Origin of the sequence: Burkholderia sp. HI2761 (assembly GCF_002223355.1) — a bacterium.
In the GTDB taxonomy this organism is placed as follows: Bacteria; Pseudomonadota; Gammaproteobacteria; order Burkholderiales; family Burkholderiaceae; genus Burkholderia.
In genome coordinates this window covers 396220-450507 of record NZ_NKFN01000008.1, presented here as the reverse complement: position 1 = coordinate 450507, position 54288 = coordinate 396220, and the positions used below count along the sequence as shown (strand labels likewise).

Genomic DNA, 54288 nt, shown 5'->3' with positions numbered 1-54288 from the left:
GTGGACGAACCTCTGGTGTACCGGTTGTCACGCCAGTGGCATCGCCGGGTAGCTATGTTCGGAAGAGATAACCGCTGAAAGCATCTAAGCGGGAAACTCGCCTTAAGATGAGATATCCCTGGGGACTAGATCCCCTTGAAGGGTCGTTCGAGACCAGGACGTTGATAGGTCAGGTGTGTAAGCGCAGTAATGCGTTCAGCTAACTGATACTAATTGCCCGTAAGGCTTGATCCTATAACAAGTCTGCCTTATGGATGAGCGCCGTGCGATGCACGTGCAGCCATCCAAGAGACTGGTTGGATTCTCGTGTGTGATACACACAACCTAAATTACTGCTTCTTCCAAGATTGGTTGCGCTGCGAAGCAACGCAACAACCCCCTTTGCCTGATGACCATAGCGAGTCGGTCCCACCCCTTCCCATCCCGAACAGGACCGTGAAACGACTCTACGCCGATGATAGTGCGGATTCCCGTGTGAAAGTAGGTAATCGTCAGGCTCCCCTCAAGCCAGAAACCCCCGCCCAACAGGCGGGGGTTTTTGCATTGGCGCGGCGGAAAGGCACTTGGCCGCGCGAAGTGCCATCCGGCATGAGCTTGGGGCGTGGAAAACGTCATCAGGCCGCTAGTCGAACTGATCGAACCCCGATATGTCTCCGCCGCAATCTCACTCATCAGACCGCAATCCGCAAGATTGGAAAAAATCTGCCCGGGATGGCGCTCGATTCCTTTTCGCCAATCTTTTCAGCTTCCAGCGTCAGATAGAACGGCACAGCATTGGGATCCGCTTCGATCACGAAGCTTTTGATTCCTCTCGCAGCGGCTTCGGCTCGAACTGATTCCCACAGCGCACGGGCGACGCCCTGACCCATGTGATCGGGATGAACGAACAACCATCCGGGCGTCGGTTGATCCGAATCCAATGATGCTCGAATCCAGAACCCGATGACCGACGCGTCCGATTCCGCGACGTAACCGATCGCCCCTTCGATCGTCTCCGGCGAAATCGTGAGATCGTTTTGCCACAAGTCGAGCCATTCCTTCGGATAGCCCCAATGCGCCTTCGAAAGGCGCGCCAGTCGCGTGAGTTCGCCCGCGTCCGCGGCACGCGCAGAACGCACGGTAAATAGCTTGTGCATTTCGGCTCTCGTCATGGCCGGCACCACCTTGATCGGCGTTTTCATCAGTGCATCATCCGGACCAGCGCCTCACCGCTCAATCGATAGCCGGCCCGCTCGCAGCAGTATTGCCTGACGCGATTCATCCCGCACGCGCTCGGCGCAGCTACATGACCTGCGATGCATGTCCGGCGATGACGCGCCAGTTGGCGCCCGATCGACGCCAGAGGCGCGTATAGGCAAACGTGCCGGCGAATGCCGCGCCATCGAAATGGCCGGCGAGGGTCGCTCGCGTCGTGGTCAGGATCATCTCGTCGATCGCGTGTGCGCGCATTTCGTGGACGTCGAGTGTGTCGAGGCGCAGAAGCTTCGCGCGATGCGCGGCGAGGTCGTTCTCTTTCGAGATGATCTGGCCCGTCGGGACTGTGAATACCAGATCGTCGTCCAGCAGCGCGTCGAGCACGTCGACATCGTTGGCCAGCATCGCGGCGCGGAGCGCGGTTTCGCAGGGTTCGATGACGGTACGGATTGCATCCATGTCAGGCCTCGCAGCATTTCGGAAGGGAAGCGGTACGGCGGCGACAAACACATCCTACCGCGCGTTCGACAACGACTGACGCCGGACCAGCATCACCACGCAGATGCCGATCGACGCGATGAGGTTGACGGCCGGATAGAACGCGACCGCGACACTCCACGTGCTCAGTGCCAGCAACGCCAGCGCGTACTTGAGTACGCACAGCGCGAAATAGGCGAGGCTCTCGCTCCACGGATCGCGGATCGTCTTGCTCACGGTCGGGCCGAGGCCTGCAAGCTCGATCAGCGTAACCAGGCAGATCGACACAGTCGGATCGTCGGTCAGCATCCATAGCGGAATGGCCGACAGCGCCGCGCACAGGAACAACCAGTCGAGGCCCGTCCAGCCGCGCTCGCCGCGAAACAGGCTGGCGATCAGCGTCAGAAAGCACGTGACGGCAATCGCTGCCGTGCACCATGCGGACGGCCCCGCGCCCGCGACGAACTGGCCGGCCGCCGCGATCGCCGTAACGACCGACCACACGAGCCACGTGAACAGATGCGGGCGAACGGTGCGCCGGTAGATCGCGAGCGCGTAAGGGATCGCTGCCAGCAACGACACGGCCGTTCCGATCACGCCGAAGATCGAAGCGGCGCTCTCATCGACATTCACCATCGACGCAACCTCGTTCGGACTGGCCGACCAGTATGTGGTCAGACGGAACGGGGTGCAACGTCATGCCCGCGCTGCGGTGCGGTGCGGTGAGCATCCTGCAGATTCGCACCGGAACGTGGGAGAAACCCGATTCAAACAAACGGCACCCGGACTGCGATGCTGCCGGCAAACCCACGGCGCATCGGCGCCTGCTTGACGTCAGCAATCGAACGTCCGCAGGCGCTCGGCGTGTGCTTCGAGCCCGTCGAGCCCGAGATAGTGGCTGAGCTTGCCGGCGCGAACCTTGTGGATGTCCGCCTTCAGCTTGTCCAGTAGTTTGTCGCTCGCGGTGCGGTAGGCCGCTGGTGTATCGACGCCCTGGGCCGACAGCGCTGCGCCGATCAGCCGTGCGCTGTCGGTGCCGCCGCCCGCGACGCAACGCGCCATTGCGTCGGCATCCGGCTGCACGCCGGCGTCAAGCAGCATGCGCATCAGCTTGACCGGTACGGCGCCGGACACGGATGCCAGCGCATCGGGCACGACCCGTGCGCCCGATGCGAGCAACGCGATGGCGGCGGAAAACTTCTGGCGTCGCAGCGCGTAATCGGTCGGGATCGAACTGCCGGCGAGCGCCACGCCGAGATCGGCAACGAGCGGCGCCAGTCGCGCGATGAGTGCCGCATCGTCGTGATCGATCGCATGGCGTAATGCGTGACGTGCGAGCACCGGCTGCGCGCCGAGTGTGCCGTCGGCGAGCGGCGTGCGCCAGTCGATCACCGCTTGTCGATAGAACGCGATCAGCTTGTCGGCCAGCGATGCCGACAGGCCATGATCGTCGCGGCGCTCATCGACGTATTCGAGCAGCGTGACACCGGTGCCTGGTTCGCCGCCGGGCTCCAGCGGATCGACATGAAGCTGCAGCGCGCCGAATGCCGCGTACAGATCGGGGGCGATCGTCGCGAGACCGTCCTCGTGCATCGCGCCGCGCCACGCGGGCGGCAACCCCTGTTTCCATGCAAGCACATGGCCATGGTCGTGGGCGCCGGGCTCCGTCACGACGTAGATGCGGTCGCAATATTCGAAACCGCCGAACGGCAGCGCATCGATTTTGCCGTCCCACGTGCGCGCGTTCTCTTCCGCGGCGGCTTCGGCCAGTTCGAGTTCGTGGTCGATCCAGCCCTGCAGGTCGCGATAACCGTCGCTGCCGTTGTAGAACAGCTCGCTCCAGCTGATGGCTTCGACATTGCCGTTCATCTCCAGCGTCAGGTCGTAGTCGAGGCTGCCGCCGGCCGTGACGCGCTACAGCTCGAGCAACGGGAGCGGAATGTCGCCGTGACAGCAGGCCTGCACGGCCGCGATCTGGTCGGTCGCCATCGGCGGTTGTGCGTCGAAGATTATGCGGCCGGCAAACAGCACGATACCGTGCGCGAGCAGATCGGCCAGTTCGGTGTCGGAAAAGCGGGTGGCTTGCATCGGAGCGTGAGCGGTGATGGTTGATCGGTGTTCGCCGCGGTCCGCGGACAACGGACGGCAGCCACATGTTTGCATCGTATCAGCGGCGCGTGGCGAGACGCTCCGCGCCTGCACACCATTCACGACTCGGCCTTCGCCGCATGCACGTCGCGCCGAAAGGCACCGGGGCTCGTGCCCGTCCATTTCCGGAACGCGCGATGAAACGCGCTCGGCTCGGTGAAGCCGAGCTCGGCCGCGATCTCCGCGACGCTCAGCGTGCGCTCGCGCAGCAGCGACTGCGCGAGCGCGCCGCGCAACTCGTCCTTGATCGCAGCGAAGCTTTGCCCTTCGCTGCGCAAACGCCGCCGCAGCGTCGCGGGCGTCGTGTCGAGGCGCACGGCCAGCGCGTCGAAGTCGGGCCACTCGGCGGCCGGCAGCGCCTTCAGGTGCGCGCGCGTCTTCGCGACCCAGCCCGTGTCGTGCCGGTAGCGCACGAGCAGGTTGCCGGGCGCGCCGCGCAGGAAGGTCTTCAGCGCCTGCTCCGAACGAATCGTCGGCAGCGCGAGGTATGCGGCGTTGAACGCGAGCCGGCTGTCGGGGCGGTCGAAATGCACCGGGACGCCGAAGAACTGGTGATAGTCGCTGCGCTGACCGGGGCTCGGGCACGCGAAATCGATGCGCTGCAGCGGGATGCGCCGGCCGATCAGCCAGCACGCCACACCCAGCAGGATCAGCCAGAACGTCCGGTACGCGAACGCCGGGTACGGCGCGCCCGATTGCGTCAGCACGATCTGCGCCTGCCCGTCCGCCACGACAAGCTCGCCGTGCGGCTCGTCGAGCACCACCCGCAGGAACTTCAGCGCGCGCCGCAGCGCCTTGTCGAGCGTGCCGGCATGGAGCACCGCGTGGCACAGCAGCGTGAAGCTGCCGCGCCGCATCGGGCGCGCGGCGAGCCCGAAGAATTCGTCGTCGAGCGCGCCGGCGATCGCGAGCCACAGCCGGCCGTACTGTTGCGGCGTGACGGGCTCGTGCACGGCGGCCGGCAGCCCGGCGGTGCGCAGCACGGGCGCGGTCTGCAGGCCGTGCCGGCGCAGGCACGCGAGCGCATCGTCGACGAAATCCGGCGAAATCATCTGCGGCCCCATTTCCAGCATCCTCCCGACATGGCAAAAGCGATCACGATTCTAGATTCCGTTTGTCATTGATTGCAATGTATCGGCTGTCTACTATCGATGTATCCCCGTCGCGCCCCTGGCTCGCCGGCGGCCATAACACACAGCAACCATCTTGAGACAGCCCATGTCATGCGCCCTTGAAATCCGGCTGCCACCGCTCGCCCGAGCGGGCGATGGCATTGAGCGTGATGAGCAGTTTGCGCATGCACGCGACGAGGGCGACTTTTTTGGGCTTGCCGGCGGCGATCAGCCTCAGATAGCAGCTACGGATCAGCGGATTGAAGCGCGTGGCGACCAGTGCGGCGACGTACAGTACGCGTCGGACACTGGAGCGCCCGCCGAAGATATGGCGCTGCCCGCGCAGGGTGCCCGAATCGCGATTGATGGGTGCAAGCCCCGCAAGACTGGTGATCTGCTTGCGAGTGAGGTGTCCGAGTTCGGGCAGTTCAGCGATGAGTGTACTGGCGGTGGTCGGGCCAACGCCCTTGACCGATTGCAGCAAAGCCGACAGATCGGCGTAGCGTTCCTGAAGCACACGTTGTACGTCGTTATCGATGTCGGCCAACTGACTGAGCAAGGCCTCGATCATTGCCTCGATGCTGGCACGGGCCCGCTCGTGAGCGACGGCCAGGCGTTGCCGCTCGCTCACGAGCATGGCCACGAGTTGCCGTCGGCGCGTAACAAGTGCGACGAGCTCACGCTGCTCCTGAGTGGCCAACGCACGGGGCTGATGCCCCTGGGCATGCAACACGGCGGCGAACTCGGCCAATGCCCGCGCGTCAAGCCGATCGGTCTTGGCCAGTCGCCCCATAGCCCGCGCAAAATCACGTGCCTGGCGAGGGTTGATGACCGACACGGGCAATCCGACGCCCGCCAGCGCCACCGCGCAGGCTCGCTCGTAGCCGCCGGTGGCCTCAAGTATGACCAACGTAACTGTCTTGCGCCTGAGCCAGCGCAACAACTTCGCGTGTCCGGCTTCAGTGTTCTCGAACGCATGCGTCGAGGCGTCCGAGCAGCAGACTTCGACACTGTCCTTGGCGACATCGATACCGACGAAAACCGGTTGGCTCATGTTCATCGACTCCCAGCCTTATAGATGCGAAATGAGATCAATCAACCATTCGGGATAGCGTTAAACGAGGCAGCCACGACACGCCTTGAGCTGTGATTCGAGCTCGATGGCTCGCAGGAGACACAAGCTGTGCCATGGCCGCCAACCGGTAAGGCAGCCCGCCTCACGGCGGGCCACAACTGAAGTTTGAAGCAAATCGAAGATATAAGGAGACACGCATGCCTGAAGGAGCTACCGCCCGGCCGGTGCCGGCCTACGCCGACGCCGTGGCCCGGTTCAGTATCGAGGCCGCCGCCGCGCAATTGAGCGGCGATCTGGAGCGCGGCCTGAACGCGTGTGTCGAATGCTGCGACCGGCACGCGAAGGCGGACGCGATCGCGCTCGACTGGATCGATGCCGGCGGCGAGCACCGCCGCTTCACGTTCGCGCAGATGCAGGCGTTGTCGGCCCGGGTCGCGAACCTGCTCGTCGCGCAGGGCGTGAAGCCCGGCGACGTGGTGGCCGGCCTGCTGCCGCGCACGCCGGAACTCGTCGCGACGATCCTCGGCACGTGGCGCGCGGGCGCCGTGTATCAGCCGCTGTTCACCGCGTTCGGCCCGAAGGCGATCGAGCACCGGCTGCGCATGAGCGGCGCGCGGCTCGTCGTGACCAACGTCGCGAATCGCGCGAAGCTCGACGAAGTCGCCGATTGCCCGTCGGTGGCGACGGTGTGCGAAGCGGGCGACACCTTGCCGGACGGCGACATCGATTTCCGTGCGGCGCTCGATGCGCAGGCCGATACGTTCGAGCCCGTGCTGCGCAAGGGGTCGGACCTGTTCATGATGATGTCGACGTCGGGTACGACGGGTTTGCCGAAGGGCGTGCCGGTGCCGCTGTACGCGTTGCTCGCGTTCGGTGCGTACATGCGCGAAGCGGTCGACCTGCGCACCGGCGACCGGTTCTGGAACATCGCCGATCCGGGTTGGGCGTACGGGCTCTATTACGCGATCACCGGCCCGCTGCTGCTCGGTCATGCCACGACACTGTACGAGGGCGGCTTCACGGTCGACAGCACGTACGACGTGATCGAACGGCTCGGCATCACGAGCCTCGCGGGTTCGCCGACCGCGTACCGGATGTTGATGGCTGCCGGCAAGGAAGCGGCCGCGCGGCTGAAAGGACAGCTGCGCGTGGTCAGCAGTGCCGGCGAACCGCTGAATCCCGAAGTCGTGCGCTGGTTCCACGCGGCCCTCGGCGCGCCGATCCATGACCACTACGGCCAGACCGAACTCGGGATGGTCGTGAACAATCATCACGGGCTCGCGCACGTCGTCCATGCCGGTTCGGCCGGCCTCGCGATGCCCGGCTACCGTGTCGCGGTGCTCGACGAAGCGGGCCGCGAACTCGGCCCCGGCGAACCCGGCAACCTCGCGATCGACATCGCACGCTCGCCGTTGCTGTGGTTCTCCGGCTACTGGCAGCAGGACACGCCGGCGATCGCGGGCGGCTATTACCGGACCGGCGACAACGTCGAACTGGAGCCGGACGGCACCGTGAGTTTCATCGGCCGCGCGGACGACGTGATCACGTCGTCCGGTTACCGGATCGGCCCGTTCGACGTGGAAAGCGCACTGATCGAGCATCCGGCCGTCAGCGAGGCCGCGGTGATTGGCGTGCCCGACCCGGAGCGTACGGAGATCGTGAAGGCGTTCGTCGTCCTGTCGAAAGGATTCGACGCCACGCCGGAACTGGCCGAGGAATTGAGTCTGCACGTGAAGCGGCGGTTGTCCGCTCACGCTTATCCGCGCGCGATCGATTTCGTCGACGCGCTGCCGAAAACCCCGAGTGGCAAGATCCAGCGCTTCGTGTTGCGCAAGATGGAAGCCGAGAAGGCCGCTCAACCCTGAATACGGACTACGAATGAATATCAAGGATCGCGTTTTTCTGATTACGGGCGCAGGTTCCGGCCTCGGCGCCGCGGTGGCGCGCATGGTCGTCGCGCAAGGCGGCAAGGCCGTGCTGCTGGATGTGAACGAAGAGGCGGGCGCGAGTCTCGCGAACGAACTCGGCGCGGCCGCGCGGTTCGTGAAGACCGACGTGACGAGCGAAGCCGACGGTCAGGCGGCCGTCGCGGCCGCGCGCGACGCGTTCGGGCGCGTCGATGCGCTCGTCAACTGCGCGGGCGTCGCACCGGGCGAGAAGGTCGTCGGCCGCGACGGCCCGCATTCGCTCGACCGCTTCGCGCGCGCGGTGTCGATCAACCTGGTCGGCACGTTCAACATGATCCGGCTGGCCGCCGACGCGATGTCGAAGCAGGACGCCGATGCGGAAGGCGAGCGCGGCGTGATCGTCAATACCGCGTCGGTCGCGGCGTTCGACGGGCAGATCGGACAGGCCGCGTATGCGGCGTCCAAGAGCGGTGTGGTGGGCATGACGCTGCCGATCGCACGCGAGCTCGCGCGCTTCGGCATTCGCGTCGTGACGGTCGCGCCCGGCATCTTCGCGACGCCGATGATGGCCGGCATGCCGCAGGACGTGCAGGACGCGCTCGGCAAGAGCGTGCCGTTCCCGCCGCGGCTTGGCCGCCCGGAAGAATTTGCGGCGCTGGTGCGCCACATCGCCGAGAACACGATGTTGAACGGCGAAGTCATCCGTCTCGATGGCGCGTTGCGCATGGCACCGCGCTGACACTGGAGGAAGCGAATCATGACGACTCAGGATCCGATCGTAATCGTGGGCGCGGCGCGCACGCCGATGGGTGGTTTTCAGGGCGACCTGGCGGCAGCCAGCGCGAACGACCTCGGCGCGGTGGCGATTCGCGCCGCGCTCGAGCGCGCGAACGTGCCGGCCGAACGCATCGACGAAATCGTGTTCGGCTGCGTGCTGCCGGCCGGCCAGGGCCAGGCGCCCGCGCGACAGGCCGCGTTGAAGGCCGGACTGCCGCTCGCGGCGGGCGCGACCACGGTCAACAAGATGTGCGGTTCGGGGATGAAGGCGGCGATGTTCGCGCACGACCTGCTGCTGGCGGGTTCGGCGGGCGTCGCCGTGGCGGGCGGGATGGAGAGCATGACGAATGCGCCGTACCTGCTGCCGAAGGCGCGCGCGGGCATGCGCATGGGTCATGGGCAGGTGCTCGACCACATGTTCCTCGACGGGCTCGAGGACGCATATGAAAAAGGCCGCCTGATGGGCACGTTCGCCGAGGATTGCGCGCAGGCGTACCAGTTCACGCGCGAAGCGCAGGACGCGTTCGCGATCGCGTCGCTGACGCGGGCACAGCGGGCGATCGCGGAAGGGCATTTCGTGTCGGAGATCGCGCCGGTGACCGTGAAGGCCGGCAAGACGGAAAGCGTCGTGTCGATCGACGAGCAGCCGGGCAAGGCGAAGCTCGACAAGATCCCGACGCTGAAGCCGGCGTTTCGCGACGGCGGCACGGTGACGGCCGCGAACGCATCGTCGATCTCGGACGGCGCGGCCGCGCTCGTGATGATGCGCCGCTCGGAAGCCGAGCGCCTCGGCCTCACGCCGAAGGCCGTGATCGTCGGGCATTCGACTTACGCGGACAAGCCCGGCCTGTTCGCGACCGCGCCGATCGGCGCGCTGCGCAAGCTGTCGGAGAAAACCGGCTGGAACCTGCGCGACGTCGACCTGTTCGAGATCAACGAAGCGTTCGCGGTGGTGCCGATGGCCGCGATGCGCGACCTCGACCTGCCGCACGAGAAGGTCAACGTACACGGCGGCGCGTGCGCGCTCGGGCATCCGATCGGCGCATCGGGTGCGCGCGTGATGGTGACGCTGCTGGCCGCGCTCGAAACGTACGGCCTGAAGCGCGGTATCGCATCGCTGTGCATTGGCGGCGGCGAAGCGACGGCCGTCGCGATCGAGCGTCTCGCGTAACGCATCGCACCGCTTCGTTCGCACGCAAGCAAGCGCCGACACGGGCGGCGCGTATCGCACGGTTCACTCCCGTGTGGTGCGCGCCGCCCGTTTTTATTCGACGGTTCGTCGTGCCGCGTTACGACTTCGCATTCGGCGACACCGCGCCGCACGCGCGAATCACGAGCTGCACGACCTGCTCGGTCTTTTCGTCGAATGCCTTCTTCGTGAATGCGCGCTTGCCGCTCAACGCGCGAATCTGCGCATCGAAATCGGCATAGTGCTGCGTGGTCGCCCAGATCAGGTACATCAGCGCATGCGGGTCGATCGGCGCGAGCAGACCGTGCGCGATCCAGCCTTCGATCACCTCGATGCGCGTGTCGAACCACGGCTTCACGCGTTGCGACAGGATGTCCTGCATGTGCTCCGCGCCGTGGATGATCTCGTTGGCCCAGACCTTCGAGCCGAGCGGGCGCCGCTGCGACAGCGCCATCTTCGCGCGCACGTAGCAGCCGATCGCTTCCACCGGATCGTCGCCGGCCTCGAACGAGCCGGCCGCGCGATGCCAGTCCTCGAACAGGTCGTCGAGCACGCGGCGATACAGCGCGAGCTTGGTCGGGAAGTAGTAGTGCACATTCGCCTTCGGCAGGCCGGCGCGCTCCGCGATCATCGCGGTGCTGGCGCCGGCGAGCCCGCGTTCCGCGAATACGGCCTCCGCGCACGCGAGCAGATGCGCTTCGTTGGACTCGCGAATGTGCGCCTTGCGTCGCCGCAAAGGCGCCGGCGTTTCGTCCCGGTCGGGGGCTGCGATTGCCGCCTCGTCATGTCTCATCGTCATCCTCGCGCGGCAGGCATGCCGCGTTGGGCTTCATTCTAGCCGCTGATTCGCGTCGCGCGCACGCATGGGGATGCCGCTACTCCACGGCGATGCTGCGTTGCGATGGCACGTTTCTCGCTCCGATGCGTCGCGCAAGAAAGACGTTGCGCTGGTCATTTTGATCGTCTAAAACCTGTCCAATCGGACAGGATTTAACGCGTTTCGCGAACCAGCGAGGCATGCACCGCATCCGGGCGGCGTGCCCCGAAACAGGCCTCACGTGCACCGGCACGGACCGGGCCGACGACACCACCGACCCCACAGGAGCGATACGAATGAGCGCGGTATCGGAAACAGTGAAGCGGACAGCTTTCGACACGTCGATCAAGGTCGACGGCAAGCGGTTGTGGGATAGCCTGATGGAAGTCGCGAAAATCGGCGCGACGCCGAAAGGCGGCGTGTGCCGCCTCGCGTTGACCGATCTCGACAAGGCCGGCCGCGACCTGATCGTCGGCTGGGCGAAGGCGGCCGGCTGCACGGTGACGGTCGATACGATGGGCAACGTGTTCATGCGCCGTGCGGGCCGCGTGGCCGACGCGGCGCCGGTCGTCACGGGCTCGCACGCGGATTCGCAGCCGACCGGCGGGCGCTTCGACGGCATCTACGGCGTGCTCGGCGGCCTCGAGGTGATTCGCAGTCTCAACGATCACGGCATCGAGACCGAGCATCCGGTCGAGGTCGTGATCTGGACCAACGAGGAGGGCTCGCGCTTCGCACCCGCGATGGTCGCATCGGGCGTGTTCGCGGGCGTGTTTCCGCTCGAATACGGGCTGTCGCGCAAGGACGTCGACGGCAAGACGATCGGCGAGGAACTGGCCCGCATCGGCTACGCGGGCGACGTGCCGTGCGGCGGGCGCAAGCTGCATGCGGCATTCGAACTGCATATCGAGCAGGGGCCGATTCTCGAGGCGGAATGCAAGACGATCGGCGTCGTGACCGACGCGCAGGGGCAGCGCTGGTACGAGATCACGTTCACCGGCCAGGAAGCGCACGCGGGGCCGACGCCGATGCCGCGCCGCCGCGACGCGCTGCTCGGCGCGTCGCGCGTGGTCGATCTCGTCAACCGGATCGGCCTCGATCATGCACCGTTCGGCTGCGCGACGGTCGGCATGATGCAGGTGCACCCGAACTCGCGCAACGTGATTCCGGGCCGCGTGTTCTTCACCGTCGATTTCCGCCATCCGGACGACGCGGTGCTCGCGAAGATGGATGCGGCGTTGCGCGATGGCGTTGCGCGCATCGCGGCCGACATCGGGCTCGACACCGAACTCGAGCAGATTTTTTACTACAAGCCGGTCGCGTTCGATCCCGCATGCGTGGCGGCCGTGCGTGAAGCGGCCGATCGCTTCGGCTATTCGCATCGCGACATCGTGTCGGGCGCGGGCCACGATGCGTGCTATCTGGCGCAGGTCGCGCCGACGTCGATGGTATTCGTGCCCTGCGTCGACGGCATCAGCCACAACGAGATCGAGGACGCGACGCCCGCATGGATCGAGGCCGGCGCGAACGTGCTGCTGCACGCGATGCTGTCGCGCGCATGCGAGCCGGCTTCATGACGGATCGACCGTAGCAGCCGCGACGCTGCCTGTCGTCTGAAATTTGCATGCCTAAGCATGACCGCCCCGACTGTGCATGATCAGCCGGCGGGGACGGCTTTGTCTCCACCCCGTCGAAGGAACGCGTATGACCACCCAGCCAACCGGCGATATCGCCGCGCATCGCCTGTCGTCCACGCAACTCTCGTGCGAGTTCGCCGATATCGCGCCGCTGCTCGATCCGACTGCCGCGGCGGCGGCCGCGAGCCGCTGCCATTACTGCTACGACGCGCCGTGCGTGCACGCGTGCCCGACGCAGATCGACATCCCGAGCTTCATCCGCAAGATCGGCAACGGCAACCTGAAAGGCGCGGCGATAGACATCCTGTCCGCGAATCCACTCGGCGGGATGTGCGCACGCGTGTGCCCGACGGAGATCCTGTGCGAAGGCGCGTGCGTGCGCAACCATCAGGATGCGCAGCCGGTCGCGATCGGCGCGCTGCAGCGGCATGCGACCGACTGGGCGATGCAGACCAGCGCGGTGCAGTTTCGGCGCGCGCCCGAGACGGGCCGCCACGTGGCGGTGGTCGGCGCGGGGCCGGCCGGGCTCGCGTGCGCGCACCGGCTCGCACTCGCCGGGCACCGCGTCACGCTGTTGGACGCGCGCCCGAAGGCCGGCGGCCTCAACGAATACGGGATCGCCGCCTACAAGACCGTCGACGATTTCGCGCAACGCGAGGTCGAGTGGCTGCTGTCGGTGGGCGGCATCACGCTGGAAACGGGTGTGGCGCTCGGACGCGACGTGACGCTGGACGCACTGCGCGAGCAGCACGATGCGGTATTCCTCGCGATGGGGCTCGGCGGCGTGCGTGCGCTCGCGATCGACGGCGAGCAACTGAGCGGTGTGATGAATGCGGTCGATTTCATCGAGCAGGTCCGGCAGGCCGACGTGCTCGCGAACGTGCCGGTCGGGCGACGCGTGGTCGTGATCGGCGGCGGCAATACGGCGATCGATGCGGCCGTGCAGAGCCGCAAGCTCGGCGCCGAGCGCGTGACGATGGTGTACCGGCGCGGCGTGGACGCGATGAGCGCGACGTGGGCCGAGCGCGAGTTTGCGCAGAAGAGCGGCGTCGCGCTCGTCACGCACGCGAAGCCGGTACGTATGGCGGGCACGAACGGGCAGGTGACGGGTGTCGAATTCGAGGCCACATCGGGCGAGCGTTTCACCGTCGACGCGGACATGGTGCTGAAGGCGATCGGCCAGACGCTCGTGCCGGACGGTATCGCGGCCACGTTGCTGACCGCGGACGGCACGCGTATCGCGGTGGATGCGGACGGGCGTACGGCACTGCCGGACGTATGGGCCGGCGGCGACTGCGCGGCGACCGACGGCGTCGACCTCACGGTACAGGCCGTGCAGGACGGCAAGCGCGCGGCCGCGTCGATCGACGCTGCGCTCGCCGCGCGCGCCGCGAAGGCGGCCTGAGCGCGCGGCGCACCGCCGGCACACCGAACACGACCCCCTTCTCACGGAGCCGAACATGGCCGATCTTCGCTGCACCATCGCAGGCATCACTTCGCCGAACCCTTTCTGGCTGGCGTCCGCGCCGCCCACCGACAAGGCCTACAACGTCAATCGCGCCTTCGAGGCGGGCTGGGGCGGCGTCGTCTGGAAGACGCTCGGGCTCGATCCGCACGTCGTCAACGTCAGTTCGCGCTACGGTGCGGTGCAGTGGAACGGCCAGCGCATCGCGGGGCTGAACAACATCGAGTTGATCACCGACCGTCCGCTCGACGTGAACCTGAGAGAAATCGCGCAGGTGAAGCGCGACTGGCCGGATCGCGCGCTGATCGTGTCGCTGATGGTGCCGTGCAACGAGCGCGACTGGAAATGGATCCTGCCGCTCGTCGAGGACACCGGGGCCGATGCGGTCGAGCTCAACTTCGGCTGCCCGCACGGGATGAGCGAGCGCGGGATGGGCGCGGCGGTCGGGCAGGTGCCCGAATACGTCGAGATGGTCACGCGCTGGGTGAAGGAAGGCACGAAGCTGCCCTGCCTCGTGAAACTCACGCCGAACATCAGCGACATCCGCATGGGGTCGCGCGCCGCGTACAAGGGCGGCGCGGACGGCGTGTCGCTGATCAACACGATCAACTCGATCGTCGCGGTCGATCTCGACCACATGGCGCCGATGCCGACCGTCGACGGCAAGGGCACGCACGGCGGCTATTGCGGCCCGGCGGTCAAGCCGATCGCGCTGAACATGGTCGCGGAGATCGCACGCGATCCGGAAACGCCGAACCTGCCGATCTCGGGCATCGGCGGCATCTCGTCGTGGCGCGACGCGGCCGAGTTCATGGTGCTCGGCGCCGGCAGCGTGCAGGTGTGCACCGCCGCGATGCATTACGGCTTCCGGATCGTGTCGGATCTCGCCGACGGGCTGTCGAACTGGATGGACGAGAAAGGCTACGCGACGCTCGACGACATTCGCGGCCGCGCGGTGCCGAACGTGACGGACTGGAAGTACCTGAACCTGAAGTACGACATCAAGGCGCGCATCGACCAGGACCGCTGCATCCAGTGCGGGCTGTGCCATATCGCGTGCGAGGACACGTCGCATCAGGCGATCACGGCGACGAAGGACGGCGTGCGGCATTTCGAAGTGGTCGATTCGGAGTGCGTCGGGTGCAATCTTTGCATGCATGTGTGTCCGGTCGAGCAATGCATCACGATGGAGCGCGTCGATTCGGGCGACTACGCGAACTGGACCACGCATCCGAACAATCCGGCGAGCGCGGATGCCGGTGCGAGCGGCGGCCCGGCGGCCGCGCCCGAGAAGCACGCGAAGGCGGCCTGACCGGTGTCCGGCGGCGCGGGAGGCTGCGCGCCGCCGTCTTTCGTTTCCTCGGGCCGGCATCGCACGATGCCGGCGCCGACGTTTTCGTGGAGTGCGATCGATGAAATCCGCAGCGAATCCCGCCGATCCCGACAGCGCCGCGGCGCACGGCGGCAGCCTGTACAATGACGACCTCGCGCCGACGACGCCGGCGCAGCGCACGTGGAAGTGGTACCACTTCGCGGCGCTGTGGGTCGGGATGGTGATGAACATCGCGTCGTACATGCTCGCGGCGGGGCTGATCCAGGAAGGCATGTCGCCGTGGCAGGCGGTGACGACGGTGCTGCTCGGCAACCTGATCGTGCTCGTGCCGATGCTGCTGATCGGCCATGCGGGCGCGAAGCACGGGATTCCGTACGCGGTGCTCGTGCGCGCGTCGTTCGGCACGCAGGGCGCGAAGCTGCCGGCGCTGTTGCGCGCGATCGTCGCCTGCGGCTGGTACGGCATCCAGACCTGGCTCGGCGGCAGCGCGATCTACACGCTGCTGAACATCCTGACCGGCAACGCGCTGCACGGCGCGGCGCTGCCGCTCGTCGGCATCTCGTTCGGGCAGCTCGCGTGCTTCCTCGTGTTCTGGGCGCTGCAGCTGTACTTCATCCTGCACGGCACCGATTCGATCCGCTGGCTCGAAAGCTGGTCCGCGCCGATCAAGGTCGTGATGTGCGTGGCGCTCGTCTGGTGGGCGACGTCCAAGGCGGGCGGGTTCGGTTCGATGCTGTCGGCGCCGTCCCAGTTCGCGGCGGGCGGCAAGAAAGCCGGGCTGTTCTGGCCGACCTTCTGGCCGGGCCTGACGGCAATGGTCGGCTTCTGGGCGACGCTCGCGCTGAACATCCCCGATTTCACGCGCTTCGCGCATTCGCAGCGCGACCAGATGATCGGGCAGTCGATCGGGCTGCCGCTGCCGATGGCGTTGCTGTCGGTGGTGTCGGTCGTCGTGACGTCGGCGACCGTCGTGATCTACGGCAACGCGATCTGGGATCCGATCGACCTGACGAGCCGGATGACCGGCATCGGCGTCGGCATCGCGCTCGTGATCCTCACGCTCGACACGATGTGCTGCAACCTCGCCGCGAATCTCGTCGGGCCGGCCTACGATTTCTCGAGCCTGTGGCCGAAGGGCATTTCGTACAAGGCGGGCGGGATGATCACCGCGACGATCGCGATCGTGATGATGCCGTGGAAGATCCTCGCGACGACGGACGGCTACATCTTCACCTGGCTCGTCGGCTATTCGGCGCTGCTCGGGCCGGTCGCGGGCATCCTGATGGTCGACTATTTCCTGATTCGCGGCACGCAGCTCGATACGCGCGCGTTGTTCGACGAGGGCGGCGACTTCAGCTACGCGCGCGGCTGGAACCCGGCCGCGCTGGTCGCGCTCGCGGTCGGCGTGCTGCCGAACCTGCCGGGCTTCCTGCATACGGCGTTTCCGGCGTCGTTCCCGAACGTGCCGGCGTTCTTCAACACGCTTTACACGTACGCGTGGTTCGTCGGCCTCGTGCTGGCGTCCGGCGTGTACGGCACCTGGATGAAGTGGCGCGCCGGACAGCGCGCGCAGATCGCGAGCGCATGACGCGCGAGCCGGCTGCGACTCGCGCGCGGCATGCGGCACCCGACAGTCAACGAGGAGGCAACGAAATGGCAATCCTGATTCGTGGCGGCACCGTGGTCGATGCGGACCGTTCCTATCGCGCGGACGTGCTCTGCGCGGACCCGCAGGACGGCGGCACGATCCTGCAGATCGCGGAGCGGATCGACGCGCCGGCCGGCGCAACCGTCGTCGACGCGCACGACCAGTACGTGATGCCGGGCGGCATCGATCCGCATACGCACATGGAGCTGCCGTTCATGGGCACGACCGCGAGCGACGATTTCTACTCGGGCACCGCCGCCGGGCTGTCGGGCGGCACGACGAGCATCATCGACTTCGTGATCCCGAGCCCGAAGCAGCCGCTGATGGATGCGTTCCGCGAATGGCGCGGCTGGGCCGAGAAATCGGCTTCCGACTACGGTTTTCATGTCGCCGTGACGTGGTGGGACGACAGCGTGCACCGCGACATGGGCACGCTCGTGCGCGAGCATGGCGTGTCGAGCTTCAAGCATTTCATGGCGTACAAGAACGCGATCATGGCCGACGACGAGATTCTCGTGAACAGCTTCACGCGTTCGCTCGAACTCGGTGCGCTGCCGACCGTGCATGCGGAGAACGGCGAACTCGTGTTCCAGCTGCAAAAGGCGCTGCTCGCGCGCGGCATGACGGGGCCGGAGGCGCATCCGCTGTCGCGGCCGCCGGAGGTGGAGGGCGAAGCCGCGAACCGCGCGATCCGCATCGCGCAGGTACTCGGCGTGCCCGTGTATATCGTGCACGTGTCGGCAAAGGACGCGGTGGATGTGATCACGCGCGCCCGTAGCGAAGGGCTGCGCGTATTCGGCGAAGTATTGCCGGGCCACCTCGTGATCGACGAGGCCGTCTATCGCGATCCGGACTGGACGCGCGCGGCGGCCCACGTGATGAGCCCGCCGTTTCGCTCGGCCGAGCATCGCGAGGCACTGTGGCGCGGGCTGCAGTCGGGGCAGCTGCATACGACGGCGACCGATCACTGCGTATTCTGCGCATCGCAGAAGGCGATGGGCCGCAACGATTTCACGAAGATCCCGAACGGCTGCGGCGGCGTCGAGGATCGCATGTCGGTGCTGTGGCATCACGGCGTGAATCATGGCCGCATCACGCCGAACGAGTTCGTGCGGATCACGTCGACGAACGCCGCGCAGATCTTCAACCTGTATCCGCGCAAGGGCGCCGTGCAGGTCGGCGCCGACGCCGACCTCGTCGTGTGGGATCCGGCCGCGACGAAGACGATCTCGGTGAAGACGCATCACCAGCAGGTCGACTTCAACGTGTTCGAGGGGATGACCGTGCAGGGCGTCGCGACGCACACGCTCACGCGCGGCGCACTCGCGTGGGCCGACGGCGAATTGCGCGCGGTGCGCGGCGCGGGCCGCTATCTGAAGCGCCCGCCGGCGGCAGGCTACTACGAGGCGGCGCGGATCGCGAACCGTCTGCGCGAGCCGCATCCGGTCGAGCGCGTGGGTTGAACGACGCGTGCCGTGCGGGGCGTGTCCGTTCGAACGGCACGCCCGTGCGCATTTTCGAAGGGTAGGTAGAACAACTGATCAAGTCGTCGAAGCGCGAAGATGGAAACGATCGACGCCATTGACCGCGGCGATTTTGTCGACGTTGCCGACGTGCGTATCGAGCGAGTAACATCCACCAACCCGATCACGCGGGTCGCGGGCACGGGCCGCCCGCCGGACAGTTCAAATAGTGAGAAGGGAGCACAAGGTGGATATTCTGCGCAGTCTCCTCGGTATGCTGTTTCTGTTGCTGGTCGCGTATCTGCTGTCGAACAACCGCCGCGCGGTCAGCGCGCGGACCATGATCGCCGCGCTGCTCACGCAGTTCGCGATCGGCGCGCTGGTGCTGTTCGTGCCGTCGGGCCGCGCGGCGCTGGCCGCGGCCGCGAACGGCGTCAATCGCGTGCTCGACATGGGCAATCACGGCATCGCGTTCGTGTTCGGCGGGCTGGTCGACGCGCGGATGTTCCAGTTGTTCGGCGACGGCGGGTTCGTGTTCGGCCTGCGCGTGCTGCCGATGATCATCTTCGTCACCGCGCTGATCTCGGTGCTGTACTACATCGGCGTGATGAAGTGGATCGTCGCGATCCTCGGCGCGGGGCTGGCGAAGGTGCTCGGCGTGAGCCGCATCGAGGCGTGCTCGGCCGTCGCGACGATCTTCCTCGGGCAGAGCGAGATGCCCGCGCTCGTGAAGCCGTTCGTGCGCAACATGACGAGCGCCGAGATCTTCACGGTGATGGCGAGCGGCATGGCGTCGGTCGCGGGCTCGGTGCTGGTCGGCTACGCCGGCCTCGGCGTGAAGATGGAGTACCTGCTCGCCGCGTCGTTCATGGCGGTGCCGGGCGGTCTGCTGTTCGGCAAGCTGCTGTTTCCGACCGTCGAGCCGAGCCGCGTGGTGGTCGACGGCCTCGATTTCGACGACAAGCGGGCCGCCAACGTGATCGAGGCGGCCGCATCCGGTGCATCGGTCGGCCTGCGGATCGCGATCAACGTCGGCGCGATGCTGATCGCGTTCGTGGGACTCATCGCGCTGATGAACCTGATCGTCGGCGGCGCGGCCGCGTTCGCGGGCTTTCCGCAGGTCACGCTGGTCGGCATCATCGGCCACCTGTTCGCGCCGCTCGCGTGGATCATCGGCGTGCCGTGGCACGATGCGACGCTGGCCGGCAACTTCATCGGCGAGAAATTGATCTTCAACGAATTCGTCGCGTACGGCGACCTGTCGCCGTACCTGAAGGGCGGTGCGCACGCGGCGGCGGCCGGCCTCCAGGTGCTCGACCCGAAGACGCTCGCGATCGTGTCGTTCGCGCTGTGCGGCTTCGCGAACTTCTCGTCGATCGCGATTCTCGCGGGCGGCTTCAGCGCGGTCGCGCCCGAGCGCCGCTCGGACGTCGCGCGGCTCGGCTTGCGCGCGCTGACGGCCGCGACCCTGTCGAACCTGATGAGCGCGGCGATTGCCGGCCTGTTTTTCTCGCTGCATTGAACCGTGCAGTCGACTCCGATCGAAGCGAGGCAACGATGTTTCTACCGCAGGAATTCATTCGCAGGAAGCGCGACGGGCAGCCGCTCGATCGCGACGGCATGGCCGCGTTCGTGCGCGGCGTAACCGACGGCAGCGTGACAGAGGGCCAGGTGGCCGCGTTCGCGATGGCCGTGTATTTCAACGACCTGAGCACGGACGAACGCGTCGCGCTGACGCTCGCGCAGCGCGATTCGGGCGACGTGCTCGACTGGCGTGCGCTCGATCTCGGCGGGCCGGTGATCGACAAGCATTCGACGGGCGGGGTCGGCGACGTCGTGTCGCTGATGCTCGGGCCGATGGTGGCCGCGTGCGGCGGCTACGTGCCGATGATCTCGGGGCGCGGGCTCGGCCATACCGGCGGCACGCTCGACAAGCTCAGCGCGATTCCCGGTTACGACGTGATGCCCGATACGGACGCGTTTCGCCGCACGGTGCGCGAGGTCGGCGTCGCGATCATCGGGCAGACCGCGCGGCTCGCGCCGGCCGACAAGCGCATCTATGCGATCCGCGACGTGACGGCGACCGTCGAATCGGTCGCGATGATCACCGCGTCGATCCTGTCGAAGAAACTCGCGGCGGGGCTCGACGGGCTCGTGATGGACGTCAAGGTCGGCTCCGGCGCGTTCATGCCGACCGCGGAGAAATCGGCGGAACTTGCCCGCAGCATCGTCGACGTCGGCAACGGCGCCGGCATGAAGACGACCGCGATCCTCACCGACATGAACCAGTCGCTCGCGCCGTGCGCGGGCAACGCGCTCGAGGTGGCGTGCGCGATCGACTACCTGACGGGCAAGTCGCGTCCCGCGCGGTTGCACGACGTGACGATGGCGCTGTCGGCCGAACTGCTCGTCACCGGCGGGCTGGCGCGCGATGCCGACCACGCGCGCGAGAAGCTGCGGCAGGCGCTCGATTCCGGCGCGGCGGCCGAGCGTTTCGCGCGCATGGTCGTCGCGCTCGGCGGTCCTGCCGACCTGATCGATGCCCCCGCGCGGCATCTGGCGCGGGCGGCGGTGATCGTGCCGGTTGCGGCGCCCGCGAGCGGCGTGGTGCAGCGCGTCGATTGCCGTGCGCTCGGGCTGGCGGTGGTCGCGCTCGGCGGCGGCCGCACGCGCGCGGAGGACGCGATCGACGTCAGCGTCGGCCTGTCGGGGCTCGCGGAGATCGGGCAGCGTATCGAGGGCGGCGAGCCGCTCGGCTTCGTGCATGCCCGCGACGAAGCGGCCGCGGCTCACGCGGCGGACGCCGTTCGGCGCGGCTACGTGCTCGGCGAGACGGGCGAAGCGCCGCCGACCCTTTACCAGCAGGTCGGCTGACCTGCTCCTGGAGGCCTCACCACGATGGAACGAGACGAACTGATCGAACAGGCGAAGGCGGCGCGCGACCGCGCGTATGCGCCGTATTCGCGCTTCAAGGTCGGCGCGGCGCTGCAGGCGCGCGACGGGACGGTTTTCCACGGCTGCAACGTCGAGAACGCGTCGTACGGACTGTGCAATTGCGCGGAACGCACGGCGCTGTTCGCGGCGATCGCCGCCGGTTATCGGCCGGGAGATTTCGCGCGGCTCGCGGTCGTCGGCGACACGGACGGCCCGATCGCGCCGTGCGGCGCATGTCGTCAGGTGATCATCGAGATCGGCAAGCCCGACATCGAAGTGATTCTCGCCAACCTGAAAGGGGCCGTCGAGATCACGACGGCCCGCGCATTGCTGCCGGGCGCGTTCACCCTGTAACGGCGCGCGCCGCGGCGCGCCGCATGCGTTGCCTCATGCGCCGTCGCGCGCGTCGCGGATCGGGATCACGGTGCGTGCGCCGCACTGGCGCAGCAGGTCGCGCAGCTCGTTGATGACCGGAAACACCTCGTGGTTCCAGTCGGCGCCCTGGCGATCGTGTGCTTCCTGCTCGCGCTCGACGATCCAGCGATCCTCGCGGAAGATGCGCTCGGTGAACCACACGAGCAGCGGCCATGCGAGATCGAGTGCGAACGGGATGCCCGGCTTGTGGATCGACAGCAGCCCGAACGTGCGGTTGGTGCGCTGCTCGGCGTCGAGCGGCACGTAGACGATCCACAGATCCATCACGAGCGTGCCTTCGCTCGAGCGAATCTGCAGCGTCTGGTATGGATAGCCGGTGCGCACCGTCATCACGCTCTTGTCGGACTGATCGGCCGGCTTCTTGCTCGCGCCGAACACGAGCGCCTCGCCGACGGGCTGCTTGCCTTCCATCCGCGCGAACGTGTAATCGACCTCGACCCAGTCGTCGCCGCGGCGGCGGCCCAAGGAGCGCGCGCGCATCTGTCCCATCTGCTTGCGATGCAGGAACTGATGGTTCATGTCCATCAGGTTCTCGTGCATGAACGAGTAGTGGCACTTGACCTCGCGGCCGAAGCGGCGCGTCTTGTACGCGCGGTCGTCCGCGGATTCGAGCGCGGGGAACGGCCGTTCCTCGGCGAGCGTGGCGTCGCCCGGAAACACGAAGATCAGCCCGTGCGCTTCGCGACAGGGATACGCGCGCACGCCGTTGGGCAAGCGCTCGCGGCCCAGGTAGGGCACGTCGACGCAGCGGCCGCTGTCGCACGCGTAGGTCCAGCCGTGATAGCAGCAGCGCAGCGTCTCGCCGCTCACGACGCCCGCATGCAGCGGCACCTGGCGGTGCGCGCAACGATCTTCGAGCGCATACACGGCGCCCGATTCGGTGCGCACGAGCACGATCGGGTCGCCGGCGAAGCGCACGCCGAGCGTCTTGCCGCGCTTGAGCTCACGCGACCACGCGAGCGGGTACCAGTGATCCGGATGAATGGGCACGCGGCGCAGGTCGCGCACGGCCGCGCCGGTGGACGGTTCTTCGAGGGTATTGCCGTCAGGCAAAGGCACTGCGCGCATGCGTGACGCCTCCTGGCTGGACTGGAATGTCGAACGCCGCAAGAAGCGGCGGGAATCCAGAGAGTCTACGCGAAGTTGCCGGCCGCGGCGGCCGCGATGCGGGTTTGCCCCGGCGTCGCGCCGGCCGATTCGTTGATGTGGCGCAAACGGGCCGCCGCCGGTGCGTGGCGGCCGCGGCGCGGCTGTGCGGCGGGCGGCATCCCGTCACGCAGCCCCGGCGGCGGTCACGAGCGGCTCACAGGCGGGCTCACAAGCGGCTCACGAGCGCGCTTCGCGCCACAGCACCGCGTCGGCACGGTACAGCGCCGGGAAGTGTTGTTTCAACCCGGCGACCTTCGGCATGTCGTTGAACGCGATATACGGCGCATCCGGATGCAGTTCGAGGTAGTTCTGATGATAGGCCTCGGCCGGATAGAACCCCTTGTAGGCCTCGACGCGCGTGACCACGGGCGCCGGAAACACGTGCGCGCTGCCGAGTTGCGCGACGTACGCGGTCGCGACCGCGCGCTGCTGCGCGGTGGTCGGGAAGATCGCGGACCGGTACTGCGAGCCTTCGTCGGGGCCTTGCCGGTTCAGTTCGGTCGGATCGTGCGCGACCGAGAAGAACACCTGCAGCAGCCGGCCGTACGTGATCTGGGTCGGATCGTAGACGATGCGCACCGATTCCGCGTGCCCCGTCAGCCCCGATCCGACCAGCGCGTAGTGCGCGGTTTCGGACGCCCCGCCCGCATAACCTGCGGTGACCTGCTTCACGCCCTTCACGTGCTCGAACACGCCCTGTACACCCCAGAAGCAGCCGCCGGCGAGCACGGCCGTCTCGTCGTGCGACGCGCCGGGCGTTTCGTCGAGCGTTGGCGCGGGCACGGTGCGCATCGGCTCGGCGGAATTGACGATGCGCTGGTAGCCGAACACGGCGGCCGCCGCGACGGCGATGGCGCCGATGCGGCGCAGCATGGCCGCGCGCCGTCGTGCGGCGGCATCGCGGATAGGGATCGGGTTCATCAGTTGCTCCTTCGACATGCGTTGAGAAAAGCGGCGCCCGGATGGCGGCGGCGCGCGCGATCAACCGAAAGTGAATGCGTACGCATCGACACCCGGATCGAGGAATTCGATCGCGAACGTGCGATCGGCGATCGCGCCGGGCTGCCGGACGAGCTGGTACAGGCGCTGGCCGGTGACGGTGCCGTAGCCCTGCGCGTCGACGTCGGCGCCATGCGCGGCGCCGGGCGCCGCGCCGTCGAGCGTCACGCGAAAGCGCACGGGGCCGCCGTTCGTGCCGGGGCCGAGCACGAGATGCAGGTCGCGCGCATGGAAGCGGTACACGATCCGGCCATCCGGTGCGGCGAGCGACGCGCGTTCGGCGCCGACGTTCCACGTGCCCGCGAGGCCCCAGCCGTTGAGATCCGGCTGGGCCGGCACGTCGTAGCGGTGTGCTGCATCGCGCACGACGCCGCCCGGCGACGCGAAGCTTTCCGCGCGCGCATAGCCGACATAGGTTTCGGGCGAACGGACGTCCGCGCTGTCGGCGGCCGCGAGCGCACCCTTCGCGGGCGCACCGGCGAGCCCGAGCGGCACGTTCAGCGCGTCCGGATGGCCGGCTTCGGCGAGCAGCGACTGGATCGCGCGTTCCGATTGTGCGTATTCGCCTTCGCCGAAGTGGTGATGACGGATCCGCCCTTGCGCGTCGATGAAGTAGTGCGCGGGCCAGTATTCGTTGTTGAACGCGCGCCAGATCGAATAGCCGTTGTCGATCGCGACCGGGTAGTCGATGCCGAGGTCGTGCACGGCCTTCTTCACGTTGCCGATGTCGCGCTCGAACGCGAACTCCGGCGCGTGCACGCCGATCACGACGAGTCCGTACGGCGCGTACTTGCGTGCCCAGGCATTCGTGTACGGCAGCGTGCGCAGGCAGTTGATGCACGAATACGTCCAGAAATCGACCAGCACGACCTTGCCGCGCAGCCCGGCCGCCGTCAGCGGCGGCGAGTTCAGCCACTGCACCGCGCCGTCGAGCGACGGCAGCGTGCCTTCGACCGGCAGCGCGGCCGCGGGGGCGCCGGCCGCACGCATCATCGCGCCGCCTGCCTGCGCGCCGTCGGCCGCGGCGACGGTCATCGCGCCGCCCGTCGCGTTGTCGGTGGCACCGGTCGCGGCCGTTGCCGCCGGCGCGCGGTTCGAGCGCCCGCCGAGGCGGTCGACCAGCTTCGTTTCGAGCCCGCCCGTGGTGACGGTCGACAGTTGCGCGAGGGCGCCCGTGTCGAGGCCGAGCGCGATCGCGCCGACGCCGGCCAGGAGCGCCGCGCCGATCCCGCGCTTGATCCATTCGCCGGCGCCGAGCGAGCGCTTCATCGCGGCGAATACCTTGCCGCCGATCACGAGCGCGACGCCGAGCGACGTTGCCGCTCCGGCCGCATACGCGACGAGCAGCAGCGTCGTGCCGACGCTCGCGCCGCGCAGCGCGGCGCCGGTCAGCACGAGGCCGAGGATCGGGCCCGCGCACGGCGCCCACAGCAGGCCCGTCGCGACGCCGAGCAGCAGCGACGACGCCGGGCCGGCCGGGCGGCCGTCGCGTTGCGCGAACCCGGTGAGCCGGTTGCCGGCGGCGACGAGCGGGCGCGTCAGATGTTCCGCGAAGCGCGGCATCAGCAGCGTCAGGCCGAACACCGCGAGCAGCACGATCGCGAGCCAGCGGCCGGCCTGGTTGGCCTGCGCGACCCAGCCGCCGCCGACGGCGGCGAGCGTCGCGACGACGGCGAACGTGAGCGCCATGCCGGCGAGCAGCGGCAGGCCGCTGCGCACGAACGGCTGGTCGGCGCGCGCGAACACGAACGGCAGCACGGGCAGGATGCACGGGCTCAGGATCGTGAGCACGCCGCCGAGATAGGCAAGGACGATGAGCAGCATGGTGCGTTCTCCAGTCGGACGGGAGTGGGGCCGGGTCAGGCGGCGGACGGGTGGAAGGCGAGCGCGAGGCCGTTCATGCAGTAGCGCAGGCCGGTGGGCGCCGGGCCGTCGTCGAACACGTGGCCGAGATGGCCGCCGCAGCGGCGGCAGTGCACTTCGGTGCGGACCATCCCGAACGACGCGTCGGTGTCGGTGCCGACCGCGTGGTCGAGCGGCTTCCAGAAGCTCGGCCAGCCCGTATGACTGTCGAACTTGGTGGCCGACGAGAACAGCGCGAGGTTGCAGCCGGCGCACGCGAACGTGCCGTGCCGGTGCTCGTCGTTCAGCGGGCTGCTGAACGGCCGTTCGGTGCCGGCTTCGCGCAGGACCGTGTATTGGGCGGGCGTGAGCCGGCGATGCCATTCGGCGTCGCTGAGCGTGATCTCGAAAGGAGCGGCTTTGGGTGCGCCAGCCGGCGGCGCGGCGAACGCACGGCCGACCAGCGCGCGGCGGCCGGCGGACGACAGCGCCGCGAGCGCGGCGAGGCCGGTGGCGCCGGCGAACAGCAGGTGTCTGCGGGTGGGCATGATGGGCTCCTGGAAGCAGGTCCTGAAAACATGCGCCCATCGTAGGCGGCGGCCGGTGTCGAAGTCCTCACGGAAAGTTAAATGAATCGTGATTATTTACTCGGCGTTCCGGCCAGGGCCGCTGAAATCCGTCCGATCCAGGTCTGGCAAGGGTTTGCGGGGAGTTGATGGTCCGCCCACTTCCTCTGAAATCCTGCACGAGCCACAACTTTTTAGTGTCTTTTTAGTGTTCGTGGTCTGGAGTAGGCTCTGCTTAGGATGCGCGCGCCGATCGGATCACGATATCGGTGGAGGGCGATCATGGGTGCATTGACGGTCAGGCATAATTTTAATCGGCTTACGGTTGTCCGGCAGGTTACTCCGCCACCTTGAACAGGCGGTTCTTGTTGATCACGCCGGCTTTCGTCTGTTTGCCGTCGTCGTCAGCGGCGGGCCGCAGATGCCGATCGTCGAGCGTCGGCCCCGTATAGCGGCTGCGCGGCCGGATCACCTTGCCGACGCGCAGCTGCTCGATGCAGTGTGCGAGCAGTCCGACGCTGCGCGCGATCGAGAACAGCCCGAACGCCGCATCGCGCGGCAACTGAAGCTGCACCGACAGCATCGCCAGCGCGACATCGATGGTCGGCCGCTGGCCGGTGAGCGTCGTGACCTTGTCGACGAAGTGCGCGAGTTCCGCCGGCGGATCGAGCCGCGCAAGCAGCGCGGCCGCGCGCGGATCGCCGTCGGGGTAAAGATGATGGCCGAAACCGGGAATCGGGATCGCGGACTTCAGGTGATGATCGACGACGCGCTCGGCACCCAATCGTTGCACGTCGTCGAACACCGCACGCACGCGTCCCGACGCGTCGCCGTGCAGCGGCCCCGACAACGTCGCGAGCCCCGTCAGCAGGCAGCCTGCCAGCGACGCGCCGGTCGATGCGGTGATGCGCGCTGCGAATGCCGAACTCGTGATCTCGTGATCGGCGACCAGCACCATCGCGCGGCGCAACAGGTCTGCGCCATGGCTGTCGAGGCCCCATCCGGCCGCGAGCCGCTGATGGGTGTGAAGCGGGCTTGCGCCGGCATCGTCGTGCGCGCCGAACGCGCGCGACACGATCGCGACGAGCTGCCCGGCCTCGATGTGCAGCGCGCTGTCGAGCCGGCCGAGCGTCGAATGGCCAAACGCGGCCAGCGTCGCGAGCATCGTGAACGCACATTGCCGGTCGCGCTCGCCTGGCGGCAGCACGATCACCGGCGCGTCGAACCACACCGGCGCGGCGGCCTGCCAGAGCAGCGCAGCCGTTTCCTCGAGCGTCGCGGTATCCGCGAGTTCAATGCTGTCGCGGCCGCGATACCATGCGCGGCCCTTCGAGAACGTGGTGATGCCGCTGTAGATGCACGGCTCGGCACCGAAGATCGTGCTGGCCGCGAGCGCCGCTCGCTTGCGGCCGACCTGTTTCTTGCGGCAAAGCGCGACCACGTCCTCGGCGCGATACAGGCTCTTGCGCGGATCGTCGGGATCCTGCATCACGGCAATGCTGCCGCGGCTCGCGTACGCATAGACGGTCTGCGCCCGCACGCCGAGCCGCCGCGCCGCTTCCGTCAGGGTGATCCAGTTCTGCATGGGGAGTCGTGATGAGGATGCGGCCGGTGCGCGGCCGCTTGCGCCGACTATAGACCGGGTTCAGTTCAATGTCATCTCGGCCGGGCGCCGCTCGAGCACCTCGACGAGGATGTCGCCGGGCGCGCGCACGAAACAGCCACGTACGCCGGCGCGGATCCGCGTGACGGGCTGGACGATCTCGGCGCCGTTGTCGACGAGATGCGCGTAAGCCGCATCCAGATCCTCGACGAGCACGCCGAAGTGGTCGATCCCTTGCATGCGCGCGCCGTCCGGCACGATCCCCGGACGCGCGTCCGGCAGCGCCGTGATGAAGAGGTCGATCGCCCCGATCCGCAGGTCGATGCGGCCGGGGCGCCGCACGATTTCGGCGTTCAGACAGCGCGCAAACCACGCGGCGGTGGCCTCGGCATCAGCCGAGCAGAGTTGAAGGTGATCCCATTTGAATTCGATCATGATCGTGCTCGGTACGTGTAGGAGTGGCCGGGATGGCGGGTAAAGGGGCGGACGGGGTCAGAGCCCGATACGCGACAGCTTGCCGAGCAGCACCGAGTACGACAGCGTGCCGACGAGGCAAATCGCACCCATCAGGTTCAGCGCCCAGAAAAAGTTTCCGGTGTGCTGCGTCACGTAGCCGATCATCAGCGGCGTGGTGACGGCCGCGATGTTTGCGGCAAGGCTCGTGATGCTGCTGGTGAGTCCGACATAGCGTTTCGGCGCGATCTCGGACACGGCCGCCCACGACATCGAGCCGATTCCCTGTGCGAAGAACGCGACGGTCAGTATCGCGATCACCAGCGCGTTCGACTGCACGAAGTTGACGAGCACGATCGATGCGCCGAGGAAGGTGCCGATCACGAGCGGCGCCTTGCGCGACGACGACATCGATACGCCGCGCCGGATGCAGAGATCGGACAGATAGCCCGCGATCAGGATCCCGAGCGTAGCGCCGATGAACGGCATCGCCTGGAAGAAACCGACCTTGATCATCGACATGTGCCGTTCCTCGACCAGGTAGGTCATGAACCAGGTCGTGAAGAACACCAGCAGCGTGTTGTTGCAGAATTTGCCGAGACAGATCGCGAGGATCTGCCGATAGCCCAGCAGGCGCAGCGCCATGCGCCAGTCGAAACGGTCGCGCGCCGTCACTACCGGCTGCCCTTCGGTGATGTACTGCAGCTCGGCGGCGCTGACGCGTGGATGGCGCGACGGATCGCGATAGAGCCGGTACCAGACGACGCTGAACAGAATGCCGAACGCGCCGGTTGCGAAGAACACGGTACGCCAGCCGAACGCGGATGAGATCCACAGCAGCAGCCCGGTGAAGAGCGGCGTGCCGATGTACTGACCCATCACGTACACGCTCGTCGCGAAGCCGCGCTCCTGGACCGGGAACCACATCGTCACCGCGCGCGCGTTCGACGGAAACGCGGGCGCTTCGAGCGCGCCCATCGCCAGCCGCGAACCGAGCAGCATGTGATAGCCGTGCGCGAGCCCTTGCGTGAGCGTCGCCAGCGACCAGCCGACGAGCGACAGCGCATACGCGACGCGCGAGCCCAGCATATCGGCGAGCACGCCTGCCGGCAGCAGCGCGATCGAGTACGCGAGGCCGAACACAGCGAACAGCTCCCCCATCTGCACGCGGGTGAGCGCGAGGTCCTTCGACAGCGCGGGCGCGACGATGCCGAGCGCCGAGCGGTCGACGTAGTTGAGGATGGTGGCCACCAGCAGCATCGACAGCACGCCGTAGCGCACTCGCGATCGTGTTGCGATGCCTGCGTGCGCGTCGAACTCGCGCATGACCGAAACCTGCTCTTCTGCGGTTTTCAATGTCGTCTCCTGTCTCCTGATTGCACGGCCGGCGTGCGGTGGTGCTGCACGCCGGCGCTCGCCCGGTCAGCCGCGCCCGACGAACGGCATCGCGCTCGCCATGATCGTCATGTTCAGAATGTTCGCTTCGAGCGGCAGGCTCGCCATCTGCACGATCGCGTTCGCGACGTGCGTGACGTCGACGCGCGGCTCGGGCGCGATGCGGCCGTCGGCCTGCAGCACGCCGTTGTTCATCCGCTCGGTCAGCGACGTGGCGGCGTTGCCAATGTCGATCTGACCGCACGCGATGTTGAATCGCCGCCCGTCGAGCGCGAGCGAACGCGTGATGCCGAGGACCGCGTGCTTCGTGGCCGTGTACGCGATCGTGTTCGGGCGCGGCGTGTGCGCGGAAATCGAACCGTTGTTGATGATGCGGCCGCCTTGCGGCGTCTGGCGCTTCATCTGGCGCCACGCGGCGCGGGCGCACAGGAACACGCCCGTCAGGTTGGTGGCGACCACGTCGTTCCAGAACTCAAGCGAATAATCGTCGAGCGGAACGGCGCCTGCGTTGCGGCCCGCGTTGTTGAACAGCACGTCGAGGCGACCGAAGTCATGCGCAATCCGCGTGAAGCTCGCATCGACCGATGCCTCGTCGGAAACGTCGGTCGGAATGGCCGCGGCCACGCCGCCGGCCCGCTCGACGATCTCCTGCGTCGCGAGCAGCGGATCGATACGCCTGCCGAGCAGCGCGACGGTGAAGCCTGCTCGCGCCAGCGCAACCGCCGCTGCCTGCCCGATTCCGGTGCCGGCGCCCGTCACTGCCGCGATTTTTTTCTCTGCCTGCATTTTCACGATCTCATCTTCAGTCCGTTGAACATGCAAAAAGCATTGCGCGGCGACGACTTCGCAGCAATCTTGATTCTTTCAATCAATATCAACCGCCCCGTCCAGACGGGCTGGCGTCAGGGTTTTCCTGAGTTCGCGGCTGCGCCGTTCGCGCGCCGGCACGGCATCGCGCATGGCATAGGACATGATCGGAATCGGTCGATCATCCGGTCGCTCAATGCCGCGCGGACATGTTGATCGAACCAATCAATATTGACCCGCGCCGACTGCACTTCGTAGGCTGTGTTCCGTTTTCCGACCCAAGGACGAGACCATGCCTGACAACAATCGCACCCGCCTGTTGGTTGCGCGACGCGTTCCCGCCGCAGTCGCCGCACGCGCAGAATCCGAATTCAACGCGTATGTAACGGACGCCGACATGGACGCGCCGTCCGTCGTCGAGTTCTGCAATCGCTACGAGACGCCGGCGGTGCTGATCGGCAAGAAATCGGGGCTGCAGGCCGAGCACATCGCGGCATTGCCGCCGAGCGTGAAGATCATCGCGAACGCGAGCGCCGGGTACGACCACATGGATGTCGCCGCCGCACGCGCACGCGGAATCGCGGTCAGCAACGCCCCCGATGCGCTGACCGACTGCACGGCCGATTTCACGATGCTGCTGGTGCTGGCCGCGTGCCGGCGTGCATCGGAGTACGAGCGTATCGTGCGCGCGGGGTGGGGAAAGTCGTTCGGCATGACCGACATGCTCGGCACGCGCGTGAACGGCAAGACGCTCGGAATCGTCGGTTTCGGGCGGATCGGCCGGGCGGTCGCGCAGCGCGCGCGCGGCTTCGGGATGAAGATCGTCTATACCGATCGGCGTCCCGCACCGCCCGAGATCGAGGCCGGTGCACGCTATTGCGCGGATCTCGACACGCTGCTCCCGCAGTGCGACATCCTCACGCTGCACGTGCCCGGCGGCGGCACGCCGTTGATGACCCGCCGCGAATTCGGCTTGCTGCGCGGCGGTGCGGTATTCGTGAATGCGGCACGCGGCAGTCTCGTCGACGAGGATGCGCTTTACGATGCGTTGACGTCGTATCGGCTGTTCGCCGCGGGGCTCGACGTTTACCGGAACGAACCCAACATCGATCCGCGCTTTGCCGCGCTCGACAATGTGTTTCTGTCGCCGCACATGGCGAGCGCGACCATCGAGACGCGCGACCAGATGGGGTTTACCGCGCTCGACAACGTCGCGGCGGTGCTTGACGGGAAGGGGGCGCCGAACGCGCTGTGATGACGGCGGGCGAGAGCGCTCGCTCATGCCGGGGTGTCCGATGACGGAACCCCGGCTCCAACCGCGTCGTTACTTCAGCACCCCCTGCGCCACCAGCACCTCATGCGCGGCCTTGAACGCGCTGAGACGATGCGGAATACCCGAATAAGCGGTCGCATGCAGCAGCGTTGCTTTCATTTCGTCCAGCGGAGTGGTGACGGACGCCCTAATGTCGAATAGCGATAGAGCTTCCGCCTTAGTCTCGCCTGATGCGCCAGACCATGCCGCCGCTCTTAGTTTTGCGAAACATCAGGTGCCATTTTCCTCTCGCCACTGGTCATAAGATGTCACATCTTACGACCGTGCGCGATCCCTGAGAATATATGGATGTGTCAAGAGATGGCTTGCGAGAAGATGGCTTTAGTTATACGATGACTGATCAATTAGGGGCCGACGCCGCCCAATGAACGATCTCGCACGAGCGCGGTCGTCCGTCAAATCGCACTTTCGGCCGTCGGCCGCATAGTTTGCCCCGACTCGCCGCACCGGGAATACATTCGTGAAAATCGTCGCCATCGAAGTCATTCGTCTCTCGCTTGCATTCGACGCGGGCCGCCGTCCCGTTGCCGCAGTTGAACCGGCCGCTGCGGACACGTATAACGCCGCAGACCGCTCGCTGCGCCGAATGGAGTCGCTGCTGGTCAGGCTTACCGATGACGCAGGGCGGGTGGGTTGGGGTGAAGCATTCGGTCATCTGATCAATCCCGTCACGTTCGCCGCGCTCGAAGGCCCGGTCGGCCGCTGGTTCAAGGGCGCCGAATTCGAGCCGACGCGGCACGGGATCGCCGCGTTGCGTTTCGCGGCCGATCGCGCGCTGCATGCGTTCGGGCGCACCGGACCGGTGCTGTATGCATTGTCCGCGATCGACACGGCGCTGCACGACCTCGCCGCGCAGGCGGCCAGCGTGCCGCTGTATCGCTGGCTCGGCGGTCATCGCGACGAGATCGACGTGTATGCGAGCCTGGTCAGCTACGATAACGACCCCGACGAAGTCGCGCGCCACGTGCGGCGTGCGTCGGACGAACAGTTCCGGCGCATCAAGCTGCACGAGACGCAACATGCGGCCATCGCGGCCGCGCGTGCGGCGTTGCCGGCCGGCAGTGAGCTGATGGTCGACGTGAACTGCCCGTGGACGGCGAACGACGCGCTGCGGCACGTGAGCGAACTTGCCGACCTGCGGCTTGGCTGGATCGAGGAACCGGTGTGGCCGTGCGACGACGCGGACGGCATCGCGCATGTGCGTGGTGCCGGCGTGCCGATCGCGGCGGGCGAGAACGCGTCGGGCGTCGCGGGCTTTCGCGACCTGTTCGAACACGGCGCGATCGACGTCGCGCAGCCAAGCATCGCGAAGATCGGTGGACCGACCGGCATCGCGGAAGTGATCGCGCTCGCGGCGGAGCACGGCGTGCGGGTCGTGCCGCACTGTTTCTATTACGGAGCGGGGCTGCTGGCGACCGCGCACGTGGTCGCGACGCTACCGGACGATGTCGCGCTCGAAATTCCCTATCTCGACTGGCCCGAGCGCCTGCATGACGCGCAGCGGCCCGGCGCGCGGCTGCGCTTGCCCGATGTGCCCGGGCTTGGCTTCGTGCCGGACGAAGCGGTGCTGGCACGCAACACGATTGCGCACGCGACGATCGGTTGAACGCAGGAACGGTGCGCTCGGCGCAAACGGAAATCAGGAAGCCGGGCGGATGCGCAGGCACGTTCCCGGCTCGACAGGAGACAACATGAAAACGCGTTACCGCTGGTGGATCGGCGCGCTGCTGTTCGGCGCCGGCATGCTGAACTATCTCGATCGCGCGGCGCTGTCCGTCGTCGCGCCGATCATCAAGCGCGAACTCGGCATTGACGACGCGCAGATGGGTATTCTATTCAGCAGCTTCTTTATCGGCTACTGCGTGTTCTGCTTCGTCGGCGGCTGGGCCGCTGACCGGTTCGGGCCGCGTCGCGTGGTCGCGTGCGCGGCCGGCGTGTGGTCGCTGTTCTGCGGGGCGACCGCGCTGGCCGGATCGTTCGCACACCTCCTGATCGTGCGCGTCGCGTTCGGGATCGGCGAAGGGCCGATGGGGACGACCACCAACAAGGCGATCTCGAACTGGTTCCCGCGCCGCGAAGCGGGGCGCGCGGTCGGCTGGACCAACGCGGGGCAGCCGCTCGGCGCGGCGATCGCGGCGCCGATCGTCGGTCTGGTCGCGCTGCAGTTCGGCTGGCGCGTGTCGTTCGTCGTGATCGCTGCGCTCGGCTTCGTGTGGCTCGCCGCGTGGTGGGCGTTGTTCCGCGACGATCCGGCGAGCCACCCGCGCGTGTCGCCGGAAGAGGCGCGCGAGATCGCATCCGACCGGACGATCGACGTCGCACCGGATGCGCATGCGGACGATCGCGCCGCGCGTCCGCTGCGGCGCGATCTGTTGTCGCGGCCGGTGCTCGGCGTCGCACTCGCGTTCTTCAGCTTCAACTACGTGCTGTATTTTTTCCTGTCATGGCTGCCGAGCTACCTGACCGACTACCAGCATCTGAACATCAAGCAGATGAGCGTCGTCGGGATCCTGCCGTGGCTCGGCGCGACCATCGGATTCGTGGCCGGCGGCACCGTGTCGGATCGCATCTACCGCCGCACCGGCGACGTGCTGTTCGCGCGCAAGATCGTGATCGTCGTCGGGCTCGCGGTCGCGGCGGCCTGCGTGCTGCTAGCGTCGCGCGTGAGCTCGCTCGGCGCGGCCGTCACGCTGATCGCGATCGCGAGCCTGTTCGCGTTCATGGCGCCGCAGGCTTGCTGGTCGCTGCTGCAGGAAATCGTGCCGCGCGAACGTGTCGGCTCGGCGGGCGGGTTCGTTCACCTGCTTGCAAATCTTGCGGGCATCCTCTCGCCGAGCGTGACCGGTTGGCTCGTTCAGTATGGCGGTGGGTATGCGAGCGCGTTCGTGCTCGCGGGGGCATCGGCGCTGGCCGGTGCACTGATTCTGACGTTCACGGTGCGCGCGCGGGCCGTTGTGCAGATGCGTGGGGCTGCCTGACGAAGTAATCCGTTGAACTAGCAACGCGGGAGTGGGTGTGACCTGATTTAATCATCGTCGGTTGATGAAACCCGCTCAGCTATACCCAGCCCGCCGAAGCCGAGACAAACTGCCATCGGCAACTTGGAACAGCCACCGCTGAGTCGGCATCAAGTTAAACCGACCAGCCTCCCCGATTTGACCCTGAACCAGAATTAGTCGCGGTCGGAAGTAGAGATTCCCGGCTTGGTTGAGTTGTCACGCGAGGTGGACTCCCTTGCCTGACGGGCGAATTCGACGGGCGTCATCCACTGCAATGCAGAGTGGGGACGAACCTCGTTATAGTACGTGGAACGTTGTCTCGTCGCCGTAGATCAGGTTCGATTCGAGCAGCGCGTCGTACATCAGATTAATCACCGGTTGCGTGGCGGGTCGCACCGCGACCACGGCTGGCGGCCGACGTGTTCGATGAGATATCGCCGCCGAAGCGACGCAGGAGCGTGGCTTGGCGTAACCGCGGCGCGCCAAGCTTTTTTAACATACCAACACAGCGCGCCGGGATGGGAATCCATCAAAGCACTGTAGTGACAACCTTCTTGCGGAGAAAGGCAAGCAGCGAAGTCTTCGAGAGATCGTGCCCTGAGCCGCTGTTCTTGAATCCTCCCCATGGCAGCCGCGCATCCAGCGGACTCCAGCCATTGATCGCAACCGATCCTACGTTACGCGCGCCGCGATACGATGTGCATTCGTCAGATCTCGCGTCCAGATCGTCGTGGACAACGCAAATTCCGAGTCATTGGCAATCTGTACGGCTTCGTCGATAGAGTCGAAGGGTATGATCATCCCGACGGGGCCGAAGATCTCCTCCTGGGCAATCCGCATGTCGTTTCTGACATCGACGAAGATGGTAGGCCGCACGAAGTAGCCACGCTCAGGTAGCGGTTCATCGCCTGCGATGAGACGCGCGCCTTCTTCCTGTCCGATGCGAACGTAATCAAGTACCCGGCGCCTGTGCCCTGCGTTGATGAGCGCACCCATGGACGCACCTTCAGTCAGCGGATCACCGATGGAAACGGATTTTGCTGCTGCGGCGAGCTTTTGCGCAAATTGATCGGCGAGTGAACGATGCACGAGCACGCGAGAGCCGGCCGCGCATGTCTGCCCTGGTTGATGAAAAGACCCATCGCCACACCTTGCACGGCCGATTCCAGGTCGGCATCGGGAAGCACTATCTGAGGTGCTTTGCCGCCCAGCTCGAGCGTAAGCTTCTTGAAGTTGCCCGCGACATCCGCCGCGATGGTTTTTCCAACCGCCGTGCTACGGTGAAGCTTATTTTATCGACGTCCGCGTGATTGACCAGAGCACGCCCCACGCTGGGTCCGCCGCCGTTGACGATGTTGACCACGCCATTGGGGAAGCCCGCCTCCTCGATCAATGAAGCAAGCGCAGAAACGGCGAGCGGCGCTTCCTCGGACGGTTTGATGACCACGGTGCATCCTGCCGCGACAGTTCCGGAAATCGGGCGAGATAGGCCGTGTCCTCCCCACCGTGCCGCACGCCGAGGTGGCTGCTTTTATGGATGCCGTCCTGGCCGAGGCGCACCGTGCGGATTGGCATTGCCGCATCTCTTCGATAGCTAGCCAGTCGGGCAGCACGACCACCCTACGTTGCGCAGAGACGTGCAGCAGCATCCGCCCGGTCTGCTCGGCGGTGCGGTGAGAATTGGGCGTGCAGTGGGCAGGAACCTGCGTATAGAACGACGTGCGTTTCAACACTCGAGGCTCATCTCGATGGTCTGTAGTATTTCGCCACAAATCGAGCCTCTGCGAGGGTATTTCCATGCAGTTGATAGGCGACGAGCGCTGGACCTGACGTCGGCTTTGCGTCGATTTCCGGAACGGAAAGCGCGAATACCGTGACGACATACCGATGAGATTCCCCTTGAGGCGGACAAGGTCCGCCGTACTTCGACTCACCGAAATCCGTCAGCGTTTCCAACGCACCCGCCGGCATCAGTCTCGCGTTCCCCGAAGCGCCCATCTCGATCGAAGACACCGATGGCGGGATATTGACGACCGACCAGTGTGTCCATCCAAGCCCGCGCGTCGGCGCATCAGGATCGAACATAGTCACGACGATGCTTTTCGTCCTGGACGGAACGTGGGACCACGAGATGTGAGGAGAAACGTTTTCGCCACGACATCCGAATCCGTTGTAAACCTGGCCGGTCGCGAATCGTCCATCACGGCCGAGGCCGTCAACCTTGACCGAAAACGTCTCAGAACAAGCGATCGCCGGCATGACTGCAAGAAGCGTAGTGCCGATGCCTTTTCGAAGAAGAGTCAAGATTTCCATGGGGCGCCTCATCAAAGAGTTCAGTGCGCCGTCTCGTATAAACAGGGCGACGCTGGATGTATCGGATATGCGACTATCGTGGAAGCGGATTTTGGGTCATGGTCGAGAGGATGAGTAGAGCGGGAAGTGCACTCACCGTGTTGTCACGACAACAACAATCGGAAGACAGCGGGAAAACAGAGACGTCCTCAATCCAGCATCTGCCGCACACAGTCCACGCTTAGTCCGATCGGATATGAATAACGACACGCTGATCTTCGACGCGCCGCGCCACCGCTTACAGAAGATTGCGTACCAGATGTTTCGTCGCGGATGCCGAGGACATCGTGCAGGACGTATGGCTGCGCTGGCACGACGCGGCGCGCGACAGCATCGAGAATGCCGAGGCGTGGCTCGTCGCGATCACGACGCGGACGTCGATCGATCGCCTGCGCGCGGCGAAGCTCCGGCGCGAGCACTATGCGGGTATCTGGCTGCCCGAACCGGAGCTCGGCGAATCGCCCGCGACGCCCGAGGAAATGACGGAGCGCGCGAACGACGTGTCGGTTGCGTACCTGCTGTTGCTCGAACGACTGATCGGCGACGGCGGCGGTCATATCCAGAGCTTCCCGAAACCGATGGTCGGCGGCCGGCGGATCGCTCAACTGTTCTATGCGACGTGGTTGCGCTGCGGCAGCGGTGTCGAGATGCGGCCGGTCGTGCTGAACGGCCAGTGGGCGATGCTGCGCTTCATCGGCGGACAACTCGAAGCGGCGATGTCGTTCGAGACCGACGGTACGCGCATCGGCCGGATTCTCGTGCAGCGCAACCCCGACAAGCTCGCCCGAATCGCAACTGCCTGCGCGGCCGGCTGACCCGCGCAGCGCACGCCGGCGCCGGCCGCGGCCGCGGTCGAGCGCGGATTGGTGCAGCGCACGCAACACGATGCGTCCCTGTGCGTGGCTACCGCGCACCGGCGCACACTCCTAAGATGATTTCGCGCGACGTCATGGCGCCGCGTATCAACTACATTCAACAGTCGCCCGAGCTGTTCCGGAAATTCCTCGAACTCAGCACCAGCTGCGTAGCAGCGCGATCGAGGAATCGATCCGCGATCTCGTGTCGCTCCGGGCGTCCCAGATCAACGGCTGCGCGTTCTACGTCGACATGCACGTGAAGGAAGCGCGCATCCACGGCGAGCGCGAGCTGCGCCCTCCCAGCAAAAGGAAAGCCCAATGAATCAGAATGCGGATGGCATTGCAGATCTCCGGCGTCTTGTGATTTTGTTGAGCGACAGACTGGAAACGGTTTCTGAGGAGGTGGTCAGGCTGATGTGTCGTCTCGACGCGTATCAAATGGTAATGGAGGGGTTGATCTTGGCGCCCCCTGATTGGCAAACTGTTTTTGCGTGAGGTCTACCTTCAGGTTGAGCAAGTTGTTCAGATTCCTGTGGCTGATTCAGACGCGCGAGAGCGGTACCTTGATCAGATCATGGAGCAATTAGGTCCGTTGCTGGTTGACCTCGTTCGGCGACGTCCGCAAGCGAATTGAGCTAGCCTCGCGATACGGCAGGACAGGCTGCGGTGAAATCCCCTCTCCAACAGCGGGGGATTTATTCGTTATTTTCTCGTGTTCGCTTCAACACCGTCAGCGAAGAGGTTTGTTCACGGATGGCGGTCCGCCGTCGGTAGTAGCGCGGCGAAACGGTCGGCGAGCGTCGGGCGCGACCGTGCGGGCCAGATAGCGCTCAGCTCGAAATTCGGCAGCGCGGCGCCGTCGCGAATCGGGCTGTATGCGACCCCGTCGAACGCGAACGCGTGGATCGACGTCGGCAGCAGCGACACGCCGCAGCCGGCGGCGACGCATGCGACGACGGTCAGCGTGCGGTTCACGTCGAGCACGATGTCGACCGGATGCCCGGCCTGGCGGAACGCACTGAGGATGCCCGCGCGGATCAGCGGCAATTGATCGTGCGGAAACCACACGAGGCCGGCCGCGGCCAGATCGGCCAGCGTCACCGTGCCGTCTGGCTGGCGTGGGAACGCCTTCGGCAGCACCGCGACGAGCGGATCGCGCCGGATCATCTGCTCGCGCATCCGGCCGTTCACCGCGACCGGCGTATGCAGCAGCCCGATGTCTATCTCGCCGCGCTCCAGCGCGATCGCCTGCTCGGCATTGCTCATTTCGCGCATCACGAGTTCGACGTCGGGCGTGCTTTCGCGCAGCGCACGTATAGCGCGCGGCAGCGTGTCGAACAACGCGGCGCTGACGAAGCCGATGGTCAGACGCCCAGCGCGCTGCGCACCGATTTCGCCCGCCCGATGCGCGGCCGCGTCGAGCCGCGCGACGCTCAGGCGCAGGTCGTCGACCATCGCGAGCCCGGCCGGCGTGAGCGTCGCGCCGCGCCGCGACCGCTCGAACAGCCGGACCCCCAACTCATTTTCCATCCGGTTCAGCGCCTGGCTGAGCGCCGGCTGCGCAATGCCGAGTTCGCTGGCGGCGCGCGTAAAGCTGCCGGAATCCGCGATCGCGAGAAAGTAGCGGACGTGCCTGATTTCCATAAGCGTGTGTTATGAATAATTATCCGAAACATAGTAGCGAATTATCCAAATGATTCATAGGATGCACATCGGGCGTCGTCGAACCCGGCCGCGCCTCCGATAGCGGCGCGATCAGGCGGCGCACGGCGACGACACGAGGAGACCTCCGTTGACCTGGATGCGCGAACTCTCGACGACCGAACGGCGCACGTTGCGCGGCTGTTTTGCCGGCTGGGCGCTCGATGGCCTCGACACGCAGATGTTCAGCCTGGTGATCCCGGCGCTGCTCGCGACCTGGAGCATCGGCAAGGGGCAGGCCGGGCTGATCGGCGGCGCGACCCTCGTGTCGGGCGCGCTCGGCGGCCTGCTGGCCGGCGTGATCGCGGATCGCTACGGGCGCGTGCGGGCGCTGCAGATCACCGTGTGCTGGTTCTCCGCCTTCACGTTCCTGAGCGCATTCGCGCAGAACTTCGAGCAGTTGCTGGTGCTGAAGGCGTTGCAAGGGCTCGGCTTCGGCGGCGAATGGACCGCCGGCGCGGTGCTGCTCGCGGAGACGGTCGGCGCGCGCCATCGCGGCAAGGCGATGGGCGTCGTGCAGAGCGCGTGGGGATTCGGCTGGGGCGCGGCGGTGCTGCTGTACATGATCGTGTTCGCGTGGCTACCGCCCGAATGGGCGTGGCGCGTGCTGTTCGCGATCGGCGCGCTGCCCGCGCTGCTGGTGCTGTATATCCGCCGCGCGATTCCGGAGCCGCCGCGCGCGACGCCTGCGCCCGCGAACGTAGACGATGCGCCGACGGTGGGCATCTTCGACCGCTCGGTGCTGCGCACGACGGTGGTCGGCGGCCTGATCGGCGTCGGCGCGCACGGCGGCTATCACGCGATCACGATCTGGCTGCCGACCTACCTGAAGACCGAGCGGCACCTGTCGGTGCTCGGCACCGGCGCGTATCTCGCGGTCGTGATCGTCGCGTTCATCTGCGGCTGTTTCCTGAGCGCGTATTTGCAGGACCGGATCGGCCGGCGTCGCAACGTGATGCTGTTCGCCGCGTGTTGCGCGGTGATGGTGAACCTGTACGTGTTCCTGCCGCTGAACGACGTCGCGATGCTGCTGCTCGGGTTTCCGCTCGGCCTGTGCTCGGCCGGCATTCCGGCGACGCTCGGCACGCTGTTCAACGAACTGTATCCGCAAAACGTGCGCGGCCGCGGCGTCGGGTTCTGCTACAACTTCGGCCGTATCGTGTCGGCGGGCTTTCCGGTGCTGGTCGGGCGGATGGGCGAATCGCTGCCGCTCGGCACGGCGCTCGGCATCGATGCGGGCATCGCGTACGGGCTCGTCGTGATCGCGGTGTGGTTCCTGCCGGAAACGCGCGGGCGCCGTCTGCCCGACGCGGCTGCCGGTCCGGGCGCGGACGGCGACACCCGCGCCGGCGCATCGCTGTAGTTTTCGTCCTTCGTTCATTCCGTCGCCTGTCGCCCGCTGCCGGGCCGGGCACCTCTTGCAGGCAAGTCGTCATGGATCGAGCAGTCAATCCGCCGGTCGAACCGGTTTCAGCGGCGCCGGATACGGCCGCGTGGTACGCGTCATCGACGGCCGTCGCGGCGGTCGACGCCCATGCGCACGTGTTTGCCCGCGGCCTGCCGCTCGCGCCGGTCGTGCGCCATGCGCCCGACTACGATGCGTCGCTCGACGCGTACGTCGCGCATCTCGCCGCGCACGACATCACGCACGCGGTGCTGGTGCAGCCGAGCTTTCTCGGCACCGACAATACGTTCTTCGTCGACGTGCTGCGGCGCTACCCGAGCCGCTTTCGCGGCGTCGCGGTGGTCGATCCGGTGCTCGACGACGACGCGCTCGCCGCGCTGGACCGCGCGGGCGTCGTGGGCATGCGGCTCAATCTGGTCGGCCTGCCGATTCCGGATTTCGGGACGCGGGTGTGGCGCGCGCTGTTCGCACGCATCAACGCGCTCGGTTGGCACGTCGAGATTCATCGCGACGCGGCCGACCTGCATGCGATAGCCGCGAGCCTGCTCGGGCAGGCGTGCACGCTCGTGATTGACCATTTCGGCCGCCCGTCGCCGGCGCTCGGCGAACGCGATCCCGGCTTCCGTCACCTGCTGTCGCTCGCCGATACCGGCCGCGTGTGGGTGAAGCTGTCGGCCGCGTACCGGAACAGCCTGACCGGCGACGGCACCGACACCGCGCTCGGCGCGGCGCTGGCGCTGCGCGGCGCGTTCACGCCGGAGCGGCTCGTGTGGGGCAGCGACTGGCCGCATACGCAGCATCGCGAACGTGTCGATTTCGGCGCGACCTGCGCGGCGCTCGAACGCTGGCTGCCCGATGCCGGCGAACGCGCGCGCGTGCTGCGCGACTCGCCGCGCACCCTGTTTCGTTTCGACCAATGAGGCCTCGCATGACCGATTCCACCGCCCTTCGTCGCGCCGCTTTCCGGCGCAGCATCGCCGCCCGCCAGGGGCTGCTCGTCGCCGGCACGTTCAATGCGCTTAGCGCGCGGGTCGCCGCCGATCTGGGCTTCGGCGCGCTGTACCTGAGCGGCGCCGGCGTCACCAACATGTCGCTCGGCTTGCCGGATCTCGGCTTCGTCGGGCTCGGCGAACTGGCCGAGCACACCGCGCGCGTGCGCGACGCCGTCGATCTGCCGCTGATGGTCGATGCCGATACCGGTTTCGGCAACGCGCTGAACGTGCTGCATACGGTGCGCACCCTCGAGCGCAGCGGCGCCGATGCGATCCAGCTCGAGGATCAGGTGCTGCCGAAGAAATGCGGCCACTTCGCGGGCAAGGAAGTGATTCCGGCCGCGGAAATGGTCGGCAAGCTGAAGGCGGCCGTCGACGCGCGCGTCGATCCGAACCTGCTGATCGTCGCACGCACCGATGCGGCCGCCGTGCACGGCATCGACGACGCGATCGAGCGCGCGCACCGCTATGCGCAAGCGGGCGCCGACGTGCTGTTCATCGAGGCGATGGACACGCCGGAGGACGTCGAACGACTGCCCGCGCTGTTCGATACGCCGCAACTCATCAACATCGTGATCGGCGGCAAGACGCCGACCCGCTCGCGCGACGAACTGGCGCGCCTCGGTTACGGCGTCGTGCTGTACGCGAACGCGGCGTTGCAGGGCGCGGTGCATGGGATGCAGGCCGCGCTGACCGAATTGCGCGACACGGGCCGGCTCGACGAAAACCCCGCGCTCGTCGCGCCGTTCGCGGAACGGCAGCGGCTCGTCGACAAGGCGCGCTTCGACGCGCTCGACGCACGCTACGCGGGCGAGCAGCCGTAAGGCCGGCATGCGGCACGGGCGCTCGCCTGCCGGCCGCCCGAAACAGAACGAACAGGAGACAACCGTGACAACTTCCCCAACCGGGGCGGCCGACGCGCCGCCGCGCATCGGCTCGATCGTCGGCGGGCTCGCCGGCAACCTGATCGAGTGGTACGACTTCCTCGCATACAGCATCTTCTCGATCTATTTCGCGCCGTCGTTCTTTCCCGCCGACCGGCCGACCGTGCAACTGATGAATACCGCGGCGATCGCGGCGGTCGGCTACGTCGCGCGGCCGGCGGGAAGCTGGCTCGTCGGCCTGTACGCGGACCGGCACGGGCGCAAGGCCGCGCTGACGAAATCGGTGCTCGCGATGTGCGCGGGCTCGATGCTGATCGCCGTCACGCCCGGCTACGCGACGATCGGCATGCTCGCGCCGGCGCTGCTCGTCGCCGCGCGGCTATTGCAGGGCCTCAGCATGGGCGGCGAGTACGGCACCAGCGCGACCTACCTGAGCGAGATCGCACCGCCGAACCGGCGCGGCTTCTACGTCGGCTTCCTGCAGGTGAGCGTGGTCGCGGGCCAGCTCGTCGCGCTCGGCCTGATGCTGGCGATGCAGCGGATCTTCGCCGGCACGCACGACATCGAGCGCTGGGCCTGGCGGATTCCGTTCTTCGTCGGCGGCGTGCTCGCATTGTTCGCGCTGTACATGCGCCGCAACGTCGTCGAGAGCGATGCATTCGTCGCAAGCCGGGCGCGCGCGGCGAAGACGCGCGTGACGGCCGATCTCGCGGCGCACTGGCGCGAACTGCTGCTCGCGATCGGCATCACGATCGGCGGCACCGTCGCGTTCTATACGTACACCGTCTATATGCAGAAGTACCTGGTCAACTCGGTCGGCCTGCATAAGGAAACGGCGACCTGGATCTGCACGCTCGCGCTGTTGCTGTACATGCCGCTGCAGCCGCTGTTCGGCCTCGTATCGGATCGCGTCGGGCGCCGGCCGGTGCTGCTGTGGTTCGGGCTCGGCGGCACGCTGCTGTCCGTGCCGATCTTCACGACGCTCGGGCATGTGCACGAGCCGCTTGCCGCGTTCGCGCTGGTGTTCGCGGGGCTCGTCGTGCTGAGCGGCTTCACGTCGGTACACATGCTGGTCAAGGCCGAGCTATTCCCGCCGCAAATCCGCGCGCTGGCGGTCGGGCTGCCTTATGCGCTGACGACGGCGATCCTCGGCGGCACGACGGAGTTCGTCGCGCTGCGGCTGAAGGCGGGCGGCAACGAGACGATGTTCTTCTGGTACGTGGCGGCGTGCGCGGCGATTTCGCTGATCGTGTACTGGCGGATGCCGGAAACCCGTCCGGCACCGCGCGCGCCGGCGGCGCGGCCGGCGGTGGGCGCCGCCGCACCGCGTTGAATTGGTGCGAAGCCGCATGCGAAACGCTTATGGATAAATAACACCGGCGTAATGCTTCGCCGCGGCGATTGCTTCTAGTATCTGCAGAACGCCGGCGGGCTGCCTGGCCGCCGGCGGCGAGCAGACGAGACACACGACCTACATTAGTACATCTAAAAGAATGGAGTCGAGTCAATGATCCAACTATCCGAGGGCCAACGGATATCCACGCACGACGGCGTACCGGGCGGCGCGCCGCCACGTCCGCCGATCCCGGTGCATCCCGTGTTCAAGGCGTACAACCGGTCGAAGCTGGACGACCTCCCGCAGCTCGCGAGGTTGCCGCCGCGAATGCGCGAGCAGATCGGACTGGTCGCGCGCGTGCTGCCGTTCAAGGTCAACCGTTATGTCGTCGAGCAACTGATCGACTGGACCAACGTCCCGGACGATCCGCTGTTCCGGCTGACGTTTCCGCAGCCCGACATGCTTGCACCCGACGATCTCGGCGAGCTGGCCATGCTGTCGCGCGACGCGGCGCGCGGTGCCGACCTGGACGCGCTGATCGGGCGCCTGCGCGCCCGGATGAACCCGCATCCGGCGGACCAGCGGCTCAACGAGCCGGAGCTCGACGGCGAGCCGTGCCCGGGCATCCAGCACAAGTACGCGCAGACGGTGCTGTACTTCCCGAGCCACGGGCAAACCTGCCATGCGTACTGCACGTTCTGCTTCCGCTGGCCGCAATTCGTGGGCGATGCGTCGCTGAAATTCGCGTCGAGCGAAGCCGCGCGGCTGCACGCGTACCTGCGCGCGCACGGCGAAGTGACCGACCTGCTGATGACGGGCGGCGATCCGATGGTGATGAGCGCGGCGCGCCTGCGCGAGTACCTGATGCCGCTGCTGGAGCCCGGGCTCGAGCACGTCGGCAACATCCGGATCGGCACGAAGGCGCTGACCTACTGGCCGTACCGTTTCGTCAGCGATCCGGATACGCCCGAGCTGCTCGCGCTGCTGCGTACGCTGATCGATGCCGGGCGCAACGTGACGGTCATGGCGCACCTGAACCACTGGCGCGAACTGTCGACGGAGATCGCCGAGCAGGCCGTGACGAACCTGCGCCGCATCGGCGTCGTGATCCGCTCGCAGGGGCCGGTGCTGCGCCACATCAACGACGACGCGGAAGTCTGGCGGCGCAACTGGGTCGGGCAGGTGCGGCTCGGCATCGTGCCGTACTACATGTTCGTCGAGCGCGATACGGGGCCGCGCGGCTATTTCGAGCTGCCGCTCGCGCGGGCGCTCGATATCTACAACACCGCGATCGCGTCGGTGTCGGGGCTCGCGCGCAGCGCGCGCGGCCCGTCGATGAGCGCAGGCCCCGGCAAGGTCGAGGTCGCGGGCACGCTCGAGCTGCAGGAGCAGCGCTACTTCCTGTTGAATTTCCTGCAGGCGCGCGATCCGCGCTGGCTGCGCCGGCCGTTTCTCGCGAAGTATTCGGCGACGGCCTGCTGGCTCGACCAGCTCGAACCGCCGGATGGCGAGCCCGCGTTCTTCTTCGACGCGCCGTACCGTGCATTCGTCGACGCTCGTCAACGCCAACTGGAGCACGCATGAGGACGCCCGGAACACGAACCGCCGATGTCGCGATCGTCGGCGGCGGCTACACGGGGCTGTCCGCCGCGATCCACCTGGCGGAGCAGGGCGCGACGGTCGACGTTTGCGACGCTGATCCGCCGGGCGACGTGCCGAGCGCATTCAACTTCGGCTCGGTCGCGAGCGTCGCGCCGGCGCTGCCGCGCGGCCCGGTTTCGGCCGCGCACGCGCAGGCCGCCGAGCGCACGGCGGCGCAGGCCATCGTCTACCTGAAGCGCTTCGTCGACAGCCGCAACCTCGCATGCGGCTGGACGTATCCCGGCCACATCACGCTCGCGTGCGACGACGCGTCGGCGGTGCAACTGGCGCACCGGTTCGCGTATTACGCGGCGCAGCCGGATGCGTGCGTCGCGTGGCTCGACGCGCAGGCGGTCACGCAGGAAACCGGCGCGGCGCACGCGATCGGCGGGCTGCTGAACCTGCGCTTCGCGCTGATCCGGCCGCGCGTGCTCCGCGATGCGATGCGGGTACGGGCCGCGACGCTCGGCGTGCGGATCCGGCGCGGCGCGCGCGTGCATGCCGTGGAGCTCGCGTCCGGTGCGGCCGTGCTCGATCTCGGTGACGCGACGGTCGACGCCGGCGCCGTGCTGGTGTGCGCGGAGGACGCATGGTCGCTGCTGCCGGCCGACGTGCGCCCGCCGCTCGAGCGCTACGGCACGCACCTGCTGGCGACCCGCATCCTCGACGACGCGACGCAGCGCCGTATTTCGCGGCAGCCGCGCGTGTACGGCACGGTGTCCGCCGACAAGGACTATTTCCGGCTCGACGAGCGCGGCCGGCTGCTGTTCGGCAGCCGGCTCGGCCTGTCGGCCGACGTGCCGCCCGCGGGCGTCGAGGCCGCGTTGCGCGCGCGGCTGGCCGCGTATTTCCCGGCGCTCGAACACGCGCACGTCGAGCACGTATGGTCCGCGCCGCTCGGCTTCACCGCGTCCGGCGTGCTGCACGTCGGCATGGCCGGGCGGCTGGGCTGGTGCGGCGGCTATTGCGGCAGCGGGATCGCCACGGCCGTTCACGGCGGCGCGGCGCTGGCCGCGCGCGTGCTCGGCCACACCGACGACGTTGCTTTTCACGATTCGATCACCGGTGTCGGGGAGGCGCGATGAACACTTTCGAATTCCAGACGCTCGACGGCGCGAAGCCGCGGGCATTCGCCGGCGAAGAAGTCGACGTGCTCGGCATCGGCGTCGGCCCGTTCAACCTGAGCCTGGCGGCGCTGCTGGCGCCGCTGGACGGCCTGCGTTCGCTGTTCGTCGAGCGCCGGCCCGAGTTCCGCTGGCATCCCGGGTTGATGCTCGCGGATTCGTCGCTGACGACCAGCTTCCTGAAGGATCTCGTGACGCTGGCCGATCCGTGCAGCCGCTACTCGTTCATTGCGTTCCTGCAACGCACCGAACGACTGTATTCGTTCGCGAACGCGCGTTTTCCGACCGTGCGCCGCCGCGAGTTCGAACAGTACATGCGGTGGGTGTGCGCGTCGCTCGACAACCTGCGGTTCGACTGCGAAGTCGAAAGCGTCGTGCGCGATGGGCGCGCGCTGCGCGTCACGACCTCGCACGGCGTCGTGCGCACCGCGAACCTGGTGGTCGGCGTCGGCCTGCGCCCGACCGTGCCTGCCTGCGCGCGGCCGCACCTGGGCGCCGACGTGCTGCATTCGTCGCAGTTCTGCACCGTGCGGCCGGCGCTTGCCGGCCGGCGCGTCGCGATCGTCGGCGGCGGCCAGAGCGGCGCCGAGCTCGCGCTGCATCTGCTCGGCCTGACGGGTGACGACGCGCCTGCGCACATCGCCTGGCTGACACGGCGCGAGAACTTCCTGCCGATGGACGACTCGCCGTTCGTCAACGAATGGTTCGTGCCGCAATACAACGAACATTTCTCGCGGCTGTCGCCGCAGCGCAAGCGCGACGCGCTGGAGACGCAGCGCCTCGCGAGCGACGGCGTCACGTTGCCGCTGCTGACGGCAATCTACCAGCGGCTCTACGAGATCACGCACATCGAGGGGCGTCCCGGCCATTGCGCGCTGATGCCGGGCCGCAGCATGGCGAACCTGCACCGCGCGGACGGCGGTTTCGTACTAAGCGTCGACGACGGCACCGGCGTGCATGCGCCGCTGCATGCGGACGTCGTGCTGCTCGCGACGGGCAGCGAATTCCAGATGCCCGGTGCGCTCGAATCGCTGCGCTTCGAGATGCACACGCGCGACGGGGCACCGGAACTTGACGACGACTACGCGGTGCGCTGGAACCGGCCGAGCGCCGCGCGAATTTTCTTCCAGAACGCCGCGCGCACGACGCGCGGCATCGCCGACCCGAACCTGAGCCTTGCCGCGTGGCGCAGCGGCCGGATCGCCAACGCGATCGCGGGCGCGTCCATCTACGAGGTCGGCACGCCGCCGGGATTCGTCGACTGGCCGCACGGCGACGCGCCGCAGGCCGCCACCCAACAACTCGTGAACTGACAGGAGCACACCGCCATGACCCATGCACCGGCCATGCTGTATCTCGACACACGCGCGCTTCCGGGCGAGCGGATCGCCGAAATCGACGCGGCGCGCAGTCTCGGTCTCGACCTCTATGTGGCGACGCCGACGCCGGACGCATTCCGCTCGTTCGGCTGCGCGGGCATCATCCCGACGCGCCTCGGCGATTACGACGCGGCCGAACGGACGATTCTCGACTACCTGCACGAACATCGCGTCGAGTTGTCCGGCGTCGTCGCGTGGAAGGATCTCGAAGTCGTGCTCGCGAGCCGGCTGTCGCATCGGCTCGGCTTGCGCGGCACGGCGCCGGATGCAGCGCTCAACGTGCGCGACAAGGCCGCGACCCGCCGCGTGCTCGACGCGGTGCCGAATGCGAACCCGCGCTATGCGGTGGTCAGCAGCGAAGCCGAATTCACCGCCGCGCTGAAGCGGATCGGCGCGCCCGCGCTGCTCAAGCCGGCCGGTAACTCGGGCAGCCGCGGCATCTTTCCGGTCGATGCGCTCGCCGATCCCGTCGAGGTCTATCGTGCGTTTCGGGCGTACAACTCGCCGGAGAAGGGCGAGATGTTCAGCCTGTACGGCGATCACGCGCTGCTCGAGGAACAGCTGACGGGCAGCGAGCATTCGGTGTCCGGCGTCGTCGCGCAAGGCCGCGTGGCGATCAACGCGATCATCGACAAGACCTTCGACCGGTCGATCCCGATCCAGTACGAGAACGTGACGCCGTCGCTGCTGCCGGCCGACACGCAGGCGGCGATCCGCGACATGGTGCGTGCGGGTGTCGCGGCGACCGGCATCGACTGGTGCGGCTTCCACGCCGACGTGATGGTGACGCGCGACGGCCCGAAGATTCTCGAGATCGGCGGGCGGCTCGGCGGTGAGTTCATCAACTCGCATCTGATCCCGTACAGCGTCGCGGGCTTCTCGCCGTACCGCACCGTGCTGGATCTCGCGCGCGGCGCGATCGACGGCCCGCTCGACGATCGCCTCGGCACCGCGTCGACGCGCGCGGGCCAGCGCATCGTGATGCCGCCGGGGCTCGGGCGCATCGCCCGCGTCGAGGGCTTCGAGCGGCTGTGGCGGCGGCCGGAACTGCGCTTTCTGCAGGTCGTCGCCGGCAAGGGCGCGCAGATGGCGTTGCCGAAGGACGTGTTCAAGGCGTACGAGATCGCGTACCTGATCGCGCAGTGCGAGCTCGATCGCGACATCGTGGCGCTGCTGCGCGAGCTCGCGGCCGACGTGACCGTCACACTGGACTGACCCGGAGGCCATCATGCCGATCGACACGATCCGCGACCCGCGCCATTATCTGCTCGTCCCCGCGATGCCGGCGCCGAACGGGCGCCTGCACCTCGGTCATATCGCGGGCCCGTACCTGCGGCTCGACATGCTTGCGCGCCATCTGCGCAGCCGCGGCGAGGTCGCGCGCATCGCATGCGCGAGCGACCCGTACGATTCCTACATCCCGCTGCGCGCCGGGCAGGCCGGCATCAACGCGGCGGCGCTCGCGCGGCAGAGCTGCGCTGGCATCGTCGACGATCTCGCCAACATGAACATCGACGTCGACCTGTTCGTCGATCCGCTCGGCGATGCGCATCACGACGCGTACCTCACCGCGCATGACGGGCTCGTCGCACGGCTGGCCGCGCAACGGCGCGTGTCGACGGTGCGCGAACGCATGCCGTATTCGGCCGCGCGCGACGCATACGTGACCGGCAGTTTTCTGCTGGGCCATTGCCCGCAGTGCGCGCGCGACGTGTCGGGATTCTTCTGCGAGGACTGCGGCGCGCATTTCCAGCCGGAAGACGTGCGCGAACCGTCGGCACGCTGGGGCGAGCCGCTCGCGATGCGCGAGCAGGACAACCTGTTCTTCGACATCGCGGACCCGGCCGCGCTGGTCGCGCAACTGGTGGGCACCGAGACCGCGCCGGTGTTCGTCGATATCGCGCGCCGCCATCTGGCGCGCGACGGCGCGCGTTTCCGCCTGACGAGCCATGCCGGCTGGGGGTTGCCGTATGTGCTGGACGGCGACCCGCGTACGCTGTTCGGGCACGGGCTGCTGTTCGGCGCGATCCGCTTCGTCGGCGATCTCTACGCGCGCAGGCACGGGCTGCGCGCCAACCCGTTCGATCGCGATTCGGACGTGATCACCGTCAACGGCTTCGGGATCGACAACTGCGTGTCGCATCTGGTCGGCATCCAGGCGATGGCGATGGCCGACGGCGTGTCGAAGCCGTTCGACCGTTTCGTGATCAATCATTTCTACACGCTGGAAGGGCGCAAGTTCTCGACGAGCCTGCGTTGGGCGATCTGGGTCGAGGATCTCGCGGCGCGCACGCGCGTGCCGGCCGATGCGGTGCGGGGCTTCGTCGCGTCGACCAATCCGGTTGCCGGGCGCACGGACTTCGACCGCGATGCGTTCTGCCGGTTCGTGAACGGGCCGTACGCGACGGTGCGGCGGCATGTGGCCGAGGCAATCGGCGGACCGCTTGCCGCGCGGGTGCCGACCGACGAGACGGTACGGGCAGCGGAGGCGGCATGGCGCGACGCGCGGCGAGCGATGGAGTTCGCGACGTTCGACCCGACGGCGATGGCCGGCATCGTCGAGCGCTGGAGCGCGCGCTTCGACGGCGCGCGCGCGGCCGGCGACCTGTACGGCTGGACCAAGGGTTTCGCGCTGCTCGCCTGGCCGCTGATGCCGGCGCTCGCGCAGACCGCGTGGCGGGCGCTCGGGTTGCGCGGCGAGCCGAACGCGGGCGACTTCGCACGATTGTCGTCGCCGGTCGTCACGCCGCTGGCGAACTTCGACCCGATTACGCCGGGAGATCTGGCGGCGGTCCTGCCGCCCGGCATGCGGGAGGTCGCATGATGGAAGGCGCACTCGAAGGATTGCTGATCGTCGACCTGACGCGCGTGCTGGCCGGCCCGTTCTGCACGATGTTGCTGGCTGATCACGGCGCGCGCGTGATCAAGGTCGAACGGCCGTCGACCGGCGATGATGCACGCGCGTACGGCCCGTGGTACGGCGGCAAGTCCGCGTATTTCGCGTCGCTCAACCGCGGCAAGGAGAGCATCGCGCTCGATCTGAAGGATCCGTCCGATCGCCGCGTGCTCGACGCGCTGCTCGAAAAGGCCGACGTCGTCACCGAGAATTTCCGGCCCGGTACGATGGCGCGCATCGGCTACGACTGGGACACGCTGCACGCGCGTTTCCCGCGCCTGATCTACGGCAGCGCGTCGGGCTTCGGCCATACCGGCCCGTTTCGCGATCACCGTGCGTACGACATGATCGTCCAGGGGCTCGGCGGGATCATGAGCGTGACGGGCGAGCCCGGGCGTATGCCCGTGCGGGTCGGGCCGTCGATCGGCGACCTGGCGGCCGGCCTGTTCCTGACGACCGGGCTGCTGATGGCGCTCGTGCGGCGCGGGCGCACCGGGCTGGGCTCGAAGGTCGACATCGGCATGTTCGACTGCCAGCTCGCGCTGATGGAATATTTCATCGGCCGTTACTTCGCGACCGGCGAGGTCACGGGGCCGGTCGGCAGCTATCGGCCGGCGATCGCCCCGCCGTTCGGCGTCTACCGCGCGGCGGACGGCCCGCTCATCATCGCGGCCGGCAACGACAAGCTGTTCCGGCTGCTGTGCGACGCGCTCGGCGTGCCGGCGCTCGCGGCCGACCCGCGCTTCGCGGGCAGCGAGGCGCGCAAGGATCACGAGGCCGAACTCGAACGCACGCTCAACGGGCTGCTGGCGGCGCACGGAGTCGCGGCCTGGTGCGAACGGTTCGCGCGCGCGGGCCTGCCGGCCGGCCCGATCAACCGGGTCGACCAGGCTGTCGTTCATCCGCAGACGGCCGCGCGCAACATGCTGATCGACGTCGACGATCCCGACGTCGGTCCGTACCGGCTCGTCGGGACGCCGATCAAGATTTCGGGCTGCCCCGACCCGGCCACGCGCCGGGCGGCGCCGGCGCTCGATCGCGACCGCGACGCGATTCTCGCGGAACTGGGCCTCGTCGGCGCGGAGGTGCACGATGAACGCGCGTAAGTTTCCGCACGTCGACGCGTTGGCGCCGGAGTCGCATGTGCCGGGCGTCGTGTTGCGCCAGGCCGATTTCGCCGGGCTCGGCGATGGCGAGATTCCGTTTCGCGGCGGCCTGTTTACGGTCGAGCCGAACTGCACGTCGCGGCTGGATGTTCACGCGGTACGCGAATGCTGGATGATCGCGCAGGGCAGCGGCCGGCTGACCTACGACGGCGAACCCGTGCGCGTGCGGGCCGGCGACGTGTTGTATTTCGAATCGCACCGCTCGCACCAGGTGCAGAACGACGGCGCGACGCCGCTCGTGATCAGCACCGTCTGGTGGCAGGCCGATGCGGTTTGATCTCGCGATCATCGGCGCAGGCGTGACGGGGGCGACGATCGCGCACGTCGCGGCCCGGCATGCGGGCGCGCTGCGCATCGCCGTTTTCGATGCGCGGCCGGCCGTGCAGACGGCCACGGCGCTGTCGGCCGGCGTGGTTACGCCGTTCTGCGGCAGCGGCGAGCGTCGCGCGCGATCGCTGGTCGCGCACGCGTACTACGGTGCATGGGCGCAGGCCGGATGCTGCGTGCGTGCCGCGCCGTTCGCCTTCGTCGCGTCCGCACCCGACGCGGGCGGCCCGTTGCTCGTGCCGCCGGTAGCCGATGATCGGCCGGACCCCGGCGCCACACCGCTCGGCGCGCTGCCGGCCGGCGCGCGCCTGTGGCGCGGCGGCCGCGCGTGGCTGGTCGACGTGCCGCGGCTGGTCGCGCACTACCTGACGGGCGCACACGCGGTCGAGCGCTTCGATGTGCCGGTCACGCACGTGACGCACGATCCCGGCGGCTGGACCGTCGTCGCCCACGGCGTGACGCTGCGCGCCGACCGGCTGATCCGCGCCAGCGGCCCGTGGCCCGCCATCGACGGCGAAGCCGGCGTCGACGCGGGAATCGACATCGTCACGAAGAAGATCGTCGCGTTCGATGTCGACGGCCGCGGCTGGCCGCCGCCGGCGGATGCGCCGGTCGTCTACCTGCCCGACGCGCAGGCCTTTCTCGCCCCGGTACATGCGCGGCGCGGCTGGCTGTTGAGCATCACGTCGCACGCGTGGGGCTGCGCCGCCGGCGCGCGCGTCGCGCCGAGCGCCGATGAGCGCGCGCACGCGCACGCGCTACTCGACCGTCATTTCCCGGGCCTGCGCGATGCGCATCTCGCCGCGCGTACGGCGGTCGACGGGTACACGGCCGACCGCAATCCGCGCGTCGCGCCGATCGGCCCCGATGGCTGCGCGGTGGCCGGCGCGTCGGGCTCCGGCGTGCGCTTCGCGCCGGCCCTCGCGTACGAGGCGCTCGCCGCCGTCGGGCTGCCGTTCGAACCCGATGCCGCGACGACCGCACCCGAGCCACCGCTTTGCAGCGGGGCAGATAAACCTGCTGCTTCCCTCACCGAATCCTTCCAGCCATGCATACCGAACTCGCCTGGGTCGCCGTCGCACCCGCCTTTGCCCTGATCTGCATCGGCATCGCCGTGCGCCGCCTCGCGCTGGTCGATGCGGCATTCTGGCCGTCCGCCGAAAAGCTCACCCACTACGTGCTGTTTCCCGCCTTCCTCGTGCATTCAATCGGTCTGGCCGGCCCGCTCGACGCGTCGTCGAAATCGACGATCGTGCTGCTGACGGGGCTCACGCTCGCGGTGCTGGCCGCCGTCGTGCTCGGCTGCCGATGGTGTGCGGTGCCGCACGCGTCGTTCACGTCGATCGTCCAGGGCTCGATCCGCTTCAACAGCTACATCTTCCTGTCGGTCGCGTCGGGGCTACTGAGCCGCGCGGACTACGGGATCGCGGCGGTCGTCGTCGCGTACATGGTCGCGATCTCGAATACGCTC

The 54288-nt window shown here is 67.4% G+C and carries 48 protein-coding genes, 2 rRNA genes and 6 pseudogenes (1 of these 56 only partly in view); 32 read left to right on the top strand and 24 right to left on the bottom strand.

Going from position 1 to position 54288, the window contains the following annotated elements:
* Positions 1-234: ribosomal RNA gene (locus CFB46_RS32000) — 23S ribosomal RNA — on the top strand; the annotation flags it as partial.
* 150 nt (positions 235-384) lie between these two features.
* Positions 385-497 (top strand): 5S ribosomal RNA (gene rrf / locus CFB46_RS31995).
* 174 nt (positions 498-671) lie between these two features.
* Here rrf and CFB46_RS31990 read toward each other — a convergent pair.
* The 7 genes from CFB46_RS31990 to CFB46_RS31965 all read right to left on the bottom strand — a co-directional run bounded on the left by CFB46_RS31990 (position 672) and on the right by CFB46_RS31965 (position 5991).
* Positions 672-1151, bottom strand: coding sequence for a GNAT family N-acetyltransferase (locus CFB46_RS31990; protein WP_034185553.1), 480 nt, complete (start codon positions 1149-1151; stop codon positions 672-674).
* Positions 1152-1281: 130 nt separating this feature from the next.
* Complete coding sequence (locus CFB46_RS31985; protein ID WP_027786246.1) at positions 1282-1653, bottom strand: nuclear transport factor 2 family protein; 372 nt, start codon at positions 1651-1653, stop codon at positions 1282-1284.
* A 54-nt stretch (positions 1654-1707) separates the two neighbouring features.
* Positions 1708-2307, bottom strand: coding sequence for a hypothetical protein (locus tag CFB46_RS31980; protein WP_027786245.1), 600 nt, complete (start codon positions 2305-2307; stop codon positions 1708-1710).
* 198 nt (positions 2308-2505) lie between these two features.
* On the bottom strand, positions 2506-3540 hold the full coding sequence (locus CFB46_RS31975; RefSeq protein ID WP_306427330.1) for an SMI1/KNR4 family protein: 1035 nt from the start codon (positions 3538-3540) through the stop codon (positions 2506-2508).
* 45 nt (positions 3541-3585) lie between these two features.
* Positions 3586-3759, bottom strand: coding sequence for a hypothetical protein (locus CFB46_RS36815; protein ID WP_306427329.1), 174 nt, complete (start codon positions 3757-3759; stop codon positions 3586-3588).
* A gap of 119 nt (positions 3760-3878) precedes the next feature.
* Positions 3879-4883 carry an AraC family transcriptional regulator gene (locus tag CFB46_RS31970; RefSeq protein ID WP_027786244.1) on the bottom strand — a complete coding sequence of 335 codons (1005 nt, stop codon included), beginning with the start codon at positions 4881-4883 and terminating at the stop codon, positions 3879-3881.
* 157 nt (positions 4884-5040) lie between these two features.
* Positions 5041-5991, bottom strand: a complete 951-nt coding sequence (locus CFB46_RS31965; RefSeq protein ID WP_373558197.1) for an IS110 family transposase — start codon at positions 5989-5991, stop codon at positions 5041-5043.
* A gap of 212 nt (positions 5992-6203) precedes the next feature.
* Here CFB46_RS31965 and CFB46_RS31960 point away from each other — a divergent pair, with 212 nt between their 5' ends.
* Genes CFB46_RS31960 through CFB46_RS31950 form a run of 3 tightly spaced genes read left to right on the top strand, consistent with a single transcriptional unit; the run spans position 6204 to position 9861 of the window.
* Positions 6204-7871: an acyl-CoA synthetase gene (locus CFB46_RS31960; protein ID WP_027786243.1), complete on the top strand. Its 1668-nt coding sequence runs from the start codon at positions 6204-6206 to the stop codon at positions 7869-7871.
* 13 nt (positions 7872-7884) lie between these two features.
* Positions 7885-8652, top strand: a complete 768-nt coding sequence (locus CFB46_RS31955; RefSeq protein ID WP_027786242.1) for a 3-hydroxyacyl-CoA dehydrogenase — start codon at positions 7885-7887, stop codon at positions 8650-8652.
* A gap of 18 nt (positions 8653-8670) precedes the next feature.
* Positions 8671-9861, top strand: coding sequence for an acetyl-CoA C-acetyltransferase (locus CFB46_RS31950; protein ID WP_027786241.1), 1191 nt, complete (start codon positions 8671-8673; stop codon positions 9859-9861).
* Between the two features lie 118 nt (positions 9862-9979).
* Here the strand turns inward: CFB46_RS31950 and CFB46_RS31945 are convergent, their stop codons facing one another.
* Positions 9980-10672 (bottom strand): TetR/AcrR family transcriptional regulator, encoded by a 693-nt coding sequence (locus CFB46_RS31945; protein WP_027786240.1) that lies wholly within the window; start codon positions 10670-10672, stop codon positions 9980-9982.
* Between the two features lie 320 nt (positions 10673-10992).
* Here CFB46_RS31945 and CFB46_RS31940 point away from each other — a divergent pair, with 320 nt between their 5' ends.
* The 8 genes from CFB46_RS31940 to CFB46_RS31905 all read left to right on the top strand — a co-directional run bounded on the left by CFB46_RS31940 (position 10993) and on the right by CFB46_RS31905 (position 21530).
* The gene (locus tag CFB46_RS31940) at positions 10993-12273 is read left to right on the top strand and encodes a Zn-dependent hydrolase (RefSeq protein ID WP_027786239.1); all 1281 of its coding nucleotides are present in this window, start codon (positions 10993-10995) and stop codon (positions 12271-12273) included.
* A 127-nt stretch (positions 12274-12400) separates the two neighbouring features.
* Positions 12401-13738, top strand: a complete 1338-nt coding sequence (locus tag CFB46_RS31935; RefSeq protein ID WP_027786238.1) for an NAD(P)-dependent oxidoreductase — start codon at positions 12401-12403, stop codon at positions 13736-13738.
* A 55-nt stretch (positions 13739-13793) separates the two neighbouring features.
* Complete coding sequence (preA, locus tag CFB46_RS31930; protein WP_027786237.1) at positions 13794-15110, top strand: NAD-dependent dihydropyrimidine dehydrogenase subunit PreA; 1317 nt, start codon at positions 13794-13796, stop codon at positions 15108-15110.
* A gap of 100 nt (positions 15111-15210) precedes the next feature.
* On the top strand, positions 15211-16719 hold the full coding sequence (locus CFB46_RS31925) for an NCS1 family nucleobase:cation symporter-1 (protein WP_027786236.1): 1509 nt from the start codon (positions 15211-15213) through the stop codon (positions 16717-16719).
* 65 nt (positions 16720-16784) lie between these two features.
* Entirely contained in the window at positions 16785-18242 is a 1458-nt protein-coding gene (gene hydA, locus CFB46_RS31920) for a dihydropyrimidinase (protein WP_027786235.1), read from the top strand.
* Positions 18243-18489: 247 nt separating this feature from the next.
* Complete coding sequence (locus tag CFB46_RS31915; protein WP_027786234.1) at positions 18490-19764, top strand: NupC/NupG family nucleoside CNT transporter; 1275 nt, start codon at positions 18490-18492, stop codon at positions 19762-19764.
* A 35-nt stretch (positions 19765-19799) separates the two neighbouring features.
* A complete protein-coding gene (deoA, locus tag CFB46_RS31910; protein ID WP_027786233.1) occupies positions 19800-21116 on the top strand; it encodes a thymidine phosphorylase in 1317 nt (438 codons plus the stop codon).
* A gap of 24 nt (positions 21117-21140) precedes the next feature.
* Complete coding sequence (locus tag CFB46_RS31905; protein WP_027786232.1) at positions 21141-21530, top strand: cytidine deaminase; 390 nt, start codon at positions 21141-21143, stop codon at positions 21528-21530.
* A 33-nt stretch (positions 21531-21563) separates the two neighbouring features.
* On the opposite strand, the gene CFB46_RS31900 is transcribed toward CFB46_RS31905, so the two are convergent.
* The 8 genes from CFB46_RS31900 to CFB46_RS31865 form a co-directional block, all read right to left on the bottom strand.
* Positions 21564-22679, bottom strand: coding sequence for an aromatic ring-hydroxylating oxygenase subunit alpha (locus CFB46_RS31900; protein WP_027786231.1), 1116 nt, complete (start codon positions 22677-22679; stop codon positions 21564-21566).
* A gap of 258 nt (positions 22680-22937) precedes the next feature.
* Positions 22938-23681: a peptide-methionine (S)-S-oxide reductase MsrA gene (msrA, locus tag CFB46_RS31895; RefSeq protein ID WP_027786230.1), complete on the bottom strand. Its 744-nt coding sequence runs from the start codon at positions 23679-23681 to the stop codon at positions 22938-22940.
* Between the two features lie 60 nt (positions 23682-23741).
* A complete protein-coding gene (locus tag CFB46_RS31890; RefSeq protein WP_027786229.1) occupies positions 23742-25583 on the bottom strand; it encodes a cytochrome c biogenesis protein DipZ in 1842 nt (613 codons plus the stop codon).
* Positions 25584-25618: 35 nt separating this feature from the next.
* Positions 25619-26149 (bottom strand): peptide-methionine (R)-S-oxide reductase MsrB, encoded by a 531-nt coding sequence (msrB, locus tag CFB46_RS31885; RefSeq protein WP_027786228.1) that lies wholly within the window; start codon positions 26147-26149, stop codon positions 25619-25621.
* Between the two features lie 355 nt (positions 26150-26504).
* The gene (locus CFB46_RS31880; RefSeq protein WP_027786227.1) at positions 26505-27752 is read right to left on the bottom strand and encodes a citrate/2-methylcitrate synthase; all 1248 of its coding nucleotides are present in this window, start codon (positions 27750-27752) and stop codon (positions 26505-26507) included.
* 60 nt (positions 27753-27812) lie between these two features.
* Positions 27813-28205 carry a VOC family protein gene (locus CFB46_RS31875; protein ID WP_027786226.1) on the bottom strand — a complete coding sequence of 131 codons (393 nt, stop codon included), beginning with the start codon at positions 28203-28205 and terminating at the stop codon, positions 27813-27815.
* A 57-nt stretch (positions 28206-28262) separates the two neighbouring features.
* Positions 28263-29549, bottom strand: coding sequence for an MFS transporter (locus tag CFB46_RS31870; protein ID WP_027786225.1), 1287 nt, complete (start codon positions 29547-29549; stop codon positions 28263-28265).
* Between the two features lie 96 nt (positions 29550-29645).
* Positions 29646-30404: an SDR family oxidoreductase gene (locus CFB46_RS31865; protein ID WP_027786224.1), complete on the bottom strand. Its 759-nt coding sequence runs from the start codon at positions 30402-30404 to the stop codon at positions 29646-29648.
* Between the two features lie 313 nt (positions 30405-30717).
* Between CFB46_RS31865 and CFB46_RS31860 the strand changes: the two genes are divergently transcribed.
* Positions 30718-31680 carry a 2-hydroxyacid dehydrogenase gene (locus CFB46_RS31860; protein WP_027786223.1) on the top strand — a complete coding sequence of 321 codons (963 nt, stop codon included), beginning with the start codon at positions 30718-30720 and terminating at the stop codon, positions 31678-31680.
* 69 nt (positions 31681-31749) lie between these two features.
* Here CFB46_RS31860 and CFB46_RS36810 read toward each other — a convergent pair.
* Positions 31750-31866: pseudogene (locus tag CFB46_RS36810) on the bottom strand (carboxymuconolactone decarboxylase family protein); the annotation flags it as partial.
* A gap of 352 nt (positions 31867-32218) precedes the next feature.
* Here CFB46_RS36810 and CFB46_RS31850 point away from each other — a divergent pair.
* Together CFB46_RS31850 and CFB46_RS31845 are read left to right on the top strand one after the other, a co-directional pair.
* Positions 32219-33364 (top strand): mandelate racemase/muconate lactonizing enzyme family protein, encoded by a 1146-nt coding sequence (locus CFB46_RS31850; protein ID WP_089502447.1) that lies wholly within the window; start codon positions 32219-32221, stop codon positions 33362-33364.
* A gap of 85 nt (positions 33365-33449) precedes the next feature.
* Complete coding sequence (locus tag CFB46_RS31845) at positions 33450-34736, top strand: MFS transporter (RefSeq protein WP_089502446.1); 1287 nt, start codon at positions 33450-33452, stop codon at positions 34734-34736.
* 194 nt (positions 34737-34930) lie between these two features.
* Here CFB46_RS31845 and CFB46_RS36705 read toward each other — a convergent pair.
* From CFB46_RS36705 to CFB46_RS31830, 6 genes and pseudogenes are all read right to left on the bottom strand, one after another.
* Positions 34931-35062 (bottom strand): annotated as a pseudogene (locus CFB46_RS36705) (hypothetical protein); the annotation flags it as partial.
* A pseudogene (locus CFB46_RS36700) lies at positions 35058-35235 on the bottom strand (IS66 family transposase); the annotation flags it as partial. The pseudogenes CFB46_RS36700 and CFB46_RS36705, both read right to left, overlap by 5 nt.
* 51 nt (positions 35236-35286) lie before the next feature.
* A pseudogene (locus CFB46_RS36905) lies at positions 35287-36013 on the bottom strand (aldehyde dehydrogenase family protein).
* On the bottom strand, positions 35944-36204 hold the full coding sequence (locus tag CFB46_RS36690; protein WP_256980730.1) for an aldehyde dehydrogenase family protein: 261 nt from the start codon (positions 36202-36204) through the stop codon (positions 35944-35946). The pseudogene CFB46_RS36905 and the gene CFB46_RS36690 overlap by 70 nt, the downstream one beginning before the upstream one ends.
* Positions 36147-36332: a hypothetical protein gene (locus CFB46_RS36165; RefSeq protein WP_175888594.1), complete on the bottom strand. Its 186-nt coding sequence runs from the start codon at positions 36330-36332 to the stop codon at positions 36147-36149. Before CFB46_RS36165 ends, CFB46_RS36690 begins: the two co-directional genes overlap by 58 nt.
* A 165-nt stretch (positions 36333-36497) precedes the next feature.
* Positions 36498-37070 carry a YbhB/YbcL family Raf kinase inhibitor-like protein gene (locus CFB46_RS31830; RefSeq protein ID WP_080681410.1) on the bottom strand — a complete coding sequence of 191 codons (573 nt, stop codon included), beginning with the start codon at positions 37068-37070 and terminating at the stop codon, positions 36498-36500.
* A 235-nt stretch (positions 37071-37305) separates the two neighbouring features.
* Here CFB46_RS31830 and CFB46_RS31825 point away from each other — a divergent pair.
* The 3 genes and pseudogenes from CFB46_RS31825 (at position 37306) to CFB46_RS36160 (ending at position 38461) form a co-directional block, all read left to right on the top strand.
* Positions 37306-37924, top strand: a pseudogene (locus tag CFB46_RS31825) (sigma factor).
* Positions 37925-38058: 134 nt separating this feature from the next.
* Positions 38059-38261 (top strand): annotated as a pseudogene (locus CFB46_RS31820) (carboxymuconolactone decarboxylase family protein); the annotation flags it as partial.
* 23 nt (positions 38262-38284) lie between these two features.
* Positions 38285-38461, top strand: coding sequence for a hypothetical protein (locus CFB46_RS36160; protein ID WP_155257383.1), 177 nt, complete (start codon positions 38285-38287; stop codon positions 38459-38461).
* 252 nt (positions 38462-38713) lie between these two features.
* On the opposite strand, the gene CFB46_RS31815 is transcribed toward CFB46_RS36160, so the two are convergent.
* The gene (locus tag CFB46_RS31815; RefSeq protein ID WP_027786218.1) at positions 38714-39610 is read right to left on the bottom strand and encodes a LysR family transcriptional regulator; all 897 of its coding nucleotides are present in this window, start codon (positions 39608-39610) and stop codon (positions 38714-38716) included.
* 157 nt (positions 39611-39767) lie between these two features.
* On the opposite strand from CFB46_RS31815, the gene CFB46_RS31810 reads away from it, so the two are divergent.
* The 13 genes from CFB46_RS31810 to CFB46_RS31750 all read left to right on the top strand — a co-directional run.
* A complete protein-coding gene (locus tag CFB46_RS31810) occupies positions 39768-41030 on the top strand; it encodes an MFS transporter (RefSeq protein ID WP_227789574.1) in 1263 nt (420 codons plus the stop codon).
* Between the two features lie 71 nt (positions 41031-41101).
* Complete coding sequence (locus CFB46_RS31805) at positions 41102-41992, top strand: amidohydrolase family protein (protein ID WP_027786216.1); 891 nt, start codon at positions 41102-41104, stop codon at positions 41990-41992.
* An 8-nt stretch (positions 41993-42000) separates the two neighbouring features.
* Positions 42001-42888: an isocitrate lyase/PEP mutase family protein gene (locus CFB46_RS31800; RefSeq protein ID WP_027786215.1), complete on the top strand. Its 888-nt coding sequence runs from the start codon at positions 42001-42003 to the stop codon at positions 42886-42888.
* A gap of 7 nt (positions 42889-42895) precedes the next feature.
* The gene (locus CFB46_RS31795) at positions 42896-44281 is read left to right on the top strand and encodes an MFS transporter (RefSeq protein WP_152777542.1); all 1386 of its coding nucleotides are present in this window, start codon (positions 42896-42898) and stop codon (positions 44279-44281) included.
* A 174-nt stretch (positions 44282-44455) separates the two neighbouring features.
* Positions 44456-45868, top strand: coding sequence for a KamA family radical SAM protein (locus CFB46_RS31790; protein WP_027786213.1), 1413 nt, complete (start codon positions 44456-44458; stop codon positions 45866-45868).
* A complete protein-coding gene (locus CFB46_RS31785; protein ID WP_089502445.1) occupies positions 45865-47010 on the top strand; it encodes an NAD(P)/FAD-dependent oxidoreductase in 1146 nt (381 codons plus the stop codon). Before CFB46_RS31790 ends, CFB46_RS31785 begins: the two co-directional genes overlap by 4 nt.
* The gene (locus tag CFB46_RS31780) at positions 47007-48362 is read left to right on the top strand and encodes a lysine N(6)-hydroxylase/L-ornithine N(5)-oxygenase family protein (protein WP_027786211.1); all 1356 of its coding nucleotides are present in this window, start codon (positions 47007-47009) and stop codon (positions 48360-48362) included. The genes CFB46_RS31785 and CFB46_RS31780 overlap by 4 nt, the downstream gene beginning before the upstream one ends.
* Before the next feature lie 15 nt (positions 48363-48377).
* Entirely contained in the window at positions 48378-49643 is a 1266-nt protein-coding gene (locus tag CFB46_RS31775) for an ATP-grasp domain-containing protein (protein ID WP_027786210.1), read from the top strand.
* Positions 49644-49656: 13 nt separating this feature from the next.
* Positions 49657-51252, top strand: a complete 1596-nt coding sequence (locus CFB46_RS31770) for a methionine--tRNA ligase (protein WP_027786209.1) — start codon at positions 49657-49659, stop codon at positions 51250-51252.
* Complete coding sequence (locus CFB46_RS31765) at positions 51249-52430, top strand: CaiB/BaiF CoA transferase family protein (protein WP_027786208.1); 1182 nt, start codon at positions 51249-51251, stop codon at positions 52428-52430. The genes CFB46_RS31770 and CFB46_RS31765 overlap by 4 nt, the downstream gene beginning before the upstream one ends.
* A complete protein-coding gene (locus tag CFB46_RS31760) occupies positions 52417-52767 on the top strand; it encodes a cupin domain-containing protein (protein ID WP_051421435.1) in 351 nt (116 codons plus the stop codon). Before CFB46_RS31765 ends, CFB46_RS31760 begins: the two co-directional genes overlap by 14 nt.
* Positions 52757-53914 carry an NAD(P)/FAD-dependent oxidoreductase gene (locus CFB46_RS31755; RefSeq protein WP_027786207.1) on the top strand — a complete coding sequence of 386 codons (1158 nt, stop codon included), beginning with the start codon at positions 52757-52759 and terminating at the stop codon, positions 53912-53914. Before CFB46_RS31760 ends, CFB46_RS31755 begins: the two co-directional genes overlap by 11 nt.
* Positions 53866-54288, top strand: partial view of an AEC family transporter gene (locus CFB46_RS31750; RefSeq protein WP_027786206.1) — the 5' portion only. It continues 501 nt past the right edge of the window; only the first 423 of its 924 coding nucleotides appear in the window; the start codon lies at positions 53866-53868; the stop codon falls past the right edge of the window. Before CFB46_RS31755 ends, CFB46_RS31750 begins: the two co-directional genes overlap by 49 nt.

Coding starts and splice junctions, on each gene's coding strand:
- CFB46_RS31870 (WP_027786225.1), bottom strand. CDS start 29,549: ATGCGCGAGTTCGACGCGCACGCAGGCATCGCAACACGATCGCGAGTG.
- msrB (WP_027786228.1), bottom strand. CDS start 26,149: ATGCCCACCCGCAGACACCTGCTGTTCGCCGGCGCCACCGGCCTCGCC.
- CFB46_RS31905 (WP_027786232.1), top strand. CDS start 21,141: ATGGAACGAGACGAACTGATCGAACAGGCGAAGGCGGCGCGCGACCGC.
- CFB46_RS31810 (WP_227789574.1), top strand. CDS start 39,768: ATGCGCGAACTCTCGACGACCGAACGGCGCACGTTGCGCGGCTGTTTT.
- CFB46_RS31770 (WP_027786209.1), top strand. CDS start 49,657: ATGCCGATCGACACGATCCGCGACCCGCGCCATTATCTGCTCGTCCCC.
- CFB46_RS31805 (WP_027786216.1), top strand. CDS start 41,102: ATGGATCGAGCAGTCAATCCGCCGGTCGAACCGGTTTCAGCGGCGCCG.
- CFB46_RS31990 (WP_034185553.1), bottom strand. CDS start 1,151: ATGACGAGAGCCGAAATGCACAAGCTATTTACCGTGCGTTCTGCGCGT.
- CFB46_RS31775 (WP_027786210.1), top strand. CDS start 48,378: ATGACCCATGCACCGGCCATGCTGTATCTCGACACACGCGCGCTTCCG.
- CFB46_RS36165 (WP_175888594.1), bottom strand. CDS start 36,332: ATGCCAATCCGCACGGTGCGCCTCGGCCAGGACGGCATCCATAAAAGC.
- CFB46_RS31925 (WP_027786236.1), top strand. CDS start 15,211: ATGAAATCCGCAGCGAATCCCGCCGATCCCGACAGCGCCGCGGCGCAC.
- CFB46_RS31815 (WP_027786218.1), bottom strand. CDS start 39,610: ATGGAAATCAGGCACGTCCGCTACTTTCTCGCGATCGCGGATTCCGGC.
- CFB46_RS31935 (WP_027786238.1), top strand. CDS start 12,401: ATGACCACCCAGCCAACCGGCGATATCGCCGCGCATCGCCTGTCGTCC.
- CFB46_RS31800 (WP_027786215.1), top strand. CDS start 42,001: ATGACCGATTCCACCGCCCTTCGTCGCGCCGCTTTCCGGCGCAGCATC.
- CFB46_RS31860 (WP_027786223.1), top strand. CDS start 30,718: ATGCCTGACAACAATCGCACCCGCCTGTTGGTTGCGCGACGCGTTCCC.
- CFB46_RS31950 (WP_027786241.1), top strand. CDS start 8,671: ATGACGACTCAGGATCCGATCGTAATCGTGGGCGCGGCGCGCACGCCG.
- CFB46_RS31795 (WP_152777542.1), top strand. CDS start 42,896: ATGCGGCACGGGCGCTCGCCTGCCGGCCGCCCGAAACAGAACGAACAG.
- CFB46_RS31985 (WP_027786246.1), bottom strand. CDS start 1,653: ATGGATGCAATCCGTACCGTCATCGAACCCTGCGAAACCGCGCTCCGC.
- CFB46_RS31875 (WP_027786226.1), bottom strand. CDS start 28,205: ATGATCGAATTCAAATGGGATCACCTTCAACTCTGCTCGGCTGATGCC.
- CFB46_RS31845 (WP_089502446.1), top strand. CDS start 33,450: ATGAAAACGCGTTACCGCTGGTGGATCGGCGCGCTGCTGTTCGGCGCC.
- CFB46_RS31865 (WP_027786224.1), bottom strand. CDS start 30,404: ATGCAGGCAGAGAAAAAAATCGCGGCAGTGACGGGCGCCGGCACCGGA.
- CFB46_RS31940 (WP_027786239.1), top strand. CDS start 10,993: ATGAGCGCGGTATCGGAAACAGTGAAGCGGACAGCTTTCGACACGTCG.
- CFB46_RS31780 (WP_027786211.1), top strand. CDS start 47,007: ATGAACACTTTCGAATTCCAGACGCTCGACGGCGCGAAGCCGCGGGCA.
- CFB46_RS31900 (WP_027786231.1), bottom strand. CDS start 22,679: ATGCGCGCAGTGCCTTTGCCTGACGGCAATACCCTCGAAGAACCGTCC.
- hydA (WP_027786235.1), top strand. CDS start 16,785: ATGGCAATCCTGATTCGTGGCGGCACCGTGGTCGATGCGGACCGTTCC.
- CFB46_RS31890 (WP_027786229.1), bottom strand. CDS start 25,583: ATGCTGCTCATCGTCCTTGCCTATCTCGGCGGCGTGCTCACGATCCTG.
- CFB46_RS31830 (WP_080681410.1), bottom strand. CDS start 37,070: ATGGAAATCTTGACTCTTCTTCGAAAAGGCATCGGCACTACGCTTCTT.
- CFB46_RS31980 (WP_027786245.1), bottom strand. CDS start 2,307: ATGGTGAATGTCGATGAGAGCGCCGCTTCGATCTTCGGCGTGATCGGA.
- CFB46_RS31880 (WP_027786227.1), bottom strand. CDS start 27,752: ATGCAGAACTGGATCACCCTGACGGAAGCGGCGCGGCGGCTCGGCGTG.
- CFB46_RS31955 (WP_027786242.1), top strand. CDS start 7,885: ATGAATATCAAGGATCGCGTTTTTCTGATTACGGGCGCAGGTTCCGGC.
- CFB46_RS31785 (WP_089502445.1), top strand. CDS start 45,865: ATGAGGACGCCCGGAACACGAACCGCCGATGTCGCGATCGTCGGCGGC.
- CFB46_RS36160 (WP_155257383.1), top strand. CDS start 38,285: ATGAATCAGAATGCGGATGGCATTGCAGATCTCCGGCGTCTTGTGATT.
- CFB46_RS31790 (WP_027786213.1), top strand. CDS start 44,456: ATGATCCAACTATCCGAGGGCCAACGGATATCCACGCACGACGGCGTA.
- CFB46_RS31765 (WP_027786208.1), top strand. CDS start 51,249: ATGATGGAAGGCGCACTCGAAGGATTGCTGATCGTCGACCTGACGCGC.
- CFB46_RS31945 (WP_027786240.1), bottom strand. CDS start 10,672: ATGAGACATGACGAGGCGGCAATCGCAGCCCCCGACCGGGACGAAACG.
- CFB46_RS31760 (WP_051421435.1), top strand. CDS start 52,417: ATGAACGCGCGTAAGTTTCCGCACGTCGACGCGTTGGCGCCGGAGTCG.
- preA (WP_027786237.1), top strand. CDS start 13,794: ATGGCCGATCTTCGCTGCACCATCGCAGGCATCACTTCGCCGAACCCT.
- CFB46_RS36815 (WP_306427329.1), bottom strand. CDS start 3,759: ATGCAAGCCACCCGCTTTTCCGACACCGAACTGGCCGATCTGCTCGCG.
- msrA (WP_027786230.1), bottom strand. CDS start 23,681: ATGAACCCGATCCCTATCCGCGATGCCGCCGCACGACGGCGCGCGGCC.
- CFB46_RS31975 (WP_306427330.1), bottom strand. CDS start 3,540: ATGAACGGCAATGTCGAAGCCATCAGCTGGAGCGAGCTGTTCTACAAC.
- CFB46_RS31960 (WP_027786243.1), top strand. CDS start 6,204: ATGCCTGAAGGAGCTACCGCCCGGCCGGTGCCGGCCTACGCCGACGCC.
- deoA (WP_027786233.1), top strand. CDS start 19,800: ATGTTTCTACCGCAGGAATTCATTCGCAGGAAGCGCGACGGGCAGCCG.
- CFB46_RS31970 (WP_027786244.1), bottom strand. CDS start 4,883: ATGGGGCCGCAGATGATTTCGCCGGATTTCGTCGACGATGCGCTCGCG.
- CFB46_RS31755 (WP_027786207.1), top strand. CDS start 52,757: ATGCGGTTTGATCTCGCGATCATCGGCGCAGGCGTGACGGGGGCGACG.
- CFB46_RS31965 (WP_373558197.1), bottom strand. CDS start 5,991: ATGAACATGAGCCAACCGGTTTTCGTCGGTATCGATGTCGCCAAGGAC.